Below are 53,002 nucleotides of genomic sequence, written 5' to 3' on the forward strand. Positions count from 1 at the left end.
AGATAAATTTAGCAAAAGTCAACATATTCAAAGATAAATTTAGCAAAAGTCAACATATTTTAGATGGGACAGCCGTGTTTAAAATTGGACTATTCCCCACGCTTGCGCATTATCTGTTACCACAACTCATTCACACAACCTTAGCGAATAATAGCCCTATTAAGATATATCCTATTGAGGAAAAAAGCCCTACGCTCATTCAGATGCTACAATCAGGTAAAATTGATGCTGCCCTTTTAGCACATGACTCATTACCTCAAGGGTTAGAGTTTTTACCATTATTTAAAGATACATTTAAACTGGCTGTGTATGACGGGCACCCTTTAAGTCAGTTACAAGAAGTCGATATATCAAAACTTGACGATGAAGCCATGCTTTTTTTAGAAAAGGGTCACTGCCTGCGCGAGCAAGTGCTCTCTTTAAACATCAATCCCGCACAAAGCATCCAGTGCAACGCCACAGGTCTTGAGACGCTAAGGCAAATGGTCATTGCTAAACTTGGCATTACCATTATCCCTGAGATTGCCACACTTACCTCACACAATGGCATTCATTATATTGACTTTAAGGCACCGGCTCCTTTTCGTGAGATTGGTTTGGTTTATCGTCGTGGCTCAGCCATTACCAAGTGGCTGAAAGCCATCGAATCACTTGTGCGAAAAAGCGTGCCAAGTTTGGCTTCTCATTAAATTTTAAACCCGCTATAATCCACCATGTTAATAAATAAGTCTGCTCTTTGCTGATCTTGGAGCTTATGCTAAAACAAATAATAAAATTAGGAAAAACATGTCAAACCTGAGTCATTTCATCTCTCAAAACTTAATACTATGTATTATCTTTGTACTTGCCATTTTGATCTACCTTGGTTATGAAATTCGCCAAGCTAAATCAAGTCGTTTTCAACTATCAATACAAGATGCGATTAACATCACAAACCGTGACAAAGGTGTGTTTTTAGATATTCGCGATAGCAAGCTATTTAATGAAAGTCACATTGTTGGTGCGATCAATAGTAGCGTTGATGAACTTAAAGAAAACACTAAAACACTCAACAAATATAAGAACAATCCAATTGTCGTCTACTGTGCAACAGGGGCACAAAGTGCTAGTGCCTGTGATTTGTTAAAAAAGGCAGGCTTTGATAAGCTTTACACACTAAAGGGTGGCTTCAAACAATGGTTACAAGATAAATTGCCGACTGACAATAAAACCGTAGCACATAATGAAATGAATACTGATAAGAAAGATGTAAAAAATAGAAAAGATAAAAACGATAAAAACAATAAAAACAATAAAAGCGACAAAAATGATAAGAGCACATCTAAATGATTGAAATTTACACTAAGCCAACGTGCCCCTACTGCATTAATGCCAAGGGATTACTTAGCGACAAAGGTGTTATATTTACTGAATATAACATCATTAACAAACCTGAGTTGCGTGATGAAATGATTGAGCGTGCCAAAGGACGCACAACGGTGCCACAAATATTCATCAACAACCAACACATTGGCGGTTGTGATGACTTGTACGCCCTTGAAGATGCCAATGAACTTGACCCATTACTTGGAAAATAACACTTAACTTAACTATATAAGGAAAGACTATGACAACTGAAACAAATACACCAGATATTCAATTTCAAATCCAAAAACTCTACACCAAAGATATTTCATTTGAAATCCCTAAAGGTGCTGACGCATTCAAGCAGGAATGGAAGCCTGAGCTCAATGTCGCTTTGAATACTAAAGTGACAGGCTTGCCTGAAGAAAACATGTATGAAGTTATACTAACGGTTGAAGCAGATGTTAAATGCGGTGATACTGATGCGTTTAAAGCAGAAGTGCAACAAGCCGGTATCTTCCTTATTTCCAATATGGAAGAAGGGCAACTAGATCATGCGCAATATGCATTTTGCCCTAATATCTTATATCCATACGCGCGTGAAGCAATCTCTGACTTAGTCGCTAAAGGCGGCTTCCCACAGCTATGCTTGGCACCTGTTAACTTTGATATGATCTATCAACAAAAGCAGCAAGAGCAAAAATCAAACTAACTTAAGCTAATACTAATCACTTAGCACTCAATGTAACATAAGCTATTGCTTACACCAGAAAACCTTCAAAACGTGATTATCTGGAGATTTCTGATATTGGTATACGCCTATGCATCTCAATCCATTTATCCCCATCAAAATCAGCAATATCCCCACCTACAAATAGATCTTTTTTATTATAGCTTTCTATAGAACGTGGTACGGCATCTCCATCTTTTGCCTTACACATTATTAGATAAACCTCAGCACCACTTAAAATTAACTCAATATGCTTAAGTCTCTCTTTATAACCAAGATCATCTTGCCGATCAATATACTTTTGATGATTCGTAAGACGAAAAAATAACCTTTTATCATCAAGCTTTTCTTTTTCATCTTGCCAAATGCGTAAACACACAATTCCATCATTTCTTATGCCTCCCCAAGACCATCGATTATTTTTTAGTGGAGCTTTAATTTTTTCAAACAACTTGCTTAATGACATCTTTGCCGCAATCTCCTTTGTTTTTTGATATACGTAGTAAATCTATCCTATCTATTTCTGATAGATTTTAATAATTGATAAGCCACAGGCACAATAAACAATGAAAACAATGACCCTAATAATAATCCGGCAACAATAACCATACCGATTTGTTGGCGTGCATGCTCACCAACTCCCGTGCTTAACAATAATGGAATAGCACCTAAAATCATCGTTGCTGATGTCATCAAAATTGGGCGCAGACGTGTCGCTGCCCCTTTGATCACAGCTTCATTTAATGCTACCCCTTTTGCCAATAGTTCATTGGAGAATTGCACTATCAACACGCCATGCTTAGACACCAGTCCAATCAAGGTGATTAAGCCAATATCTGTATAAATATTTAGTGTCCCTCCGATGAGTTTAAGCCCAAGCAAAGCGCCAATAACACATAAAGGTACGGTTAATAAAATAATAAATGGATCGACAAAGCTTTCAAACAATGCAGCAAGTACCAAATAAATAAATAAAAGTCCCGCAATGAAGATAATAATCATACTGTTATTACCCTCAAGCATATCTTTGGCATCTCCTTTAAACGCTAAACTAGTACCTGGTAATAGCTGCTCAGTAATCGCTTTGATTTGCTCAACCACTTGCCCCATTGAAGCATTTGGCTGCAAGTTAACACTAATCGACATGGCATGCATTTGGTTATAAGTGGTCAAATAAGGAATTTTTACCACTGGGGCAATACTTACTAAGCGCCCTAGCTGCACCCAACCACCTGAGTCAGTTTTGATATATAAGCGGTTTAATACACCAAAGCTCTTAAGATCTTTTTTGGGTAACTGCACATAGATTGGAAAGCTCTCACCACCGGTTTCATAATCACGTGATAACTGCCAACCACCAAACATAATATTTAAGATCGTTTGGATATTCGCAGGGTCAACATCTAACAAAGCAGCATTAGTATAGTTGATATCCATATCAAATTGCCCACTGTCTGAGGCGCTGCCGATGCTTGCATAGGATATACTTGGCAGTTTCTCGAGCATATTGATTAAACTTTCTGCTTTTTTATAAAGCGTTTGATAATCATCCATACTCAATAGATACATCTGAATATCGCCATCACCTGATTGATTACGTCCTGATAATGGAAATACCCAACTACTACCTTGTATGCCTTGCGTGTTTTTAATAATGCCATTTAATTCGCGCGCTACTTTATAGGCATTGGTAACTTGATCCTCTTTTAAAATATTCATTGAAAAGCCTGATGTTTGTCCACTTTGTGTATCAACAAAACCAAATGAGTGATCAAATACCTTGCTAGGTAATTTACTTTGAACCTCATCGAGCTTTTGCATGATAAAATCTGAGCTTGCATTGCTTTGCCCGACAATATTCACACCTACCACACCAATGGTATCATTGGGTTGCAATGCCGTGGGCATCGAGCGAAATAAACCGACCCCTGCAATAATCAAAATGACAAAAATAGCAATGATCCAAAAACGAACTTGCAGCACAAAATAAAGTAATTTTTTATATGCTTTTTCACAGTTTGCAAACAATTTGGTGACAAACTTCTCATAGCGACTTTCTTTTGCATTACCCAAAGTATGTGCACACATGGTTGGTGATAAGGTCAATGCCACAAAGCCTGAGATTAAAACACTTGCAGCCAAGGTAAAGGCAAATTCACGAAAGAAAACGGCTGATTTATCATTCATAAATGCAATCGGAATATAGACCGCAACCAATGTAATGGTCATACCAATAATCGCAAAGCCAATTTCTTTACTGCCTAAAATTGCTGCATCAAATGCATTATAGCCTTTTTGCATGTAGCGATAGCAGTTCTCAAGAACAACAATCGCATCATCAACCACCAGCCCCACGGCTAGCACAATGGCAAGTAATGTCATCATATTGATACTAAAACCTAACGGCCAGATAATCACAAATACGCCGATCAAACATACTGGCAAAGTAACAATAGGGACAAGGGCTGCTCTAAAGCGACCTAAAAACAATAAAGAGATCAATGATACCAAGATAATTGCCTCAATAATGGTTTTAATCACTTCATATAGTGATGCTTTAAGCGAGGTTGCGACATTAAAGAGCACACTGGCTTTCATGCCCGGAGGCAATGAGCCTTGCATTTGTTTAACGGCCTTTGCAACAGCATTAGCAACATCAATCGGGTTGGCATCACTAGTTTGCGAGACATTGACGACCACACCGGGTTTACCATCGATAATACTAATTGAACCATTGGCAAGTGATAAACTCCCTAAATAAACTTTAGCTATTTGTTTTAAATAGATTAACTTGCCATTGTGTTTAGCAATAATAAGATTTTCAAACTTACTGATACTATCCAGTGCGCTATCAACATTAATCGTATAGGTATTGTTATTAGTAATCAGTTGCCCTGCGGAAACATTACGATTCAACTGCTCTAGTTTATTGACAACATCAATGGCTGAAATTTTTAAAATCGCCATGGCTTTAGGGTCAAGCTCTATACGCAGTGCTGAGCCTTCGTAGTAAACTTGCACATCACCGACTCCTGGAGTCTGTGCGAGTTGTTTAGTTATCGTATCATTGATATATGATGTCAGACTTTCCGTTGAGCGATTACTATCTTGAAAGCCAATAAGCATCACTTGCGATCCATTGCCACGCTGCCTTATCTGTGGTGTTTGCGCATTTTGTGGTAGATCAACACCTGCAATATCACGCATTACTTCAGATTGCGCGGTAATAAACTTCTCTTGATCAATATTACCAAAGTTCAATTTAATTTGACTTCGATCTTGCATAGATGTCGCTTCGATATAACTTAAATTTTCCGTCCCTGAAATTGCTGCAACAAGTTGTTGAGTGACATCTTTTTGCACTACATCAGCACTTGCCCCTGGATAATTGGTTTGAATCATCAGTACTGGTTTAAACACTGTTGGTTCAAATTGCAACTTAACATAACTAAAGCTTAACAAACCACACAATACCAATATCGCATTAAGTACAAATGACAATACCGGACGCTTAATACAGATCTCAGGCAGCTTCATTTATTTCTCCACCTTAACAGTAACACCATCAGAAATATTACCCTCGGCAGAGACAATGACTTCTTGCCCTTTACTCAAACCCTCTAAAATACTGACATAACCTTTATCGATTTGTCCGATTTGTACTGGTACCATTTTGGCTTTACCCTCAACAATAACATAAACGATAAAACCACCACTTTGCGCACTTAATGCACTTTCTGGTACCGCTAACACCATATTATTTTCTTTGATAATTTGTGAGATATAAACACTCATACCAGGGTTTAACAGATTATCCGTGTTTTTAAATACAGCACGCACAGTAAAGGTCAAATTATCATCTGAGACATCTGGTGAAATATAATCAACCTTGGCATGGAAAACCTGCCCTGGAAATGCATCAACTTTAAAATCAACCGTTTGCCCAAGCTTAATACTGCCAGCATAGGATTCCGGTAACGCATATTGTAATTGCAGATTCTCTTTATCCACTAAGGATACCAAGGTATCTCCTGCTGAAACATAACTGCCTTTAGCTAAGGTCGTTAATGTCAAATAGCCACTAAAAGGGGCAACAATTTTGGTATTGGATAACTGATACAACGCTGCATCATATTGCGCTTTTGTCTTCATATAACTTGCCTTGGCATTATCTAGCTCACTTTGTGATACGGCATTATTTTCCTTATACAAAGTGTCTGTTCGCTTATATTGCGCCTCAGATTTTGTAAAGTCTGCCAAAGTAGAACTTACATCTGCCATTTGCTTGGTATCATCCAAAGTCATCAACAGCTGCCCTTTTTTAACATACTGACCACTCGTGAAGTCAATACTATTAATAATTCCTGCAATTTGCGCTTTAAGTGTGGCCGTATTTGGTGCGATCAACAATCCCGTTCCTTTGGCTGATAGTGGGATATTGCGCTCATTGACCGCTGCAACCATAACACCTGTCGGTTCAACGTGAAAACTCATCTCTTTTTTAGCGGTCGCCAGAAACAAAAAGTAAATAACAATCAACAACAAAACGGCTGTCACAATTCCAAAAATAATATGTTTTTTCATTCATTAATACCAATGATAACAATTGCTACCGCCTAAACTAGACGATCTTTTGGCACGATTCAAGAACATTAATAAATGTTGTTTAAAATAAGACGTTAATTGTCTATACCCATCGTAAATCATTTTGCGGTGTTTAGTTGCAAAGCAGTTTATGAGGATTTTACAAAGCTGGATTGCAGGTAATAGCTAGGACTATTGCCAAAATTCAACTTTGTAAAGGCGCAGCAAATGCAAAGCAAGAAATTCTGTAAAATGGTTTATGATGGGTATATCATGTACTACCAACTTAAGCCTATAGAAAAATAGAAAAATAGAAAAAGTAAAAAAACAGGAACCTATGCTATGGCACAAATTATTGATGGCAAAAAAAAAGCGCAAGAAATCAGACTAAAAATCAAATCACAAGTTAATCAACTAAAAGAACAAAACAAACGTATCCCAGGGCTTGCTGTCATTATTGTTGGCAATAATCCTGCCTCACAAATATATGTCAATAACAAACGTAAAGCCTGTGAAGAGGTGGGGTTTTTATCGCTTAATTACGATCTTAATGAAAATGTGAGCAATGACGAGTTATTAAACCTTATCGATCAGCTTAACAATGATCCAACTATTGATGGCATATTGGTACAATTACCACTTCCACAACATATCGATGCCGAGAAAGTACTTGAAGCCATTCGCCCTGATAAAGATGTTGATGGTTTTCATCCTTATAACATTGGTAAATTGATGCAGCGAAATCCGCTGTTGCGTCCCTGCACACCCAAAGGTGTTATGACATTACTTGAGTCGGTGATCGATAATTTAAAAGGCAAACACGCAGTCATCGTTGGCGCTTCTAATATCGTTGGGCGCCCCATGTTAATGGAGCTTTTATTAGCAGGCTCTACTGTCACCACCTGTCACCGTTTTACTAATGATCTCACAGAACATTTAGCGCGCGCTGACATTGTGGTTGCCGCCGTTGGCAAACCGCACTTTATCAAGGGTCACTGGCTAAAAAAAGGTGCTGTGGTCATTGATGTTGGTATTAATCGATTAGAGGATGGCAGCATTGTCGGTGATGTCGACTTTGACAAGGCTTTAGCATATGCTGCTTTTATTACACCGGTTCCAGGCGGTGTTGGTCCTATGACCATTGCTACTTTACTAGAAAATACGTTATTTGCTTGTGAGTATTTACATAGCAAGGCATAATGATTCGCGAGAAGTTTGGAGCGAATATACATGAAGCTTATTAAAAATCACCTTTCAATTTGGGTCGGTGCCATCGTTATTGTGTTGGCTATTATTCTAGGAATGACTGCACTTTACCATAATAATGCACATGCCATTATCAGTAGTAAATTAGAAAAAACAGCTAACGTTGCCAAGGATAACCCCAAAACAATTAAAAGTTCAACAAATGATGAACCCATCAATTATACACAGCTAAGTCCTAAAGCTGCCTATGATAAAGGGGTTGAGTACAGCAAACAAATCAGCAAATCAGGTGGCAACAATATAGATAAAGCGGTTGATTATATTCAATACTCAGCTGCCACAGGATATGCTGAAGCGCAATTTAAGCTTGGGCTTATGTACTTCCAAGGATTGGGCGTGCAATCAAACCCTGCGGTTGGCTTCTACTGGATTGAAAAAGCTGCTAAAAATGACTATGCCGAAGCACAAATTTATTTGGCATATATGTATAAGAAGGGCATTGGTGTATCAACCAATCTCTTTAAATCAAACTATTGGTTACGCCAAGCTCGCGCCAATGGTATTGATCTAAGCTTAGACGCATTGCCATTTTTCTAAACGTTCAAGTTTAGGTATAATGGCACTACCTTTGGAGGATCACTAACCATCCATGACAGCTTCGCACTGGATCCTCACGCCATCCTGGCTCAGGATGACAAATCAGAGGGTGTCATTGCGAGCATGGATACGTGGCAATCCATTTTATCAGGGATGGTTGATTTAACTTCGTTGCAGAGCCTATATTTACAAGATACTTCTTAAGGTAGTGCCATTAATTTTATAGTATTTCTGCCATTGAATTTATCGCACTGTTGTAATTGAGTTGTAGCAACGCCCCTAGCTATTACCTGCAATTCAGTTACCGAAAAGCATCAAACATTTCTCAAGCATTAAACACCACAAAGTGATTGATGAGTATAGAGATTTGAAAACTTTTTGTAAATATTTACAAAAAGACCTTCCCATTACGCAAAAAGCTTAGTATAGTGGCGCTCTCTTTCGACGGGTCGCTAGTATCAACTTCCTCCCTCCTCCCTCCTTGAATAGATCTAGTGGCTCGTCGATTGTTTGTTTTTTTGTTTTTGGGCTAAGACTAAATATTCACCTAGTAATGAATCAAGAATAAGTTGCGTCAGTCAGTACCTCTCCCCTTGCGGGATTGCTCGTGCAGCTTAAGCTGCGCGGGTGAGGGGGTGTAATTGAAGCTCAACTTATTTCTGAATTATTACCTAATATACCAAAAAATGCTCACCTTACCCTGAGCATCAGTCGAAGCGATGGACTGAGCATCAGCCAAAGTGGATACACTTCATAGAGGCTTCGACTTACGCTCAGCCAACGCTTACATAATCAAAGTGGGCAGGGGAATACAGCTTGTGGAAATTTTGTAATGGCAATACTTAGTGTTCTCTTGTAGCCAGAAATTGAATATCTGGATTACGCTCTTCAGCCATTTGCAGGTTAACACGTGTTGTTGCTAAATAGGTCAAATGATCACCACCATCTAACGCCAGATTGTCTGCATATTTACTTTTAAATTGCTCCAACTTTTTCTTGTCATTGGACTCTATCCAACGAGAAGCGACAACATTGACCTGCTCATAACTGCATTTAACACCATATTCATTCTCCAAACGATGTGCGACAACATCAAACTGTAGCACACCAATCGCGCCAAGAATCAAATCATTATTGTTCAACGGTCTAAAGACTTGAGTTGCACCTTCCTCAGATAGTTGAATTAACCCTTTCAAAAGCGCCTTCATTTTCAATGGATCATTTAAACGCACACGTCTAAAAAGCTCAGGGGCAAAATTAGGGATACCCGTAAATTTAAGTATTTCGCCTTGCGTGAATGTGTCACCAATTTGAATCGTACCATGATTATGCAAACCGATAATATCTCCAGGATAAGCCTCCTCTAAGGATTCACGCTCGCCTGCCACAAAAGTCAAAGCATTAGCAATCTGCACTTGTTTATTCATGCGCACATGCTGTAACTTCATGCCTTTTGTATATTTTCCAGAGCAAATTCTAAAAAACGCCATACGATCACGATGTTGTGGATCCATATTCGCTTGAATTTTAAAAACAAAACCGGTTAATGGCTCTTCACTTGCAACGACTTCACGCACATCAGTCGTTCTTGGTGTTGGCGATGGGGCGCATTCAGTAAAGGTGTCTAACATCTCTTTAATACCAAAATTACTCAATGCCGTACCAAAAAACACGGGGGTCAGCTCGCCACGTCGATATTTCTCAAGATCAAACTCATGACTTGCCCCTTTGACAAGCTCAACCTCTTCTCTTAACTCAGCTGCCAAATAACCAATCCTATCATCTAATTCACTATTATTTAGCCCTTTGATTACTTGATAGTTATGAATATGATGCCCATGTCCTGTTTCAAATAAAATCACTTCATCATTATATAGATGATAAACCCCTTTAAATTCCTTACCCGAAGCAATTGGCCAAGTCATTGGTGCGCATTGGATATTAAGGACATCTTCAACCTCATCCATTAATTCCATTGGATCACGTGTATCACGATCAAACTTATTGATAAAGGTTATAATCGGTGTTGTTCTCAAACGGCATACTTCCATTAACTTAATGGTGCGCGCCTCAACCCCTTTAACGCCGTCAATTACCATCAAGGCCGAGTCAACAGCAGTTAATGTGCGATAAGTATCTTCTGAGAAGTCCTCGTGCCCTGGGGTATCCAAAAGATTGACCACACAATCATTATAGGGAAACTGCATTACGGATGTGGTTACCGAAATACCACGTTGCTTCTCAAGCTCCATCCAGTCAGATGTTGCATGACGACCTGATTTTTTGCCTTTCACCGTGCCTGCCAATTGAATCAGATTTCCAAATAACAGCATCTTTTCCGTTAATGTGGTTTTTCCGGCATCCGGATGCGAAATAATCGCAAATGTACGTCGCTTATTTAGCGCCTGTAGAAATTCAGACATCATTTTTCCTCAAAAAATTCAAAAAAATTAAATTCAAAAATACTTTGCTCTTGCAAAAGAGCAAAGCCTACCTGTTTTACGGATAAATGTAAAAACTTTATGAAAAAATTAATGCTTTAAAGACTACATTGGCAACTGACCTTTTCTTACAATCACTAGCAGAATATTATGCAAAGTTAACGTTGATGTTCAATGATTTTATCCACTTCGGTAAAACTTATTTTCTTAACACCAAAAGGCATGCCGATCATCACATGCTCAGCAGATATATGCTTAAGCACCCCAACATAACGAATATTATGTGATTTCACGGTCACAATACTTTGTTTATTATACATATCAAACAACCATCGCTTGGTCTTATCATCTATTTGCATGATTGTCTCCTCCAGACATAAGATATCAATATCACATTTATACCCATCACAAACCGCTTCACAGACTACTTTGCAAACAAACACCGCAAAATGATTTACGATGGGTATACAACGAAAAGATATCCCGTAAGTTTGAATACAAACTTACTTTTTGTTTTCTCTCTTAATCTTGATAATGATAGATAGGAACTGACTAAAATACAATATTCAAAAAAGCAACTTTAGCCGAAAAGAGTCGTCAACATCAAACCCCACTATGGAAACGAAATTCAGTATCAGGCGACTCTATCAGCTGCTTCTCCACAGCAGAAAAGCGCTTAATATGGTGATTTATGTCATCTGTAGCAAACTGTTGTGCAAATTTAAGGTAAATGGTGAAATGGCGCTGTTCTGATGCCAATAATCCCAAATAAAATTTCTCTAGTTCCTCATCTAGAAAAGGAGCAATAGCACCAAAGCGCTCACACGATCTAGCTTCAATAAAAGCGCCAATAATCAACGTATCTACCAAACGCCCTTCTTCCGAGGTGCGCATGTGTTTTTTTAGCTCTTTGACATAACGCGACTCTGATAATAAACGATACTCAATATTACGTTTTTTAAGAATACCTAGCACCTGCTCAAAATGTACCAACTCTTCACGGGCAATTTTCGACATCCTCAACAAAAGCTCTGGATACTCAGTTGACTTGCGATACATAAAGCTAATAGCAGCAGAGGCAGCCTTTTTCTCACAATGTGCATGATCTAACAATAGGATATCAATGGATTTAAGCGCTTTATCTATCCACGCTTTAGGTGTCTTACATGGCAAAAACGTATCAATCGTTGCTTGATTAAAATAATTCATTCTAAAAACTTACACTACATTTTATTTTAACTCTAGGCTTATACTCCCTTCGACTTACGCTTAGGGAACTTGGCATCATCGCTAGGCATAATCTCATTTTATTCTTGGTTGTGCATATCAACAGCACCTAAGTTCGATGAATTATTTTCCGCTTGTTGTTTGCGATGCTTTAACAATGCTTCAAAATAATGCTCATCAATGCCACCGGTAACATATTTGCCATCAAATACTGAAGTGTCAAAATGCTGTAGGTGTGGCGCTTGTTTGCGCACAGCTGCAACCAAATCATCCGTCGTCAGATAAAACAAATGATCAACCCCAATCCACTGGCGAATTTCATCAATACCACGATTGTGCCCGATAAGCTCATCATGCGTTGGCATATCGATACCATAAACATTAGGGTATTTAACCACAGGAGCAGTCGATACGATTGATACCTTGCGTGCACCCGCTTTTCTTGCCATCTCAACAATCAACTTTGAGGTATTACCGCGTACAATGGAGTCATCAACCAAAAGCACATGTTTGCCTTTAAATTCATGATCAATGGTATTTAGCTTTTTACGAATAGATTTCTGACGTGCCGCCTGATTAGGCATGATAAACGTGCGTCCAACATAACGGTTTTTGACAAAACCCTCACGATATGGAACATCTAAGACACGTGACAAAGGCAATGCCGCATGGCGCCCTGAATCAGGTACCGGAATGACCACATCAATATCATGCTCTGGCAATTCAGTTAAGATGTTTTTACCGGCAATACGCCCCATCTCCAAACGTGCACTATAAACAGACGCGCCATCGATCACAGAATCTGGACGCGCTAAATAAACATATTCAAAAATGCACGGTGACAAACTGGCACTGGGAGCACATACTTTACGCATAAGTTCTCCGTCAAGTGAGATAAAGATAGCCTCACCCGCACCGAGATCCCCTATAACCTCATAACCATCACAGTCTAAAGCAACGGTTTCAGACGCAACCATATATTCTTTTTTACCATTGACTTCCTTTACACCCAACACTAAAGGACGAATGCCATGAGCATCTCGAAAAGCAAATAAACCAGCACCTGCAATCACACCAACAACGGCATAGCCACCAATACAGCGCTGATAAAGCTTAGTTAATGCATTAAAAAAGATATCCGTTGAAAAATTGGTGAGTGATACTTCCGCTTTGTGCAACTCTGAGGCTAATACATTAAGTAAAAGCTCCGAGTCCGAGCTCGTATTGATATGACGAAAATCGTGCTCAAGCAACTCTTTGCGAATTTGTGGGGTATTAATCAAGTTTCCATTATGCGCTAAGGCAATGCCATAAGGTGAGTTGACATAAAAAGGCTGTGATTCAAAAACACTATCTGATCCTGCAGTTGGATAACGCACATGGCCAATGCCTAAATTGCCTTGTAAACGCTCCATATGACGCGTGCGAATTGCTTCAACAACAAGTCCTTTATCTTTACGCAATGACATATGATAGCCATCACAGGTCAAAATACCTGCAGCATCTTGTCCACGATGCTGCAACATCGTCAATGCATCAAATAGCTTTTGATTTGCAGGCTCATGCCCAATAATCCCAACAACACCGCACATAATTATTCATCTTCTTGCTGTTTTAAGACCGCGCCATTTTATACTACTGGTATATTCATCACAAACCATTTTGCAGTATTTCTTGTTTTCAGTTTCACCCTTCGACTTATGCTCAGGGTACGGTAAACGTTGGCTGAGCAAAGTCGAAGCCTCTATACGTTTATTGTTTGCATACTCACCCTTCGACTCATGCTCAGGATACGATAAACGGACGAAATTCAAACCTAACCAATTTTTTAAAAGACTTTTAAGCTATTTCTTTTTATCATAGAACCACATTTTATTTTTACCTTTAATGGAAACTACATGAACATTATTCTTCTAGGACCACCTGGGGCTGGCAAAGGCACACAAGCAAAGCGCATTGAAACAAAATTTAACATTCCACAGATCTCAACCGGTGATATGTTGCGAGCCGCGATTAAATCAGGCTCTGAAACCGGTATTAAACTGAAAAAAATTCTTGATGCCGGCGAGCTTGTTTCTGATGACTTTATTATGCAAATCGTTAAAGAGCGCCTATCACAAGCTGATTGCGACAATGGTTTTATGCTTGATGGCGTGCCACGCACACTAGGACAAGCAGATGCTTTTAAAAAGCTTGGTATTAATATCGACTTTATTATTGAGATCACTTTAGATGATGATATCATTATCAAACGCATGTCAGGCCGCAGAATCCATGAAGCATCAGGGCGCACCTATCACGTTGATAATAACCCACCAAAAGTTCATGGCAAAGATGATCAAACCGATGAAGACTTGATTCAACGCGAAGATGACAAAGAAGAAACCGTTAAAAATCGTTTAAATGTCTATCATGCACAAACTGCGCCTTTGATTGAATACTACCAGCATTTTGATACAACTGGCACCAAGCTTAAAAAGCCAACTTATGTTCAAATTGATGGCAATCAAAGTGTTGATACGGTAACTAAAGAGATTTTCCAAATACTTAGCCAACACGCAACTGCCTAAAGTCAAATATTAGTAATGAATCAAGAATAAGTTGCGTCAGCTACTAGCACCTCTCCCCTTGCGGGAGAGGTCGTGCAGCTTAAGCTGCACGGGTGAGGGGGATAATTGAAGCTCAACTTATTTTTGAATTATTACCTACCCACTGAAGTCACGCACTTTTTCTATTTCAACACAACGCGTCGCAAGAGGGGTGGCAGCCGTAGGCTCGCGGGGTGTTTTAGAATCATAGTTTTTTCTAAAACGCGTCACTCTAGTAACTCAAATGCTTTGCCAATGGTGCTGGTAGAGCATATTCCTTTATATTATCTTTGTTAACCCAACAAGCATCATCAATTATTACTTTCTGTGTTAATTGATAGACTTTGATATCATAATACAGCTCAATATGCGTAAATATATGCTTTTGTTCTTCACATAGCATATGACTATATTCACCGATACTTAACGCAGTTTCTGGTAATGAATACAACCCACCCCAAATGCCTTTGTTTGGTTTTTTGATCAATAACAATTCATCTTGATATTGATAAAGATGAAATACCGCTGACTGAATAGCTTTTGCAACCTTTATTTTCTTTCGCGGATATTGATCAACGCGCTCACTGGCAAAGCTCAAACAAATATTTTGCAGTGGACAAAGTCCACACTTTGGCTTAGTGCGTGTACAAACTGTTGCACCCAAATCCATTTGTGCTTGTGTATAATTTTGCGTTTTGTCTTTTGGCATAAGCTCATGCGCCAACTGCCATAGTTTTTTCTCAATCGCTGCATCTGACAACACTTCATCAATCGCAAATATGCGTGCAAATACGCGCTTAACATTACCATCCATAATCGGTGTTGCTTGATTAAATGCAATCGATAAGATCGCATGCGCGGTTGATCTACCGATTCCAGGTAGCGCTAATAAATCATCAACATTATTAGGCATTACACCATTATATTTCTCATATACAATTTGTGCTGTTTTGTGCAGGTTTCTAGCACGCGCATAATAGCCAAGCCCTGCCCAGTACTGCATTACCTCATCTTGATTTGCTTGTGCTAGATCACTGATATGCGGAAATTTATCAATAAACTTGAGAAAGTATGGAACAACGGTTTTGACTTGTGTTTGTTGCAACATAATCTCAGACAACCACACATGATAAGGGTTAAACTCGCCCTGCCACGGTAAGTCATGACGCCCATTCTGGCTAAACCACGCCAGTAAAGCGCTTTGATAATGTGAAATATTAAAATGAAGTTTAATCTCAGTCATATTGAACTAATGAGTCAATAAATATATCTGTTGGCATTTTCTCACGTCCATTGAGCCCATTAAGTTCAATCACAAATACAGAACCTAACACAGTAGCACCTGCTTTTCTAACCAAATCAACACAAGCGCTTGCCGTGCCGCCTGTTGCTAACAAGTCATCCACTAACAATACTTGATCATTGTTAGAAAAAGCATCTTGGTGCACTTCTAATCTATCGGTACCATACTCCAACTCATATTCGCAGGTATGTATCGCACGCGGCAGCTTACCAGGCTTACGAATGGGTACAAAACCAATGGATAAATGCTTAGCTAATGCCACACCAAAGATAAAACCACGACTCTCAGGTCCTGCGATAATTGTCGGCTTTAAGCCCTTTTCTTTAATGCGTTTCGCCATAATCATTGCCGTTTGCGTTAAGCCATCGGCATCTGCCAATAATGGCGTGATATCACAAAATAAAATACCCGGTTTTGGAAAATCAGGCACCGCAGTAATTAAAGATTTAATTGTTGTAATGCTCATTATTTTAAAAGAATTTTCTCAGCTATACTTGCGCACATAGTAGCACGTTGGCGCGAATGTTGTCATTTAAAAATCCAGCTTGCTACATTCGCGAGCGGAAAGGTGATTATGATGCACAAGGCAGATTAAACCAGCAAAATGATTTACGATGGGTATGGCTTAACGCTACAATAGCCAATATTTTAATTTTATAACTTTGCGGGCTTTGTTATGTTATCGATGAAACTTAAAAAGACTTCATATATTGTTACGCTTTCTATTGGCTGTTTAGGCTTACTGTCTGCTGCTGATTTTCAATGTAGTGAAAAATTATTAAGCGCTCCAATTACCCCATTTAAAAACAAGCAAACGCTTAATTTCACGAATTGGGCAGATTATATGTCACCGGATCTTATCCCATGCTTTAGTGGTTTATCTAATACCCGTGTACGTTTAAGCTATACCACTGATGATAATATGACACGCGCCAAAGTAATGACTGGCGCCTCTGGATTTGATGTCATTGAGCAAGGCGCGCTTTATCTGCCAAGTGAAATCAAATCACACGCGCTCATTAAGCTTGATAAAAGCAAATTACCCAACTGGGTACATCGTAATAAAGCAATTTACGACAAGATTTCTGAGATTAATGATCCAGATAACAATTATGCGATTGTTTACAGCTATGGTACAACGGGCATTGCCTATAATTTCAAAGAAGTTGCCAAAGTCTTTGGACACCCTGTTGTGCCCAATGGATGGAAGTATTTATTCGATCCAAAATATCTTAAGACGCTATCTAAATGCGGTGTTTCAATGCTCGATGAACCAGAACAAATATTTGGTAATTATTTTTATTATGCAGGTATCAACCCTAATACCACGGATAAGGCAGACTACGAGAAAGCAGCGCTGTATCTGATTAAAAATGTACGTCCATATGTTAAGTATTTTGATAGCAACAAATATCAAAATGACTTCACCGCAGGCAATTTATGTGTTGTCATGGGCTATTCAGGTGATGTTGTGCGTTCGGTTGAACGCGCCAAGCAAATTAATCCAGATCAAATTTTAAAATATGTCTTGCCAAAGGAAGGGACAAATATTTGGTTCGATATGTTAATGATTCCTAAAGGTGCTAAAAACCTTGATGCTGCCTATGCTTTTTTAAATTTCAATATGGATCCTTATGTTGCGGCAATGAATAGCAACTATATTTATCAACCCAATGGTGTTGTTGATAACAGCGAATATTTAAATGATCTATTTAAAGACCCTAACGTCAATCCAACAGAAGCAATGATTAAGAAAATGTATGTGTTGAACATGCATCCACCTAAATTACAAGCTTTTGTCTCTAAAATGTGGATGTATGTAAAATATGGCATTAAATTCACACCAAAGTATTATCATCCTGATAAAAATAACTAAGCCAACTCAGTTGTTTTAGCTTCTGAATAAACAGGGAATTTAGCGCAGAGTGCCACAACTTTTTGTTTGATTTCCTGCTCTTTTGCTTCATTACCAAGATCATCGATAATATCACACATCCAATGCGCAATTTGTGCACATTCATCTTCTTTAAATCCACGCGTGGTAATCGCAGGTGTGCCGATACGTAAACCACTGGTGACAAAAGGAGAGCGTGGGTCGTTTGGTACCGAGTTTTTATTGACAGTAATATTTGCGCGCCCTAAAGCGGCTTCAACATCTTTGCCTGTGATATCTTTGCTGATTAAATCAATTAAAATCAAATGGTTCTCAGTGCCCTTTGATACAACATCAACACCTCGCGACATTAATACTTCTGCCATCTTTTTGGCATTTTTCACCACTTGTTGCTGATAAGTCTTAAACTCAGGCTGCAATGCTTCTTTAAAGGCAACCGCTTTGGCAGCAATGACATGCATTAATGGACCACCTTGTGTACCAGGAAAAACAATTGATTGGAACTTTTTCTCAAGCTCTGGATTTGATCTAGCCAGAATAATACCCCCACGTGGACCACGCAATGTCTTGTGTGTCGTACTAGTTACTACATCAGCGAAGGGCACTGGGTTTGGATAAACGCCTGCAGCAATTAATCCTGCAACATGCGCCATATCAACCATCAAATAAGCACCTACTTCATCGGCGATTTTTCTAAAGCGCGCCCAATCAACAATCCCTGAAAATGCTGAGAATCCAGCAATGATCATCTTTGGCTTATGCTCTTTAGCTAAACGCTCAACCTCAGCATAATCAATATCACCGGTTAGTGGATCTAAACCATATTGAATCGCATTAAATAGTTTACCTGAGAAGCTCACCTTAGCGCCATGCGTCAAATGCCCACCATGCGCTAAAGACATGCCAAGCACCGTATCTCCTGGTTGCAGAAGTGCAAAAAAAACAGCTGCGTTTGCTTGTGAGCCCGAGTGCGGCTGCACATTGGCATAATCTGCATCAAACAGTTCTTTCAAACGATTTACCGCTAATTCCTCAGCGATATCAACATATTCGCAACCACCATAATACCGCTTACCTGCGTAGCCCTCGGCATATTTATTGGTAAGTTGCGAGCCTTGCGCTTCCATCACAGCGGGACTGGCGTAATTCTCTGAAGCAATCAACTCAATATGTTCTTGCTGACGCTTATTTTCATTTTCAATGGCTTGAAATAATTCCGGATCAAATTGAGCAACGGTAACGTGGCGATCAAACATCGATGTATCCTCCAAGATAAGGTTATATAACTTAGGAATTTGGTGTATCATTCTACACATCATTATTACAAAATCCTATTGAAAAACGGCAATGACTGAAGAATATTACCAAGATCATAGCAGTGATTATTCTATCGAAGAAAAAAGTCGCACAAAAGTTAAAAAAGAAGCCCACGATATCACCGACTTCGGTAAGAAATTGACTGAATTAAGTGAAGAACGCATAAAAAAAATGCCCTTAGATGACAAAATTATTGATGAAATCATCAAGGCAAAATCGATGCAACGCATCGCCTTAAAACGTCAGCTGCAATACATTGGTAAACTGATGCGCAATGCTGATCTTAGCGAAGCTTATGCCACTTACGATGGTTATACACAAAAAAATCAGGTTGAAATTGCTAAAATGCATCGTTTAGAGCAATTGCGTGATGCGCTTATTAATGAGCATACGATGAAAGCGACACTTGATAAGTTAATGGATGATCACCCGCATACTGATACACAGCAATTACGCCAACTGATTCGCAATCATCACAAAGAAGTATTACGGCAAAACCCTGGCAAATCTTATCGCCAGATTTTTCAATTATTAAAAGAAACACTAGGTTAAGTAATGCAAAAGCGCTTTATCTATGCTTTTTGGATTGTCATCTTTATTCTTATCACCTATCTTGCGCATTCTTATTTACAACATCAAGAAAACGTAAATCTAACACCAACATCGCAACAAAACACGTTTGAAAAAACAGTTGTTTTAAATGCCTACAATCATCACTATGTCAGCTTTGGCTTTATTAATGGCGTTAGCGTCAAATTTTTGGTCGACACGGGCGCGAGCTCCGTCTCTATTCCTGAGCATATTGCCAAACAAATGGGATTAAAGAAAGGCTTGGGTTATAGCGTCAGTACTGCTAATGGCAGTATTACTGTTTATCAGACAATGATTGATCAATTACGTATTGGCAATATCACATTGAGCAATGTTCGCGCTAGCATCAATCCTCAAGCTGATGATGATTTCATTCTTTTAGGTATGAGTGCATTAAAACAACTGGAGATGATTCAAAAGAACAACACGCTAATTTTAAAGCAGAAAATTTAACAAATTGTATAGTGACCATTTACATTCCTTATTTATTTCGTATACTTCCAATATACAAAATAAAACTTGCCACTTATGATAAAGTCATTCAAGCACAAAGGCTTAAAACAACTTTGGGAAAAAGGTAGCACAAAAGGCATTCAACCCAAACATGCCGATAAACTGCTGAGCCTTTTGACTGCTTTGGATCATATCAGTAATGAGCAAGAAATTATAACTTTGTTTTATCGATTAAGACCTCACCAACTCCATGGCAAGACAAGACCATGGGCATTAGATGTTAATGGCAATTGGCGCTTAACATTTGAGTTAGTAGATGGTGATATTTATATCGTTGACTATAGAGACTATCACTAAAACCTGGAGCATGAAAATGAGCAAACATACACAACACCCTGGCATTGTATTTAAAAGTCTTGTGATTGAGGAGGACAAAGACCTCAACATCTCAAAAGTAGCAGACATGCTAGGAATTACTCGTGTTGCGTTATCTCGAGTGGTTAATGGCAAAGCAAGCCTTACACCGGATCTAGCTGCACGTATTGAAAAAGTTTTTAATATCAGCTCAGCACTAATGTTAAAAATACAGGCATCATATGATAGTCAAAAAGCGACTAAAAAACTGGAAAGCTTGGAACTGACACCTTACCAACCAGCATTCAATCAACCTATTTAGAAACTTAGCTAATACGCATTCCGGGAATTGCCCCTTGATCGGGTTCTAGTAGATATAGTGAATCACCATCACCTGCACATAACACCATTCCTTCTGACAGTCCAAAACGCATCTTGCGTGGCGCCAAATTTGCGACCATTACCGTATATTTTCCTACAAGACTCTCTGGATTATAAGCTGCTTTTATCCCTGAAAACACTTGTCTTTGCTCTTCTCCCAGATCAAGCTTTAAACGCAATAGTTTATTAGAACCCTCGACATGATCAGCTTCAACAATTTGCGCCACACGTAAATCCACTTTGAAGAAATCATCGATTTTGATTTCATCAGCAATGTTTAAACTATTTTCCACTGCAGCCTCAGGGACGGCCTCTGTTAGTTGCTCTGCTTCTAATTGCATCTTTTTTGTTTCCTCAATAATTAATTCAATTTTTTCTGACTCAACACGTGCGATCAATGGTTTGAACACATTGATCTTATGTCCCAACAATACGTTTGGAATCTCAGCCCATTGCAATTGATTAATATTTAAAAAATGCTCGGCTTTTAGTACCAAATCAGGCATTACTGGTTTTAAATAACCGATAATGATTTTAAAGAGGTTGATCGCTAGGCTGCAAACCTCATGCACCGTTTGCGCTTGACCTTCTTCTTTAATCAGCTGCCAAGGCTTATAGCTGTCAACATATTGATTCGCCTGATCAGCAAGATTCATAATGACACGTAACGCTTGGGCAAAGTCACGCTTCTCAAAAAGCGTTGTAATTTCCTCATGTGCTGCATGAAAGCGCTCAATCAGCTCCTGATCATGAATATGCTCAGATAACATGCCATCAAAACGCTTATTGATAAAGCCCGCGCAACGACTGGCAATATTCACAACTTTACCGACCACATCTGAGTTCACCTTTTGCACAAAGTCTTCAAGATTCAAATCGATATCATCAATTCTAGGCGTTAATTTACTGGCAAAATAATAGCGTAAATAATCGGCTTTTAAGTGATTCAAATAGGTTCTTGCGGCAATAAACGTACCACGCGATTTTGACATTTTCTTGCCATTAACTGTTAAAAAGCCATTGGCAAAAACACCTGTAGGTGTTCGATAATCTACGGCATTTAGAATTGCCGGCCAAAAAAGCGCATGAAAATAAATAATATCCTTACCAATAAAGTGATAAAGCTCCGCCTTGCTTTCTTGACGCCAGTAAGCATCAAAGTCAATGCCTGCGCGATTGCATAAGTCTTTAAAGCTTGCAATATAACCCATCGGTGCATCAAGCCAGACATAGAAAAACTTCTTATTATCCGTACCCGGAATTGGAAAACCAAAATAGGGTGCGTCACGTGAGATATCCCAATCTTGCAAGCCTGAGTCAAACCATTCCTTGAGTTTATTCTGCACTTCGGGTTGCAATGCCTTGTTGTGCTTCATCCACTTTTGAATATCTTCACTTAATTCACTGATCTTAAAAAAGAAATGCTCACTGTTTTTTTGAATCGGTGTTTCACCACTAACCACAGACTTTGGATTAATCAAGTCCGTTGGCGAATAAGTTGCCCCACAAACTTCACAACTATCCCCATATTGATCTTCTGCCTTACATTTAGGACAAGTCCCTTTAACAAAACGATCCGGCAAAAACATCTCAGCCTTTGGGTCATAAGCTTGCGCAATTTCACGCGTGCTAATCAAATCATTTGCTTTAAGCTTTAAATAAATATCTTCAACAATCTCTTGATTCAGCGGATGGTGTGTTGAGTGATAATTATCAAACTCAACCTCAAAGTCAATAAAGTCATCGCGATGCGCTTGCGACATTTGCTCAACTAGCTTTTCAGGTTTAACCCCTTCTTTTTTTGCTTTAAGCATAATTGGCGTGCCATGTGTATCACTACCGCAGACAAAGTGACATTGGTTGCCACGCATTTTTTGGAACCTCACCCAGATATCTGATTGAATATAACCAAGCATATGACCTAAATGCAAATGACCATTAGCATATGGCAATGCATTGGTGACTAGAATGTTTCTCATATAAATTGTATAGAATACTGAAAGTATTGGTGATTATATACCAGTTGCACGGTATTTTACAGACTTGTTGATACGCATAATCAATTTAATGCTTTGTGCCAAAATCATAATGTTCATGATTATTTGCAGTGTTCAATTAGTTAGCTCAACTGCCTAAAAAGCTTTGCCTATTTACACTATCTCGGTTTATTATTACAAGCCAATTTAGTCATAAACAACTCTTTAGTAAACAATGTACTTTCTTATTGATAAAGCCATCGTCTTTCAAATCCTTTATGTGATTGGAATCACTGCTGAAAGCATGTCCGGCACGATTTCTGCCGGTAGAAAAAACATGGATATTTTTGGAATTGTCACGATTGCAACCATTACCGCACTAGGTGGTGGCACCGTACGTGATGTTCTTTTAGGGTATTACCCATTAACCTGGGTGATGTATCCTGAGTATATTCTGGTGACTTTTATCGCCTCTATCTTAGCTATTTTTATCGCGCGCCACATTGTTAAACGCCATAAGTTTTTCTTACTCGTTGACGCATTAGGGCTTGTAACTTTTGCTTATCTGGGCAGTGACATTGGCTATAGTGTCGCGCAACACGCGGTAAACAATGACCATTTTATGGTTTATGGCAGTTTCATCATTGCCATATTAATGGCAATTATTACAGGTGTATCTGGCGGGGTGTTGCGTGATGTATTGTGTAATGATGTGCCTTTGGTTTTTCAGGCTGAACTCTATGCGCTTGTCGCAGCATTAGTCGGCATACTCCACGCATTAACACTATATTTCAAAATCGACAATCTCATCAGTGCACTGATTATTATCGCAATAGGCTTCACCCTTAGGTTATGCGCCATATATAAAAACTGGCACTTACCTAAAGTTAAATATTTTTCCTAGTTCAACTAAAGCTACACGCCCATACGCTTACGTGCCATCTTGGATTGGTGATCACAGAATTTTTTATAGCCTTCTGCAAACCTTGCCCACTTTGAAGTATTTGTCGTGCTTGATATACTCATTCTTTATGCTCCTTGACTTATTTGTATTATTGCTTATCGACAGGTGGACATTAATCACTCACCACAGCTTTGATTGAATTTTACACTTATGTTTGCACAATGTACGTTTCATCAAAGTATTTGACCGTATTATTTTTGATACATGGACAGCAAGAATGCATATTCCCAAAAACATGCTTAACTGGTAAGTGTATTTTATAAAACACATCAAGCTGACTGGAGAAATCAATGCATTTGCGCAATTATGCACATAAACTTAAAACTATCGTCTTTTTTAGCCAGTGTATTATTTGTCAACAAATAACAAACAAGGGTCTTTGTAATGACTGCCAAAAAGCACTCACCAAAGAATCTCATAGCCATAAACGCCAACAACTAATAATTAATGGTCAGCCTGTAATTTTCTATGCGTTAAATCACTTTGAAGGATTAACACGTAAACTGCTGTTTTTATTTAAATATCAAAATAGTCATATTGCGGGTAATGCTTTGGGACTATATCTCTCAGCAAGCTTTAAACGTTTACATTCACTTGCTGATGTTGATTATATCTTGCCCGTGCCAAGTCATCGCTTGCGGTTTTTGGTGCGCGGCTTTAATCAAGCAGAAATTTTGGCTAAACATTTAGCCTCAGCTTCTCGCATTGTTGATCTAAGCTCAGTAAAGCGCCACAAGTATACTAAACCACAAGCTAAATCAAGCTATGAACAACGTCAACGTCAAATGCATCATGTTTTTAAGCAAAAGCTTGCGATTACTGCAAAACACCTTTTAATTATTGATGATGTCTATACGACAGGCGCAACACTCAAGGCACTTATCGCATGCATTCAAAGCTTTTCAGGAAATCATATTGATAAAATAAGCGTATTAACACTTTGTCATGCGTGATTATGTCTTAATAATTCACGAACTTTTGAACGAATCACGTCAATCGCAATTTTATTTTTTCCTCCATGCGGCACGATAATATCAGCGTAGCGCTTAGATGGCTCAATAAACTGTAAAAACATTGGGCGCACCGTTTCTAAATATTGTGTCACCACACTATCAACTGTTCTGCCACGTTCTTTCTGGTCACGCACCAAACGACGGATAAATGACACGTCCATCGGGGTATCCATAAAGATCTTTATATCCATAAGCTTACGTATATTCTCATCAGTAAATAGCATAATCCCTTCTAAAATCAAAATGCTCGTCTGCGCGCTAATTGATAATGTTTGACCTTTCACACGACGATGTGTTGCATAATCATATAATGGAACTTCAATATTTTGACCCGCAATGAGTGATTCTAAATGCTCTTTTAATAAACTGTGTTCAAAGGCATCTGGGTGGTCATAATTTAACTTTTCTAACTGTGTTTTTGATAAGTGACTATTATCACGATAGTAATGATCCTCAGATAACACCATCACTCTTGCGGATTCTAAATCCTCAAGTTCCTCAACAATCGTATTAGATAATAAACTTTTCCCAGAACCGGAACCGCCGACAACACCAATGATGACAATATTTTTATTACTTTGCATCCGAGTACATGATTTGATGAGTTTGTGACATTCTAGCGACTTTTCTAAAAAAAGCAGCAAAATTTTCTAATTGTTATTGAGCTTATCATCCAATTAATACCGTTTTAATATTAGCAAGCTCACGCAGCGCCTCTAATGAACACTCCCTGCCATAGCCTGATTGCTTGACACCACCAAAAGGTAGTGCTGGATGCGAGGCAACACATTGATTAATAAAACACATGCCCGCTTCAATGCGCTTTTCTGCTACTTCTTTGGCATACTCAATATCTTTGGTAAAAATCGCACTACCCAAGCCATATTGAGAATTATTTGCAAGTTCAATGGCCTCCTCATCACTCCCCGAATAGCTAATAGCGATAACAGGACCAAACATTTCCTCCTGAAATGCCAACATCGAAGGCGTGACATCCGTTAGGACAGTTGGCGCATAATAAAAGCCTTGTGCATTATCTATTTCAAGAAACTTTCCGCCTGTCAATAACTTTGCACTTTGCTCAATGCTCACTTCAATCTGGCGATGCAAATTATCACGCAAATCCAATCTTGCCATAGGCCCCATAGTTGTATTCTCTGCTAACGGGTCGCCAATATTAATTTTGCTAATGGCATTAAGTACTGCTTTTTCAAATGCCACTTTAATAGATTTATCAACAATCAATCGCTTTGGTGAAATGCATACCTGACCACTATTGAGCATTCTGACATGAACTATTTCTTTAGCAACTGCCTCAACATCGACATCTCTACGAATAATATAGGCATCTGACCCACCTAGCTCCAGCACAGTTTTTTTGCAAACCTCTCCGGCTTGCTTGGCAACGATGCTGCCGGCGCGATTGCTACCGGTGAGTGTTACTGCGGCAATATCACGATGTTTAATAATATGCTCAGAATGTGCAAGATCAATCACCACATTGCTTAATATTAGTTGTCCTATTGCTTGCGTAAATAGTGATTCAATTGCACAAGCTGAGCCAATGACATTCTCCGCATGCTTTAATACGATACCATTGCCAATTAAGATATTAGGAATCGCGGCACGAAACACCTGCCAGAAAGGAAAGTTCCACGGCATAATCATATAGATAACACCAAGCGGCGCAAATACACGCTCAGCATTTAGGCCTGGATAGTCGATTTTTTGTGAGCTTAACATTGCCACCGCATGTTCTGCATAATAGTCACACAAAAAAGCACACTTTTTAATTTCAGCAATACTTTCCTTCAGTGTTTTGCCCATTTCATTCGTGATTAAACGCGCATATTGATCAATATTTTGCAATAGCAGTGATTTGATTCTTTCGACACTTTCAATACGCTGATCAATCGCGTGACTTCGCCATAATGATTGTGCATTTTTCACTTTTTCAATTGTTTGATCTATTTCAGGTAAAGTAAACACTTGATAGGTATTTAAGCGCTGACCATTACTTGGATTAATCGTTTGATATTCTTTTTTCACATTATTCTCCTTCGTTTTAAATAAGCATCGTGACGGCAACAAACAACATCATTGCAATATAGATAATTTGTAAATATTTATGTGAAATGAGTGCGGTTACTTTAACACCAACATTAACGCCAATCACGCTAGGAATAAGCGCCACTGAAAAAAATACCAAATTCAAATAGCCAACACTATACGGTGGTAAATTATTAGCATGCCAACCAAAGAGCACAAAAAAGCCAGACATCACTAAACATAAAACCATCGTAATTACGGTTGATGTACCAATTGCTTTACGAATATCTAAACCGCATTTCGTTAAAAACGGAACAAAGAAAACCGATACACCTGAAAGCATCGTACACATTCCAGATAGAAATGCGCTAATTGCTTTTAGTGGCAGTGGTGCCTTCCATACTTTCAGCACGACTTTGAGCTTGCGCCACATCCAAACTGCCATAACAATAACAATCAGTGCAAAGATAACCTTTAAGTCATTACTACTAATCGCTGTCATTAGAAACACACCTAAGACCCCACCTAAAAGCACACTAACCATTGCCCAACGCAAGGTGTGATAACAGATTTGTTTATATCTATGCTGTTTAAAGCTTGCAAAGAAACCCAATAGAACACTCGAAGTAACGCCCGAGGCAATCGCAACTTGCATTAAGTGATCACTTGACGGATAGGCATATTGCATCAATAAATAAAAGCCAGGGACATTAATAAGACCAGCACCGCCACCAAATACACCTGATACAAAACCGGCCAAAAGTGCTACCAAACAAATAAGTACAATTAGTAAAGTCAAACTCAATTTATACACTCTCTTAACATTACAAACACCAATAGTGATGTTTTGTTTAAAGAGCAATATTACTTAGGCATACGCTTGTATACAAGCAAGAGCTTGCTAAATTCCCAAAAAAACCTCTAACGGGGGGGAGTGTACAAAAAATGACAGTCTTTATCAAACTTTAAAATATCGAGAAGTGTGATTTTTTATTTGTTATTTATTACGGAATTTAATACGACCTTTGGTTAAGTCATAAGGTGTCATCTCAACAGTAACTTTATCCCCTGTCAAAATACGAATATAGTTTTTACGCATTTTTCCTGAAATATGAGCCGTAACAATATGCCCATTCTCAAGTTCAACGCGAAACATGGTATTTGGTAATGTCTCAACTACCGTACCGTCTAATTCAATACAATCTTCTTTTGCCATTGCTTGTTTAAATCTCTCTATATCTTCAACTTCAGCACTTTTATAAGTACCCAATAAAATAAGCGTGTGAATCATGCACTATTTTAAAAAAATATTCAACACCTAGTGTTGATCTATTGAAACTTTTCGAGATTTAATTGGTCTAGCGATCTGCTAATCTCTAATTGCACCACTGGCTTTAATCGCCTTGTAAGCTGCTGATAGATATAACCACATTGAATAAACCGTTAAGATAACGGCAATATATAACAATACAAATCCTAAAATAACCCAGATATTTCCTAGGTCTTTTGGCTTTAATAATAAAATAAAAATTGCCGCCATTTGTGCCGCTGTTTTTACTTTACCGACAAAGGACACCTTAACCACTGAGCGCTGACCAATTTCTGCCATCCATTCACGTAATGCTGAGACAATAATCTCACGGCAAATAATAATAATCGCAGGTAACGCCACCCACGGATAAGGATAAAGTGCAATCAAAAGCCCAAGCGCTGTAGCTACCATCAACTTATCTGCAACTGGGTCTAAGAAGGCACCCAGCTTTGTCGTCTGCTGAAAGTAACGTGCAAGAAAGCCATCTAACCAATCAGTTAGTGCTGCTAATAAAAATAAAGTCGCACTAACCCCATGATGATGCGGGAAAGGAACATAAAATGCCACAACTAAAAAAGGAATAAGCAATATCCGTAGCATGGTTAATATATTTGGTACTGTCCAGATCATCTTTGTTATAATCCTTTTATTGACTGACGCAGTTAGTGTAACAAAGCACCTAGCTTGCGACAAGTTTGTTTATACCCCAGTATGACCAAAACCTCCCACACCGCGTGTGGTTTGACCACCAAATTCTTCAACCGCAACAAAGTTTGCTTGAATCACAGGAACAATCACTAATTGTGCAAAACGCATTAACGGCTCAATTGTAATCACATCATTTGATCGGTTCCAACAAGAAACCATCAACTCCCCTTGATAATCCGAATCAATCAAGCCAACGCTATTACCTAAGATAAGTCCTTTTTTATGCCCCAAGCCAGATCGCGGCAAAATCATGCCTGCAAATCCCACATTGGCAATGTGAATCGCAATGCCTGTTGGTATCAACTCACATTGCCCTGAACTTAACTGAATATCTTGCTCAATCGCTGCGTGCAGATCAATCGCGGCTGAACCTTTTGTACCATACTCTGGAATTGCAGCAAAAATTTCAGGTCGTAATAATTTTAATTCAATCGTTGTTTGACTCATCTCACCACCTACAGTTGTTCGACAAATCGATCAAAAAGCCATGCTGTGTCAACCGGACCTGGCCCCGCCTCAGGATGGAATTGTACCGATGAGTATGGCAACTCTTTGTGCTTAATCCCTTGAATGGTATTGTCATTAAGATTTCTAAACCAGACTTCCCAATTCTCAGGCATGGTTGCTTCATCTACTGCAAAGCCGTGGTTTTGTGAGGTTAAATAACTGCGATTACTTCCTTCTAACAAGCACGGATGGTTCTGCGCGCGATGCCCAAATTTAAGCTTATAAGTTTTAGCACCAATCGCAATACCCATGATTTGCGACCCTAAACAAATCCCAAAAATAGGTTTTTGTGGCGATTTTGCCATCGCTTCTTTTAATACATTAGCAGTGGTTTGACAACGCGCAGGGTCGCCTGGTCCATTGGATATAAACACACCATCATAAGATTCTTTGGTGTAATCATAATCATAAGGCACACGCTTCAAAGTCAAATTAGAATACTCACACAAATAACGCCAAATATTTGCCTTCATACCACAATCAACAACAATGACCGTTTTCTCGCCTTGTCCATGTGTTAGTGGCTCATCAATCGTCACTTCCGAAACTAAGTCAAGATCGCTAATATTGGGATATTTTTTCGGCAGATCCTTACCAACGACAATGGCACCTGAAACAACACCATGATGACGCAAGACTTTAGTTAAGGCACGTGTGTCAATATCAGCAATGATTGGGGTATTATATTTTTCACACCATGCTTGCAATGATGACTCCCCTTGGACTCGCGCATAAAAGGGAGCTAACTCTGAAACAATAACACCAGCAGCATGAATCTGATCCGACTCCCAATGCTTTTGATTTTCAACACCGTAATTACCAATCATGGGATAGGTAAAGCAAACAATTTGTCCTTTGTAAGACGGATCAGTTAATACTTCTGTATACCCTACCATACCGGTATTGAACACAATCTCTCCGTAATTAATGCCTTTAACCCATGTTGGCACTTTGCCCTCGAACACTTCCCCGGTCTGTAAAACAAGCTTTGCTGGAATCATGAAAAAATCACCTTGATTGAAGTTGATCTATTCTATGAGATGAGTCTTCAGATTGCAAACTCAGTGCACTAATTTTTAGACATCCTTAGGCATTTTGCTTTCTAGCGAAGTACATCACTAAAGAGACCATGATTAACACGATACAAGCGATTGCTGAAACTTTGGTAATCGCACCAAACACATTATAGTAATTACTGGCACTTTTAATTAAGAAATCTCCCGCAGTTTTGACCGTTTCGACACTTGTTAATGTCGCAATTTCTGCTGCGGCATAGTTCGCAATAGATCCCGTTATCAACATATAAAGACCTGCCAGAAAGCCAACCGATCCTCCGGGGTTTAGGCGTGTAATCTCAGATAAAGCAACAGGGTCAACAAACAGCTCAGCAAAACCAATAACTGCCATACCAACAACCACCCACATCATTGAAGCATGCCCATCTGTGGTCGCTGCAATTTTTGCACCCATCATAATCATAAAGAAGCCAAAAGTTAGAAACAGTAAGCCAAAGGTGATTTTAAACAGCGCGCTTAACCTAACGCCTGCTTTAATCAACCAATACCAAACTTGTGACATAATCACGCCACCGATTAAAATGGCAAATGGATTAATTGATTGAAACGCTGCCGCTGGAATGGTAAACCCATCAAAGTCACGAACAACATTGCGTTCAATAAACAAGCTAATCGAGCTCCCGCCTTGTTGATCAAATGCCCAAAAAATCAAACCAAATATCATAAAAAAGCAAATTGCCAACAGTGATCTTTTATCTTTTCCATCAAGCTTAATAAATAAGAAAAACAAGAAATACAGGCTGACGATAACACATGCCAACAATATCCAACCGGCAAACAAATAATACAAAGCAAAGCTAAAAAATACCGCAGAAACTACGATTAATAACACCGTAATTGGCAGCACTTTGATGCTTAATATCCCTTTTTCCTTTAATGCGCTCCACTGCGGATCATTACCTGCAACAAAGTGCCTACGCCCTGTTATGAAGATCACCAAGCCAATCGCCATGCCAATGGCAGCTAACAAGAAGCCATAATGCCAACCCCATGCTTGTGCTGCCCATGCGCATAAAATCGGTGAGATAAAAGACCCAATGTTGCCGCCAACATACATTAATGCAAAACCACTATCGCGCTTAGTGTGCTCTCTTGAATATGTCGCCCCCAAAAGACAAGATACATTGGTTTTAAATAACCCATAACCACAGATGATCAATGCTAAACCAAAATACAAGCCGCCACCATCTAAGCCAAGCACTAAGTGCCCTGCGACCATGGTTGCAGCACCTAACAAGGTCGACCAATAATAGCCTAAATAGCGATCTGCAATGACGCCACCGACGATAGGTGTGACATAGACAAGTGCGGTATAAGCACCATATAGTGCATAGGCATGATTGTCGGTAAATAAAAGTTTTTGTGTTAGATAAAGCACCAATAGCGCACGCATACCATAGTAGCTAAAATACTCCCAGACATTTAGTGCAATGGCATAATAAAGTGACTTAGGTTGCGTCTCAATTTGAGTCATATAAATTCCCTGATAACCATGTAGAGAAATAAGCATATCAGAGATTTAATAAAAAACTATTAAAATGATGGAATTTAGCAATTGGCATTTTGAGCGACAACGTGGCTACAGAGCCTCTTTAGATGCTAGCATCCCAAATGGTAGATCAAAGTTTTATTTCATTGGATTTTAGCCACTGAATCACTGGGTAAGTATATTGATAGCCCAGTTGCGTAATCTGATAACCTGCGTTAAAAGATGGTGATGTATAATTCAGTGCCTGCCATTGATCATCTGTATATTCAAAGATTGATAGTTGATTTTCATGATCACTGCCTTTTTTAACCTTTTCACCAATCAAAAAGACTGAGTTGCCAATGACTTTTAAGTTGTTTGCGCTTGTTGCTGCTGCTGGAATATCCGCTAACTCATGACAATGCATATCATCACCAAAATGCCCATATTCGTAATCAATATCACATTGAGCAAGCGTCTTATGACTGTGTCCGGCATCAACCAGCGCATAAAAGGACATACTATCTGGAATTACTTGTATTGATTCGATTGCCTTATAATAATTTGGAAATAAATAAGATGCGGCAGGATGATTGATTATTTCACTACCATCATCTTCTGCTGGTTGCGTTTTGTGATTAACCAAACTAATACGATATTGTGATGGATCCATTTTTTCAGTATCTATTACAGCTAAATAGTCATCACGTTTAAAGTAAAAGCTTTGCTCTAAGGTTGTTTGAGAAAGATATAGCGGCTCTATCCCTCCTGACGTATTAATCTTAGTAAATGCATTATGTTCATTACTTATCATATAATAATTATTGTATTGGTCTAACCAAACATTTGTATCATCTATCGGATATACCTTACCATCTATCGAAAAAATCTCATTCCATGCATAAGTTGAATCTTCAAGCTTACCAACTAGCATAATAAGTTTGCTAAATGATTTATCTGAGACAAACGCATGAATGTCACCTTTATCACTCGTTACTACTCTAACACCAAGGTAGTTATATTGACTATATGGAAAATTAAGATTAACCCAAGTTCCATTAATATTTTTTAATAACTCGAAATGCTTTTGTCGATCCCAAGAAGGCCCGTCTTCAGCTATCACAGCAAGTGTATTATGATCAGAATCATTCTCTAACCAATAGAGTTGATCAATTTGACCTGAATGTAAATATTTTCTAACGTTATCGGGATTAACGCCATTATTACTCATATGATAAAGAGCATAGTATTTAGACATATCAGGCATCTCAACATACAAGGCTTTATCTTTTCCTAAATCAAAACCATACGTTTGACCAAGTGCATTAATCGTCAGCTGTGCTGCACTTACATCGATATCACTTGGGCTATACATATATAAATGGCAAGCATCACCTGTATCAAGACTTATCTTACCCTCATTGATCTGGCAGTAGTCTGGACAGATGTCAGCGCTGCACCATGTTGTGTTATAGCTTGGATCACTACCATTATTGCCGTTATAAAACATGACGCTTTCTGGCATCGCACTGAGTTCTAGCACAATATCTTCAATCTTAGTGTCACCATTATTAGTTAACTTAACTGCCCCCATATTAGACTGTGGAGAACCATCCTCAGTTTCAACAACGATATTAGCCGCTGCTGCCTTAATATAAAATGGTTCATTAACTTCTGACATCAGGTTGTTTGCTTGATCGATATGCAACATATAACCATCTGGCACAACCTGTTGTGTTGCGTGTATTGTTACTTGGCATGATGCCCCGTCGCCAATTCTGCATTAAAACAGTTTGAAGCAGGATCAATTGTCAGTCCTGCTACGTTTTGATCTTTTTGTGTAATGCTAAAATGTGACATCTCTGGTAAGTAAGCGCTAAATGGACCATTATTGGTAACGTTAATATCAAAAGTTTGTCCTTGTTTTGCCTGCACATCTTTCTCAATAGCAACCTCGACTGGGTCAATAGCTATGTCATTTTGAGTACTCAACTCAAGCCCCTGATTCGTAGTATAGTCAAGCGTTATACGTGCAGATTTTGAAGCATCACTAATATGCGCATTATCAGCTGCCTCCAAAGTAATATGACAAGAACCATGTGCTGCCAATGAAGCTTGGCAATTATTCTCTTGTATCGAAATACCAGCAATATTGTCGTCAAGTTTAACTGAGCCAATATTTAAATTAACGTCCGTGGTATTGGTATAAGTGATTTTTTGTGTTTCAGGTTGTTGAAACGTGACATCATTACTATCCAAAATTGAGGTTGAAACCTTCAGATCAACCACATGATTATCTTTTGCATTCGCTGCTTCAATAATAATATCAATGTTGTCATCTTGATGTGCTTTCAATGTATCTATGGTTTTTTGATCAATGGCTAGCTCAAATGTAAAACGAAAGTCACTGCCACTAGGTAATTCATCAATTTGTTGAGATGATCGATTTAAAGCAATCTCTCCTAACCAATCTGGTAACTGGATATTGAGCGCATTAATCGGTACTGGTGAATCATTATGAATATTAACACTTACCGTTGAACCAGGTTTAAGGTAATCACTTGTTTTTGTTGATTTTGATAAATCAATTAGACGCGCATCACTTTGTGGAACAAATTTTAAGGACTGATTGATCTTTAGATCTTCTGCATTATCGGATGTCTTTACCGACAATGTTAAATGTTTATCCGTTTCATGCTCAACTTGTTCATCTAACTTGGCTAGAAAAGCAATATTGCAATACTCACCTGCTTGCAAAGCCTGTCCTTGCCCCTTATCATCAAAACAAGTGTTTTGTGGTAAACTCAAATCATAAGTCAGCTTAACGCCATCAGTCACTGGAGTCTCAAAACCTTCAATTGCAACTGTTGTATTACTTGTTGCTTGACCAATTGCACCAAGTTTAATTTGCTCAACACTAGGATTGATAACTTTATAAGATAAAACGCTTGTTTTACCTGATTGAATCACTTCAGGTGCTTTAATCTCTTGTTCTGCTTTTAACTGTGTTTTGACAGGTGATGGGGTGGGGCTATCACCGCCTGAAGAGCCGCCACCTCCGCAACCAATAAGTGCCAATGCGAATAATGATGAGATATGCTTTAAGTTAGATTTCATGCGAGCTCCTTTTGTTCTTTATATAACCAAAATATTGAGTGCATGAAATATAAACCAACCTTTTAACTGAGTGAAATTTGCTTAACTTATGACTGTATTAACATTATTTATAACCGGCAATGATTAACAATGGGGCTTATGAAGCTGAACATGATCTTGAAGCAGTTGAAGAGCTCATATCTCGTCATAACCGCCAAGGACCTGCGGTCATTGAAACTCAAGATGTTAAGCGCGCATTATCAAATCACAATGTCAAAAAACTGCTATTGCCATACCCCATTGACTCAGGAGATTTTGATGAGCTCATTGTTGACGCGGTTGCCGGTGGCGCAAGCATTGAGTTTGTCACAGGTAAAGCGGCTGAGCTTCTTAAACAACATGGTGGGGTTGGTGCTAAACTATATTATTCGCTAAGCTAGATTAAACTTGATTCATTTTTAAAAATTGGCTTGTTTGCATTTGCCACAGCCATTATTATGTTTATGGCAAGTAAATATAAAAGAAAAATGATATATAATATGCTAATTAGTTTTTTAATCTCATTATTGGTCTCAATAATTATTACGTGGCTTGCAGCTCGTGCTTTATTTCGCCTAAATATAAAAAAAGGTCAAACGCTCACCAAAAAGGATCGTTATCTTAATGCGGTGATCTGTGGCTTTGTTTTTTTCTGTGTCAGCTGTTTTGTTTACGCACTACTGATCAATAGCGTTTTCCACTAAGAATATTCTGATTCTCTTCAATCATCTGCACTGTATCAATAAGCTTTTTAAATGAGAACATCACCACACTGGCATGGCGTAACTCACTTTGAATACGCATTGACTGACTAAACTCCTTAAGTAGTGCTTCTAGATTAGTAATGATTTTTTGATATTCTCCTTGGTCAAAAACATTCTGTTTAAAGCTGATACTTACGGCTTTGAAGGTATGATTGATCTCATTATATAATGCCTTAAACGCAGGATTTTGCTGAAATTTCTCACGCTTTTCAGGATAGGTCTCAATATAATCATAAATCACACTGGTGTAACGATATAATTGTCGCAGATGGCGCGTTGTCACTTTTAATAACTTAAGATCAATATTTGGTTTTTCATGCATTATTTCTTTTTGTAATGCGATTTGTTTTGAAAAATGACTAAAGATTTCAACCAAGACATCATCATAATCACCACCGGCAAAAAGCCGACTATTTAACGAAGCAATACAGTTAACGGTATCACAAAAGGATTGATTGATGCGTTTATACGCATGAATAGGAAAAAAATAACGGTTAACAATAATTGCTATGGTAATGCCAATAAGCACCTCAAGTGTGCGATAACAAGCCGTTGCTAAACTAACGTCATTACTGAATAAAATAATTGCTGCTGTCACAGCCCCTAAAACACCTGCATAGGTATATTTGCTAGAATTCGTTGCGGTAAAAACACCCATTGCAATAACCACAAGTCCTAATATAAGCTGAGTAATCCACATTTGCGGAAAGATTAAAATAATGATAATTGAGCATATCGATCCAATTAATGTCCCTAAAAATCTCATTTTAGCTTTTTCTAATGTGCCACCTAAATTTGGTTGACTTGACATGACCACTAAAACAGTAATCACGATCCACGCATACATTTGTCCAACATTAAGCCATTCACCTAATAAGTGCCCCACCAAATAAGCAATAGCACTAGCAACGACTGCCTTTAATGCATTGATCAATGAGTAACGTTTACTATAAAACAAATTCGTCATCGTAATAAGTCTCCCTTGAGTGTTATGTAATTAGTATAACGCTAAATATTGCACGGTTTTAGATGACAAGCAAAATGGTATTGTTATCATAAGCTTATTTTTTAGTGATAGGAATTAACATGAACCCAGCATCAACGATACGTTCAGCACTCTACGCTTTAAGCATCGTCGCTGCCAGCATTGGCATTTTTGTTTATTGGCAGATTAGCAGCTATCCACAAGCATTCAATAATATTGCCTTTGTTTTTGCTTATGCCGTTATGCTGATATTAATCAGCATGCCTCTTTTTGTCTCTGAAACCATCTCTGGTTTTTTAAGTAAAAAGCCGCTAACAGGAAGCCTGCATTTCGCTGCACGTTCACAGCGTTTACGCTTTATTGCTCTGTTATCGATGGTGCTTGCCGCAATATTACTGATCATGGTCATTGCACGTATATCGGTGACAAGCTCAAGCCTTGTTTATACTAGCTTTTGGTATACAACGCATTCAGCAGAGAAAACACTACATCTTATTGATAATTACACCTTACTGATTGGCATTATTTTTAGCGCCATTATTGTTGTTATTATTGGTTTCTCACAGACGCGTGAGCGCTTTTTAAAATTAAGCTCCGCATTTGCAACACTTGGACTGGCGTGCTTAATTGGCTTATTCATAATGAATGCTGTTACATTTAATACCAGTCTTACAACGAGTACTTTTTTCACACCTAATTTCCATTTACTGGCATCAATAGATGTATGGGAATCAGCATTAAGTCTTTCGCTGTTTTCTGGGCTAATCGGCTTAGGGATTAACTCCGTACTTGGAGCTTGCTTTAATGCACAGTGCTCTATTCGACGATTCAGTTGGGCATTTGTCATCGGTAGCATTATAACAGTCATCGTCATTACGTTAATGCAAAGCCTATATACCAACAGCAGTCGATCAGCTTCTGATGTCCTGGGTTTTCAATATGCCTATACACTCAACTTATTAGCTTTTGGGATGTTTTTCTTTTGTTTACTAACAACAGCTTTATTACTTTGTCAGACCTTTAAGGGATTGAGCACATCAACCGCAAAGCATAAATGGTATGTTTATTTGCCGTTTTTCATCTTGCTTCTAGCCGCTTCAATTATCTATCAACACGTATTAACAGACAAAGTACACGAAATCATTCAATCCGAATTGATTATTAGCCTTATTCTTTTTATTGCTTATCTTGAAATTATTATTTTTGGTTGGATTTGTGACGCACAAAAATTAAGTTATCAATTACATAAAGCAACAAAAATCAAACTCTCGGCACTTTATAATTTAAGTTTGCGCCTGATTGCACCAAGTGCCATTTTGACCGTTTTTATCCATAAAATAGTAAGCTGCTTTGTCACTATGCACTGGTTTTCAATTATTGGTCTTTTTATTTTATCGCTTATTTTCACCGTGATCCTTGGTAGCTTTTTACATCGCAGATTCCAGTAATTCGCTTGACCTTAGAAGCCATGACAATTATCCTCAACAACTTACTTGAAGCTCAAAGCATAAAAATGTTAACACTTAAGCAAATTCAACAGTTATCCGCAGATGACATCAACAATAATAACCAAGTCATTATTGATCAGCTAAGCTCTGATGTCGTTTTAATTAATCAGATCAGTCAATACATCATCCACAGTGGTGGTAAGCGTTTGCGTCCTTTATTACTGATGCTTGTGGCACGTGCACTTGGCTACAAAGGGCAAGATCATACCAAAGCAGCAGCTATTATTGAGTTTATTCATACAGCCACCTTGTTACATGATGATGTAGTTGATGAATCTGAATTGCGTCGCGGCAAAGACACTGCCAATAATGTCTTTGGCAATGCTGCTTCAGTCCTAACCGGTGATTTTCTTTACTCACGTGCCTTTCAAATGATGGTTGAGTTAAATCAAATGCAGATTATGCAAATCTTAGCAGATGCAACCAATAAGATTGCTGAAGGTGAGGTATTACAGCTATTAAACTGCAACAATCCAGATATCACCGAAGAACAATATCTGCAAGTTATATACTGCAAAACCGCTAAGCTCTTTGAAGCGGCTTGCGATGTCGCCAGTGTAATCGCCAACGCAGGTGATAGAGAACAAAAAGCATTACATCAATATGGTATTCATCTTGGTAATGCATTTCAAATCGCAGATGATGTACTGGACTATATTGCAGATAGCGAGACACTAGGCAAAAATATTGGTGATGATTTAGCCGAAGGCAAAACAACACTACCTGTTATTTATGCACTCAACAATGCACAAGCTTCAGATCAACGACTTATTCGTCAAGCGATTGAGCAAGGTCACCATCCTGAGATGACAAAGACTATTGATATTATTAAGCACAGTGGTGCAATTGAGTATGCCATTAGCAAAGCACAACAAGCTGCGCAATCGGCGATTGATTCGCTAGATATACTTGCTGCGTCTGAATACAAAAATGCACTGATCGCACTAGCACATATTGCCGTTGAACGTACACACTAAAAGCTAAACAACCATGTCTTCTAAGTCTTTACGTGATAATTTCTGGCACTTATACCCCTTAAAAGCATTAAATGATGCTGAATGGGAAGCGCTTTGCGATGGCTGTGGCTTATGTTGCATACATAAACTACAAGATGATGAAACCGATGAAATTTATTACACCAAAGTTGCCTGCAAACTTTTAGATTGCAGCACATGCCAATGCACAAATTACCCCAAGCGTAAACAGATCGTACCTGATTGTTTGCAACTGGATTTATATCATCTGAAACATGCCCAGCATTGGTTGCCTGAAACTTGTGCCTATAAACGCCGTTATCACGGTAAAGCCTTACCTGATTGGCATCCACTGATCACCAAAGATAGAAATAGCGTTCATAAGGCACACGCTTCAGCTTGCGATTTTGCCATTTCTGAGAATGACATTCGTGGCGATTTGGAAGATTATTTACTGTGATCCAACCATTAATTTATTTGATAACTTTTATATTACAGAAAATGATATAGTTACCGATATCTGATCAATTAATTTGCGTGGCAAAAGCCAATAGCAATAAAATAATTAAGCAATATCTTTGCCCGTGATGATGTCGTAGGGGCGTTGGGATTACTTGAGGCAAGGTTTCATCGCAATATTTACCGTACTCTTGCTGAAATATTTAGCAAATAGTTAATAAACTGATTTCATTTTTGACAGATACTCTTTAAGTACAGTAATAATCTCCTGATTTGCTTCAGGCATGATGTCTGTATTTAGCTTGTTTACACTCACCCACTTCCCCTCTTGCCCTTCTTGAGGCGCAATTACTCCTTGATATTGCATAATCACAAAACAGTGAAGCTCGACTGACTTATGTTGATAGTGATGCGCTTTAATCAATAATGGTGAAAACTCAGTAACATTAATACCAACCTCTTCTTTAAGCTCACGCTTAAGTGCCAAATCTGGTGATTCATTGTTTTCAAGTTTGCCACCGGGGAACTCCCAAAGTCCGGCTAAATCCTGAGTTAATTTACGTTTAGTCAAAAAAACTTGATTTTTTTGATCATTTAATATGACTCCAACGGCAACTTTGATTAAAATCATCGCTAACGAATAAACACTTAAGCAAATCGAACATGTCTTATAGCTTAACAAGTCAATTTTTAATTGCTATGCCTAATTTGCAAGATAATGCATTTGAACACTCCGTTATCGTCATGTGTGAAGACAATAACAAAGGAGCAATGGGCTTTATGATCAACAAGCCGCTTAAACATAAACTTAAAGATATTTTTAAAGAGCTTAATATCGATTACAGCAAAACTGACCATAATATCTTAAATAAGTCCATTCATGTTGGCGGTCCGGTAAACATGAATAACATTTTTGTCCTTTATCGCGCACTACATACGCCAAAGTACAAGGCAAGTATTCAAATTACTGACGAACTTGTCGTCACCACAAGTCCTGATATTTTGGAGGATATTGCACAAAACAATACCCCTTCACAGTATCTCGTCATCGCCGGTTGTGCTAGCTGGGAACAAAACCAGCTATTAACTGAAATTAAACAAAATAGCTGGCTTAATACTCAGATCAATTACGACATCCTATTTGCAAAAGAAGATCAGTATAAATGGGAGCAGACTTTTAATCTTGCGGGATTAAGAAGCCCAGCACAGCTTGCTTGTAGCTTTGGTCATGCGTAAGTTAATCGGACTTGACTATGGCAAATCACGCATAGGTATTGCCAGTGGACAGATGATTACTAAAACAGCAACTCCAATTGCAACCATTGCAGCCAAAAAAGGCGAGCCCGAATGGCAGGCGCTTGATAAGATCATTAAACAATGGCGCCCAAGTGATATTATTGTTGGGCTGCCCATAGACGCTAAAGATCAAGAAACGAAAATCACTGAAGAGGCACGCAGCTTTGCGCAAAAGATTGAACTTAGATATCAAAAACCCGTGCACTTAATCTCAGAAACATTCTCAACACGTGAGGCACGTTGGCGTCTAGAGGAAGTGCAAAACAAATCTAACCGTCACCTTAAAGTCGATGCATTTGCCGCTTGTGTTATTTTAGAAACTTGGATGAACGAACAAAGCTAAATCATTTACGGCAACTTCATTTCTAATCTATACTAATACACATATCTATAACATGGAGTTTAGTGTGACAATTTATAGCTTTCTCTCACATCACTTAGTTATTGGCTTAATACAAAGTCTTGCTATTGCGCTAGTAATGTATTTTTTATATCGATTTTTACAATGGCATTTTACACGGAAAATTGATAACACAACCAAGCTAAAACGCAAACTTTCACGCCTTCGTTATCTATTGATTGCTATTTTTGTCTTTTGCGTGCTAAAAATATGGATTAGTGACTTTAGTCATATTCTCACTGCATTAGGTTTGGTGGGTGCTGGTTTAGTTGTTGCTAATAAAGAGACAATTATGAATTTTATTGGCTCATTTATTATCATGTGGCGCGATCTCTTTAGTGAGGGTGATTATATCGAGGTTCAAGGTCAAGAAGGGTATGTTTATCGCTTGGGGCCTTTATATTATACATTGGCAGAATACCCACCGAGTGACAAAAAAACCAAGGGAAAATACATTCGCATCCCGAATGCCACCGCAATTACTGCTGTTATTATTAATTACTCACAACCCGCTGTACCTTTTAAAGGTAAAATTCAATTTAAAGTGACATATGAACAATATATACATCTCAATATCACTGAGTTAAAAACCACGCTAGAAAAAGATCTTAATGACTATCTTGAAACATTAACTAAACCACAGTTAAATACATTAACATCAACATTAATTAATCTTCATGAGCAGCCTGACACGGATGAGGCTCGACTCATTAATATCACGCTAACTTATCAATGTTTATTTGATCATAAAAAATCACTGTCAACAACGCTCAATAGTTCCTTGTTACAGATACTAACCACAAACATACCCAAAGGCTATCAACTCGATCAAAAGTGATCATAAAATACAAAATGCAAAGCAAAAAAGACTGTAAAATGATTTGTGATAAGTATAAAATCACTTCGCTTTTAACGTACTCTTTTGGAGCGAAATCTCGTGAGATCAATTAAACGCGCTTTGCTTAGTGTTTCTGACAAAACTGGGATTGTTGACTTTGCCAAGCAACTGCAAAAGTTCAACATTGAAATATTATCAACCGGCGGCACTGCCAAGCTATTAACAGATGCCAATATCCCCGTGATTGAAGTATCAGATTACACTGGCTTTCCTGAGATGATGGATGGACGTGTCAAAACTTTGCATCCCAAAATACATGGTGGACTTCTCGGCAGACGCGATATCGATCAAACGGTTATGCAACAGCACGATATCCCAAATATCGACTTAATCGTTGTTAACTTATATCCGTTTAAGCAAACCATTGAAAAACCCAATGTCAGTTTCAGCGAAACCATTGAAAACATTGATATTGGCGGTCCGACAATGTTGCGCTCAGCAGCAAAAAATCATCAAGATGTTGCCGTTATTTGTGACCCTAATGACTATAACGATATTACAAACAAGCTAAATGACAATCATGGCGCTTTAGACGTTGCGACACGCTTTAGCTTAGCATGCAAGGTATTTGAACACACCGCACAATATGATGGCATGATTGCTAATCATTTAGGTGCATTACATCCGGCAACCGGTGAGAAAACAGAGAGCTTCCCTAACACCATTAATCTGCAATTTAACAAAGCCGAAGTGATGCGCTATGGTGAAAATCCACACCAGCAAGCTGCCTTATATATTGAGCCTGATTATCCTAATGCATCAGTGGCACAGGCAAAACAACTGCAAGGTAAAGCATTATCTTATAATAATATTGCGGATACTGATGCGGCTTTACAGTGTGTTAAGAGCTTTGAATTACCTGCTTGTGTTATTGTTAAACATGCCAATCCTTGTGGTGTTGCGGTAGCTAGTTCATTAACCGAAGCCTATCAAAAAGCCTTTCAAACTGACCCAACCTCAGCCTTTGGCGGCATTATTGCCTTTAACCAGAAGCTTGATGCGACAACGGCACAAACAATTATCAATCAGCAGTTTGTTGAGGTAATTATTGCCCCTGAAGTTGATGATTTAGCATTAAAAGCACTTGCGACTAAACCCAATGTTCGTGTATTGGCATGCGGCTATGATCAAAAACCAAATCTTGCTGAGTTTGAGCTTAAGAAGATTGAAGGTGGGCTTTTGATCCAAGATAAAGATAACTATCAACTAGATCAAAGTGAATTAAAAGTCGTTACTCATACAACACCAAGTGAACAACAGTTACAAGACCTGCTATTTGCTTGGAAAGTCGTAAAGTTTGTTAAATCAAATGCGATTGTTTATGCTAAAGACAATATGACGATTGGTATAGGTGCTGGACAAATGAGTCGCGTATTTAGTTCTAAAATTGCCATTGAAAAAGCACAAGATGCTAGCTTAAGTCTCCAAAAATCAGTCATGGCATCAGATGCTTTCTTCCCCTTTCGCGATGGGATCGATGCCGCTGCCAAATCAGGCGTTAATGCCATTATCCAACCCGGTGGTTCAATGCGTGATCAAGAAGTGATTGATGCGGCTAATGAACATGGTATTGCTATGGTGTTTACCGGTATTCGACATTTTAGGCACTGAGAACCACAAATAGAGCCTTCGTTTTTTATCTATACTTTTAATGATTGATTTATATTCATAAAAAGCAACCATTCGTTTATACTGCGTACAAAAATTCATACGTAAATACTGATGAATAGTATACTTATTGTTGATGATGATTTTAAATTACGTAACGACAGATTAAACTAGTTAACGCAACAAATCATCGATAAAAACTATGCCCATAAATTTTTGCATCTCGGGTTACCGATTTATCAAATAGGGGTTTACTTTGATCAGAATACACGCGCAGTCAATGGGTTTGCGGTTGAGCTATTTAATCAAACTTACGAATAACATAGCTATAAATAATCCAACAGTTTTGGCAAAGCCTCTAATGGGATAAAATGTATTTTGGTATCCAGTATTTGCACTAAACCTCTTTGATCTTTGCTAACAACAAATCCAATCTTAGGCTGATAAACTTCAATAAAAGAGCGGTAGCCACGCGTAATGGTTAATTTTGTCATATTTCTATACTTCACCTCTATCGGAATAACCTGATCAACGCCATAACTCAACACAAAATCAACCTCCGCTCCACCTTTTGTACGCCAATAGTGAATTTGCCATGGTTTTCTATATTGCGCCTTGAACTTAAGTAATTCTTGAAAGACAAAGCTTTCAACTAATAAACCCATATCCGTTCTATTCTCCAAAGGGAGAAAGTTATCAAGCGCTTTGTTTCTAAAACCATTATCGATAAAGTAACAAATTGGATTGGAAGTTAGCTCGGTTCTTTTATTGCCCACAAATGGTTTTATTAACTGAATAACAAAAGTTTGCTCCAAAATATCAATATAATTTCTAAGCATTGCTACATTAACATGGCAGTCTGCTGCCAATTGCTGAAAGTTGAGTAGCTGACCAGAACTATGCGCAAGCAACCCAACAAGCCGAATGACAACATCAGGCTTTCCCAGTTTTAAGAACTCTATAATGTCTTTTTGCACATAATTATTAAACAGCTGCTCATAACAATATGGGTACGTTGGGAACGCTACAAAGGGTCAATCAAAGTTCATTGTGCTAGGAGGAAAAATATTAATATTAACATGAGCAGTATGTGGCGCATGATGTACCCCCTCAACCTATATCGCTTGAAGCGATAAGTGTGCTATTTGACTTTAAATCAGTGTTTGAGGCTGCAGAAAAACAACTGGTTTAAATTCGTTACATATTATGCAAAAGTATTTAGCATTTGCGCATTGCAATCGCCTTGGCGCAAAGTCATAATGTTTTTTCGTTTAAAAAAACGCTCATTAGATTTTGAAAGCGACAATAGCAACTAATAAAGTACATTTAAGTTTATTCATCTGGTTCTTGGGGGCATTTTTCTTCTTTTGCGAGTATTTCCTGCGCGTCTCTCCCAGTGTGATGTTGCCTCAATTATCTGACAAGTTCTCAGTCACTGCCGCGGGACTCGGCGCTTTATCTGCCTTTTTTTACTATCCATATATCCTCATGCAAATCCCTGTAGGGATGATTACCGATAAATTTGGTCCTAAAAAAGTCATGATGTTGGCAGCGTTTATCACTGGTATTGCTTGTATTATTTTCGCGCTTGCCAATAGCTTAACACTTGCCATTATTGCACGCATGCTGATGGGATTTTGTGGTGCATTTGCGTTTGTTGGTACACTGCGTTTAGCGATCAACTTCTTCACGCCGAGCATCTTTGCCATGCTCACTGGCATCACTCAAGCCATGGGCATGCTTGGTGCGGCGGTTGGTGAGGCGCCAATGAGTATTTATGTGCATCATGTTGGTGTTGAAGTTGCCATGCTTAGTTTCGCGATACTATTTTTTATCATCGGTTTTCTTATGCTTTGGATGAGTAAACACAGCACGACTAACCAACAATTCACAGCTAGCAACAGCAGTAAAATATCTCAAGGTATTAAAGAGGTTGTCAACAATAAAGCACTATGGTTAAACTGCTTGTTTATTGGTTGCTTGTATGGTCCGACAACGGTTTTTGCTGAGATGTGGGGCGCATCATTTACTGCAAGTTTCAGAGAGCTTACACACACTGATGCAGCATTTACCACCAGTTTGATTTTTATTGGCATGGTGTTTGGTTGTCCATTATTTGGCTTTTTAAATAGTATTTGTAACGCACTACAATTGATGCGCTTATCGGCTTTACTGTGCCTTATTTTAATGATTGTGATTATTTACGTGCCTGGATTATCACTGCTTCAATTGCAAGCTGTTTATTTTTGCTATGGGATTTGCAATGCTGGTATTATCCCCTCTTATAACCGCTCGGCATTGTTGGTGCCACGTCAATACTCAGGCATTGCTCTAGGGGTCACCAATATGTTCTCAGTTTTATTAGGAGCAATAAGCATTCAGATTGTCGGCATTTTGATTCATCTAATCAGTAGCCATCAAATGCAAAACACACATATCTATCCGGCTGAAATCTATCAACGCATATTTATACTGATTATTGTCTTATTCTGTATTTGCTTAGCGCTTTCTTTCAAGATGAAACCCATCTCAAAATCAACATCACTGTCACATGTTTCATAACATTAACATCATTTAATACAAAAATGCACAAACCCTTTTGGATTTACTGCAAACCCTCGCTAAAATGAACGCCTGTTCTAATTCGGGGTTAAAGAAGCAGTAAGTAGCTATGCAAATATTGTCAAATTGGCATAATTTTAGTGTTTTTACAACTTTTCGTCATTATTTTCGGCGAGCATCTACTATGCTAAGCACGTTTTACTCTATAATAACCAAAACGCACAAAGCAATTTGAATTTAAAGGAAATCACTATGCACGGATTTAAAAGCCCGCAAATCTATTTAAAAACATTTATCATTGGTCTTTTGGTGATTGCTGGCATTATCTATTTTGAACTAACCGGTTTAAAACCTTGTCCGATGTGCCTATTGCAACAATTTGCTATTTTATTAATTAGCATTCTCTCTCTTGTTGCGCTTATCCATAAACCTAAAATAACGGGTGTGCGCATTTATAGCTTTATCCTTGGCGTAATTGCATTGCTTGGTGCATTGGTTGCCTTAAAGCAAGTATGGATGCAGATAAATCCAAGTGAATATGTCGGTAGCTGTGAAGCGGGTGTCGATAGTTTATTTCATAACCTACCCTTTCTTGATTTCTTAAAGTCGCTTTTCACAAGTGGGCCTGACTGCTCACAAGTTGACTGGCAATTGTTTGGCTTAAGTATGGCAAGTTATAGTTTTATTATCCTTATCGTACTTAGTACGCTACATTTTTGGCAGTTTCTATTTTATAACCATCGCAATTCAATAAATAAAACAAAAAATATGAAAACAGAAGGATAAATCATGGCTGAACTCTCCCTAAAAGCACCCAAGAAAAAGCTTATTAAAGCTTTTATTATCGTCATCGCCATTCTTGTCGTTATTTTTGGCGGCATTTTTGGCTTTGCCAGTTTTGTTAATGGTAAAAAGGCTTCAGCCATGGCAACTTGGAAAATGCAAGCACCTGAAGTCACGGCGACTGCCGCCAAATCTGAAACATGGTATCCAAGTGTGAAAACCATTGGTGAAGCTGTTGCCATTCAAAATGTCAATGTTACCGCTCAAGCTTCTGGTTTGGTATCAACCATTTCTTTTAAAGCCGGACAAATGGTTAAAAAAGGTGATGTATTATTCACACTTGATACGCAACAATTACAAGCACAGTTAAAACAAGCACAAGCTGATTTGGAACTTGCTAAAATCACCTACCAACGTGATGCCGATCTTTTAGAAAGTCAAGCCGTCTCACAACAAACAGCAGATCAATCAAAGGCGCAATACAATGCCAATCTTGCTAATGTTGAGTCAATTCAGGCTGATATCAACTATCGCACAGTAAAAGCACCATTTGATGGCAAAATTGGCTTGCGTCAAATCAGCTTAGGTCAATACTTCAGTGCTGGCAACAGTGCGGCAACATTGACTGAAATCTCTCCAATTTATATCGACTTTAGTATTCCACAGAATAACTTTAGTAATGTCAAAGTCGGTGGTGAGATCGAGTTTACATCTGACGCTTATCCAGGGGTTACTTTCAAAGCAAAAATTACTGCCATTAACTCACAAATCACGAGTGACAACAGAGCGCTTAACATTCAGGCAACCTTTGATAATAAAGATCAACAACATTTAATCTATCCTGGTATGTTCCTTGATGTGAGTTTAATTCTACCACCGATTCCAAACACCATCATTATCCCACGCAATGCGGTAAGCTACACCCTTTATGGTGAAACAGTTTATGTACTTGCGCCAGATTTCAAAGATGGGAAACCGGTGATGTCTGAGTACAGTGCTATGAAAGATGGTCAAGTCCAACTCGTATCAACAGGCAAACAACAATATACCGCCAAGCAGGTTCCAGTTAAAACAACCATGACCAATGACAATAAGGTTATCGTTCAAGGCATTAAAGCTGGTGATATGGTTGCAACCTCTGGTCAAAACAAACTGCAAAATGGTGTTAGTGTTGTTATCAATAATGACGTTGACTTCAAAAACAATCCATAGGAAAACGGCATATGCATTTTATTGATATTTTTATAAAACGGCCTGTGCTATCAACGGTAATCAGCTTACTGATACTCGTTGCTGGGATAGGAACCGCATTTACCTTGCAGGTACGTCAGTACCCGTATATGAACAATGCAACCATTATTGTAACAACCGCCTACCCAGGTGCCAACCCTGAAGTTATTCAAGGCTTTATCACAACCCCGCTAGAGCAATCCGTGGGGGCTGCAGATGGCATTGATTACATGACCTCACAAAGTGTGCTTGGTCTAAGCACCTTAACAATTAACGTAAAACTTGGCGCTGATCCTAATAATGTCTTGAGTCAAGTGGTTCAAAAAGTCAATGCAGTACAAAATGTCATGCCAAGTGGTGCACAATCCCCGTCGATTGATATGCAATCGGGCAATTCATTTCCATCCCTTATTTTGGGCTTTACCAGTGATGCTTTAAATGAACAAGAAATTACTGCTTATATTAAAAATCAGCTAACGCCTAAACTACAATCTTTAGGTGGCATTTCCAACGTTATGATTTGGGGTGAAAAGAATTATGCAATGCGTGTCTGGTTAAACTACGACAAGATGGCACGTTTTAATGTCACCCCTGATGATATTGCCAAGGCCTTGCAAGCCAATAGCTTAATTGCTGCCGGCGGACAAATTAAAGGTCCTTATTTCAATGTCACTTTAAACCCGACTACCAACCTAGATAACGCGCAAAGCTATAAACAATTAGTGGTAAAAAATGAGAATGGCAATCTCGTGCGTCTTGGCGATGTTGCGACAGTTGAACTCGGTGCGCAAACTTATAGTGCTAATGTCAGCTTTAACGGTAAATATGGTGTTTTTGCCGGTGTTGTTGCTGCATCTGATGCCAACGTCTTAACCGTTGTTGATCGTATTATGAAAGATTTGCCAACCATTAAAGCAAGTCTACCAACTGGCTTGAACATGAATATTGTCTACAACAACACCACTTATATTAAAGCCTCTATTGAAGATGTTGTAAAAACACTGATTGAGGCCATTATCATTGTAACCGTTGTTTTATTCTTATTTATTGGTTCCTTTAGATCGGTTATTATCCCCGTCGTTGCCATTCCTTTGTCAATGATTGGCGCCTTCTTACTGATGTTTTTAATGGGTTTTTCTATTAACCTATTAACACTCTTATCAATGGTGCTTGCCATTGGTCTGGTGGTTGATGATGCGATTGTTGTGCTCGAGAACATTTATCGACATATCGAAGAAGGCGCCACTCCTTTTGAGGCATCTATTCAAGGTGCTAGGGAAATTGCCAACCCTGTAATTTTAATGACATTAACCCTTGTTGCTGTCTATTTACCCATTGGCATGATGGGCGGCTTAACTGGCATTTTATTTACAGAGTTTGCTTATTCATTAGCAGGGGCAGTTGTTATCTCTGGGATTGTTGCTTATACATTCTCCCCCATGTTGTGCTCAAAAGTATTATCTAAATCAATTACTGAAGCAAAAACAGTTAAGTTTATTGATAAGCTGTTTGAAAAACTCAAAAATGCTTATGAACGTGCCTTGCGTCTTGTAATGAGTGTACGTATTGTCGTGATTTTATTTGGTGCAGTGGTTATAATCAGTTGCTACTCATTATTTATGGGCACCAAGTCAGAGTTAGCGCCAACGGAGGATCAAGCATTTATTGGGATTCAAGGAACCGCACCTTCTCCGGCTAACATCCATTATTTAAACACCTTCGCGCCTGTACTTTATAAAGATATGCAAAGCTTACCAGGTGTTGAGTCGACCTTTGTTGTTAATGGCTATCCACAAAGTAATAGCAGTTTTGGCGGTGTCGTCTTAAAACCATGGAGTGAGCGTAAAGAAACGCAAATGGAAATAAAACCCATACTGCAAAACCTTGTCAATAATGTCGCAGGTTCACAGATCTACACCTTTGAAATGCCATCGCTACCAGGTATTTCATTTGGTCCACCGATGCAGTTTGTCATCCAATCCGTTAATAGTTATCCAAGTATTTATGGCATTGCTAATGATGTTATCAACAAAATGATGTCAAGTGGACTATTTGTCTTTGCCCAAAGTGATCTACAATTTGACAACCCGCAAATGATTGTGAAAATTGACCGCGAAAAGGCTGCCTCTTTAGGTATCAGCATGCAGCAAATCGCCCAAGCCCTTGGTTATGCTTACTCTGGTGGTTACGTTAACTACTTTAGCATGCTTGGTTATAGCTATCAGGTCATTCCTGAGCTTGCTGATCATCTTAAGTTAACCAAAGAACAGCTTGGACAAATTCGCATTACCACCACAAATGGTAAGCTGATTCCATTGTCAGCTATTGTGACATTTAAAACACAAAGTGTGCCATTGAGTTTAAACCGTTTCCAACAATTAAACTCAGCAACCATTAATGCAGTAACTACACCGGGCGTTAGCCAAGGTCAAGCCATTGAATATATGCAAAACCTTGCTAAAACAGAATTACCTCAAGGTTATACGCATGATTACGCCGGTTCCGCGCGTCAGTTCTTAGAAAACAGCAACCAAATGGCTATTGCCTTCTTATTTGCACTGATTGTTATCTTCTTAATGCTTGCGGCACAGTTTGAAAGCTTTAGAGACCCATTGATTATCTTAATCAGTGTACCGATGTCGATTTGTGGTGCGTTAATTCCACTGTATCTAGGGCAATTGTTTAATTTAGGCTATGCATCTATTAACATCTACACGCAAGTTGGTTTGATCACCTTAATTGGTCTGATTAGTAAACACGGGATCTTGTTAGTAGAGTTTGCCAATAAACTGCAAGAAGAAGGCTATAGCAAGGTAGAAGCAATTCTAAAGTCAGCTGCTCTTCGTTTGCGTCCCATTCTGATGACAACGGCTGCAATGGTGGTTGGTGTTATTCCACTTGTCATTGCCACAGGGGCCGGTGCTGTAAGTCGCCAATCTATCGGTATTGTGATTGCATCGGGCATGACAATTGGTACGCTTTTTACCCTTTTCGTTGTTCCTGTGGTTTATACTTATCTTGCTAAAGATCGCCGTGCATTGATCGAACGTTGGAAAGAAGAAGATAAGATCATCGCACAGATCAATAAGAATCATCATTTAGAATAATGATACACCCCTCAATTTGGGACAATGAGTCCACCAGAATGAGGAGCAAAAAATGGCAAAATCTCGCTACACACAAGCGTTTAAAAGTAAATCAGTTGAATTAGCCCTAGTTTCAAACAGAAAAGCCATAGTGTGTGCCGTCTGGAAGTTCAATATCTAATCTTAACTTTCCGCCAGTAGCTTCAATATATTTTTTTAATGAAGATAGCTTTAAATCACGCCCAGGCTTTTCCATCTCCGCAACTGTTGGCTGTTTAATACCTAGTATATTAGCTAATTCAACCTGTGTTTTATTTACTTTTTCTCTAAGCTCAGATAAATGTATATCCAAAAGTATAGCCTCTGCCTTTTGTTTGGCGTTTGTGACAACTTTTTCATTTTCTTGAGCAAGTATCTGTTTAAGTGTTCTAGCCATGTCTTACTCCTGCGTTTTATTTTTAGTCAAATAAAGCGTAAATTCTTTATCTGCAATGGGTATCATAACTTCATAAAATCTTTTATCTTTACCTGTTTTATTTCCAGCACATAATAAAATAGCGTTTCGTTTTGGGTCAAAAGCAAAAAATATACGTATTGGCTTACCTTTACTTTGGACTCTTAGCTCTTTCATATTTTTGTGGTTTGAGCCTTTAATGGTGTCAGCATATGGTCTAGAAAGTGCTGGCCCCCTTTCTTGTAATACAATCATAGAAGCTAAGACGTTGCTTCTATCGGTGTCATCTAGTGCATCATACCAACCATCAAACAAATCAGTTGTTATAACTGACCACATAAATACTTCCTTCTTTAAATTATAGCTCACATTTTATATAGGTCAAAACCTATAATCAAGTTAAATTCGATCTATCTTTAGACTAATGGCACTACCTTTAGCAGGATCACTAACCATCCATGGCAGCTTCGCACTGGATCCTCACGCCATCTTGCCTTACGGATGACAAGTCATAGGATGTCATTGCGAGCATGGATGCGTGGCAATCCAGTGCGAAGCTGCCATGGATGGTAGATTTAAGTTCGTTGTAAAGCCTATATTGACAGGCTACTTCTTAAGGTAGTGTCATTAATCTTTAGACATCAGGACAGAATCTTTTAAGGTATTGTGTTAATAGGGCGTATGCAATACGCCCCTACTATACCCAAGTTGGTAAATTTTTGATTATTAAGTATTCAAATCAAACTTTTTTTGCAATTTAACGCCCCTCAAACCCTC

52 protein-coding genes are annotated in these 53,002 nt (G+C 38.5%); 26 read left to right on the top strand and 26 right to left on the bottom strand.

The window, feature by feature from the left end; translation table 11 throughout:
* The 4 genes from ACTS4L_RS06870 to secB all read left to right on the top strand — a co-directional run.
* A partial coding sequence (locus tag ACTS4L_RS06870) for a LysR substrate-binding domain-containing protein (RefSeq protein WP_440651850.1) occupies positions 1-689 on the top strand: 689 nt, incomplete at its 5' end.
* Positions 690-786: 97 nt separating this feature from the next.
* Positions 787-1,329, top strand: coding sequence for a rhodanese-like domain-containing protein (locus ACTS4L_RS06875; RefSeq protein WP_440651852.1), 543 nt, complete (start codon positions 787-789; stop codon positions 1,327-1,329).
* On the top strand, positions 1,326-1,577 hold the full coding sequence (gene grxC / locus ACTS4L_RS06880; RefSeq protein ID WP_440615257.1) for a glutaredoxin 3: 252 nt from the start codon (positions 1,326-1,328) through the stop codon (positions 1,575-1,577). The genes ACTS4L_RS06875 and grxC overlap by 4 nt, the downstream gene beginning before the upstream one ends.
* Positions 1,578-1,606: 29 nt before the next feature.
* The gene (gene secB / locus ACTS4L_RS06885) at positions 1,607-2,056 is read left to right on the top strand and encodes a protein-export chaperone SecB (RefSeq protein ID WP_440615258.1); all 450 of its coding nucleotides are present in this window, start codon (positions 1,607-1,609) and stop codon (positions 2,054-2,056) included.
* A 76-nt stretch (positions 2,057-2,132) separates the two neighbouring features.
* Here the strand turns inward: secB and ACTS4L_RS06890 are convergent, their stop codons facing one another.
* The 3 genes from ACTS4L_RS06890 to ACTS4L_RS06900 are packed head-to-tail and all read right to left on the bottom strand — an operon-like array spanning position 2,133 to position 6,658.
* Positions 2,133-2,540, bottom strand: coding sequence for a hypothetical protein (locus tag ACTS4L_RS06890; protein ID WP_440615259.1), 408 nt, complete (start codon positions 2,538-2,540; stop codon positions 2,133-2,135).
* A gap of 47 nt (positions 2,541-2,587) precedes the next feature.
* Complete coding sequence (locus ACTS4L_RS06895; protein ID WP_440615260.1) at positions 2,588-5,611, bottom strand: efflux RND transporter permease subunit; 3,024 nt, start codon at positions 5,609-5,611, stop codon at positions 2,588-2,590.
* A complete protein-coding gene (locus ACTS4L_RS06900) occupies positions 5,612-6,658 on the bottom strand; it encodes an efflux RND transporter periplasmic adaptor subunit (RefSeq protein WP_440615261.1) in 1,047 nt (348 codons plus the stop codon).
* Positions 6,659-7,000: 342 nt separating this feature from the next.
* On the opposite strand from ACTS4L_RS06900, the gene folD reads away from it, so the two are divergent.
* Positions 7,001-7,858: a bifunctional methylenetetrahydrofolate dehydrogenase/methenyltetrahydrofolate cyclohydrolase FolD gene (gene folD / locus ACTS4L_RS06905; RefSeq protein WP_440615262.1), complete on the top strand. Its 858-nt coding sequence runs from the start codon at positions 7,001-7,003 to the stop codon at positions 7,856-7,858.
* 30 nt (positions 7,859-7,888) lie between these two features.
* A complete protein-coding gene (locus ACTS4L_RS06910; protein WP_440615263.1) occupies positions 7,889-8,461 on the top strand; it encodes a tetratricopeptide repeat protein in 573 nt (190 codons plus the stop codon).
* Positions 8,462-9,303: 842 nt separating this feature from the next.
* Here the strand turns inward: ACTS4L_RS06910 and ACTS4L_RS06915 are convergent.
* The 4 genes from ACTS4L_RS06915 to purF all read right to left on the bottom strand — a co-directional run bounded on the left by ACTS4L_RS06915 (position 9,304) and on the right by purF (position 13,721).
* The gene (locus tag ACTS4L_RS06915) at positions 9,304-10,884 is read right to left on the bottom strand and encodes a peptide chain release factor 3 (protein ID WP_440615264.1); all 1,581 of its coding nucleotides are present in this window, start codon (positions 10,882-10,884) and stop codon (positions 9,304-9,306) included.
* 176 nt (positions 10,885-11,060) lie between these two features.
* Entirely contained in the window at positions 11,061-11,261 is a 201-nt protein-coding gene (locus tag ACTS4L_RS06920; RefSeq protein WP_440615265.1) for a hypothetical protein, read from the bottom strand.
* 244 nt (positions 11,262-11,505) lie between these two features.
* The gene (locus ACTS4L_RS06925; RefSeq protein ID WP_440615266.1) at positions 11,506-12,111 is read right to left on the bottom strand and encodes a tRNA-(ms[2]io[6]A)-hydroxylase; all 606 of its coding nucleotides are present in this window, start codon (positions 12,109-12,111) and stop codon (positions 11,506-11,508) included.
* 98 nt (positions 12,112-12,209) lie between these two features.
* Positions 12,210-13,721, bottom strand: a complete 1,512-nt coding sequence (gene purF, locus ACTS4L_RS06930) for an amidophosphoribosyltransferase (RefSeq protein ID WP_440615267.1) — start codon at positions 13,719-13,721, stop codon at positions 12,210-12,212.
* 306 nt (positions 13,722-14,027) lie between these two features.
* Between purF and adk the strand changes: the two genes are divergently transcribed.
* Entirely contained in the window at positions 14,028-14,699 is a 672-nt protein-coding gene (gene adk / locus ACTS4L_RS06935) for an adenylate kinase (protein WP_440615268.1), read from the top strand.
* Between the two features lie 250 nt (positions 14,700-14,949).
* On the opposite strand, the gene mutY is transcribed toward adk, so the two are convergent.
* Both mutY and ACTS4L_RS06945 read right to left on the bottom strand, forming a co-directional pair.
* Entirely contained in the window at positions 14,950-15,960 is a 1,011-nt protein-coding gene (gene mutY / locus ACTS4L_RS06940; RefSeq protein WP_440615269.1) for an A/G-specific adenine glycosylase, read from the bottom strand.
* Entirely contained in the window at positions 15,953-16,486 is a 534-nt protein-coding gene (locus ACTS4L_RS06945) for an adenine phosphoribosyltransferase (RefSeq protein WP_440615270.1), read from the bottom strand. Before ACTS4L_RS06945 ends, mutY begins: the two co-directional genes overlap by 8 nt.
* Before the next feature lie 210 nt (positions 16,487-16,696).
* Between ACTS4L_RS06945 and ACTS4L_RS06950 the strand changes: the two genes are divergently transcribed.
* Positions 16,697-17,896, top strand: coding sequence for a polyamine ABC transporter substrate-binding protein (locus ACTS4L_RS06950; protein ID WP_440615271.1), 1,200 nt, complete (start codon positions 16,697-16,699; stop codon positions 17,894-17,896).
* Here ACTS4L_RS06950 and glyA read toward each other — a convergent pair.
* The gene (gene glyA, locus ACTS4L_RS06955; RefSeq protein WP_440615328.1) at positions 17,893-19,170 is read right to left on the bottom strand and encodes a serine hydroxymethyltransferase; all 1,278 of its coding nucleotides are present in this window, start codon (positions 19,168-19,170) and stop codon (positions 17,893-17,895) included. The two genes, ACTS4L_RS06950 and glyA, sit on opposite strands and share 4 nt — an antisense overlap.
* A gap of 91 nt (positions 19,171-19,261) precedes the next feature.
* Here glyA and yjgA point away from each other — a divergent pair, with 91 nt between their 5' ends.
* The 4 genes from yjgA (at position 19,262) to ACTS4L_RS06975 (ending at position 20,951) form a co-directional block, all read left to right on the top strand.
* The gene (gene yjgA / locus ACTS4L_RS06960) at positions 19,262-19,783 is read left to right on the top strand and encodes a ribosome biogenesis factor YjgA (RefSeq protein ID WP_440615272.1); all 522 of its coding nucleotides are present in this window, start codon (positions 19,262-19,264) and stop codon (positions 19,781-19,783) included.
* A 3-nt stretch (positions 19,784-19,786) separates the two neighbouring features.
* Positions 19,787-20,275, top strand: a complete 489-nt coding sequence (locus tag ACTS4L_RS06965; RefSeq protein WP_440615273.1) for a retropepsin-like aspartic protease family protein — start codon at positions 19,787-19,789, stop codon at positions 20,273-20,275.
* A 75-nt stretch (positions 20,276-20,350) separates the two neighbouring features.
* Positions 20,351-20,632: a type II toxin-antitoxin system RelE/ParE family toxin gene (locus ACTS4L_RS06970; protein WP_440615274.1), complete on the top strand. Its 282-nt coding sequence runs from the start codon at positions 20,351-20,353 to the stop codon at positions 20,630-20,632.
* Between the two features lie 16 nt (positions 20,633-20,648).
* Complete coding sequence (locus ACTS4L_RS06975) at positions 20,649-20,951, top strand: HigA family addiction module antitoxin (protein ID WP_440615275.1); 303 nt, start codon at positions 20,649-20,651, stop codon at positions 20,949-20,951.
* A gap of 4 nt (positions 20,952-20,955) precedes the next feature.
* Here ACTS4L_RS06975 and metG read toward each other — a convergent pair whose 3' ends face one another.
* Positions 20,956-22,989, bottom strand: a complete 2,034-nt coding sequence (metG, locus tag ACTS4L_RS06980) for a methionine--tRNA ligase (RefSeq protein WP_440615276.1) — start codon at positions 22,987-22,989, stop codon at positions 20,956-20,958.
* A gap of 232 nt (positions 22,990-23,221) precedes the next feature.
* Here metG and ACTS4L_RS06985 point away from each other — a divergent pair, with 232 nt between their 5' ends.
* Both ACTS4L_RS06985 and ACTS4L_RS06990 read left to right on the top strand, forming a co-directional pair.
* A complete protein-coding gene (locus ACTS4L_RS06985; RefSeq protein ID WP_440615277.1) occupies positions 23,222-23,890 on the top strand; it encodes a trimeric intracellular cation channel family protein in 669 nt (222 codons plus the stop codon).
* A 350-nt stretch (positions 23,891-24,240) separates the two neighbouring features.
* Positions 24,241-24,903 carry a ComF family protein gene (locus tag ACTS4L_RS06990; protein ID WP_440615278.1) on the top strand — a complete coding sequence of 221 codons (663 nt, stop codon included), beginning with the start codon at positions 24,241-24,243 and terminating at the stop codon, positions 24,901-24,903.
* On the opposite strand, the gene udk is transcribed toward ACTS4L_RS06990, so the two are convergent.
* The 10 genes from udk to ACTS4L_RS07040 all read right to left on the bottom strand — a co-directional run bounded on the left by udk (position 24,894) and on the right by ACTS4L_RS07040 (position 35,200).
* Entirely contained in the window at positions 24,894-25,547 is a 654-nt protein-coding gene (udk, locus tag ACTS4L_RS06995) for a uridine kinase (protein ID WP_440615279.1), read from the bottom strand. The two genes, ACTS4L_RS06990 and udk, sit on opposite strands and share 10 nt — an antisense overlap.
* 85 nt (positions 25,548-25,632) lie before the next feature.
* Complete coding sequence (locus tag ACTS4L_RS07000) at positions 25,633-27,012, bottom strand: aldehyde dehydrogenase family protein (RefSeq protein WP_440651854.1); 1,380 nt, start codon at positions 27,010-27,012, stop codon at positions 25,633-25,635.
* A 16-nt stretch (positions 27,013-27,028) separates the two neighbouring features.
* Positions 27,029-27,826, bottom strand: coding sequence for a sulfite exporter TauE/SafE family protein (locus tag ACTS4L_RS07005; protein WP_440651872.1), 798 nt, complete (start codon positions 27,824-27,826; stop codon positions 27,029-27,031).
* A 183-nt stretch (positions 27,827-28,009) separates the two neighbouring features.
* The gene (gene infA, locus ACTS4L_RS07010; RefSeq protein WP_440615329.1) at positions 28,010-28,228 is read right to left on the bottom strand and encodes a translation initiation factor IF-1; all 219 of its coding nucleotides are present in this window, start codon (positions 28,226-28,228) and stop codon (positions 28,010-28,012) included.
* A 153-nt stretch (positions 28,229-28,381) separates the two neighbouring features.
* Positions 28,382-28,954 (bottom strand): CDP-diacylglycerol--glycerol-3-phosphate 3-phosphatidyltransferase, encoded by a 573-nt coding sequence (gene pgsA, locus ACTS4L_RS07015; RefSeq protein WP_440615282.1) that lies wholly within the window; start codon positions 28,952-28,954, stop codon positions 28,382-28,384.
* A gap of 69 nt (positions 28,955-29,023) precedes the next feature.
* Positions 29,024-29,479, bottom strand: coding sequence for a dUTP diphosphatase (gene dut / locus ACTS4L_RS07020; protein ID WP_440651856.1), 456 nt, complete (start codon positions 29,477-29,479; stop codon positions 29,024-29,026).
* An 8-nt stretch (positions 29,480-29,487) separates the two neighbouring features.
* Positions 29,488-30,540, bottom strand: a complete 1,053-nt coding sequence (gene carA / locus ACTS4L_RS07025) for a glutamine-hydrolyzing carbamoyl-phosphate synthase small subunit (protein WP_440651858.1) — start codon at positions 30,538-30,540, stop codon at positions 29,488-29,490.
* 85 nt (positions 30,541-30,625) lie between these two features.
* Entirely contained in the window at positions 30,626-32,089 is a 1,464-nt protein-coding gene (locus ACTS4L_RS07030) for a peptide MFS transporter (protein WP_440651860.1), read from the bottom strand.
* A gap of 145 nt (positions 32,090-32,234) precedes the next feature.
* Entirely contained in the window at positions 32,235-33,809 is a 1,575-nt protein-coding gene (locus ACTS4L_RS07035) for a hypothetical protein (RefSeq protein ID WP_440651862.1), read from the bottom strand.
* A gap of 23 nt (positions 33,810-33,832) precedes the next feature.
* The gene (locus ACTS4L_RS07040; RefSeq protein ID WP_440651864.1) at positions 33,833-35,200 is read right to left on the bottom strand and encodes a hypothetical protein; all 1,368 of its coding nucleotides are present in this window, start codon (positions 35,198-35,200) and stop codon (positions 33,833-33,835) included.
* Between the two features lie 119 nt (positions 35,201-35,319).
* On the opposite strand from ACTS4L_RS07040, the gene ACTS4L_RS07045 reads away from it, so the two are divergent.
* Entirely contained in the window at positions 35,320-35,619 is a 300-nt protein-coding gene (locus ACTS4L_RS07045; RefSeq protein ID WP_440651866.1) for a hypothetical protein, read from the top strand.
* 283 nt (positions 35,620-35,902) lie between these two features.
* On the opposite strand, the gene ACTS4L_RS07050 is transcribed toward ACTS4L_RS07045, so the two are convergent.
* Positions 35,903-36,949: an FUSC family protein gene (locus tag ACTS4L_RS07050; RefSeq protein ID WP_440651868.1), complete on the bottom strand. Its 1,047-nt coding sequence runs from the start codon at positions 36,947-36,949 to the stop codon at positions 35,903-35,905.
* Positions 36,950-37,068: 119 nt separating this feature from the next.
* Here ACTS4L_RS07050 and ACTS4L_RS07055 point away from each other — a divergent pair, with 119 nt between their 5' ends.
* From ACTS4L_RS07055 to ACTS4L_RS07065, 3 genes are all read left to right on the top strand, one after another.
* A complete protein-coding gene (locus ACTS4L_RS07055; RefSeq protein WP_440651870.1) occupies positions 37,069-38,415 on the top strand; it encodes a hypothetical protein in 1,347 nt (448 codons plus the stop codon).
* A 65-nt stretch (positions 38,416-38,480) separates the two neighbouring features.
* Positions 38,481-39,452 (top strand): octaprenyl diphosphate synthase, encoded by a 972-nt coding sequence (gene ispB / locus ACTS4L_RS07060; RefSeq protein ID WP_440615290.1) that lies wholly within the window; start codon positions 38,481-38,483, stop codon positions 39,450-39,452.
* Positions 39,453-39,465: 13 nt separating this feature from the next.
* A complete protein-coding gene (locus ACTS4L_RS07065; protein WP_440615291.1) occupies positions 39,466-39,909 on the top strand; it encodes a YcgN family cysteine cluster protein in 444 nt (147 codons plus the stop codon).
* Between the two features lie 213 nt (positions 39,910-40,122).
* On the opposite strand, the gene mutT is transcribed toward ACTS4L_RS07065, so the two are convergent.
* Positions 40,123-40,539 (bottom strand): 8-oxo-dGTP diphosphatase MutT, encoded by a 417-nt coding sequence (gene mutT / locus ACTS4L_RS07070; protein ID WP_440615292.1) that lies wholly within the window; start codon positions 40,537-40,539, stop codon positions 40,123-40,125.
* A 32-nt stretch (positions 40,540-40,571) separates the two neighbouring features.
* Between mutT and ACTS4L_RS07075 the strand changes: the two genes are divergently transcribed.
* The 4 genes from ACTS4L_RS07075 (at position 40,572) to purH (ending at position 44,113) form a co-directional block, all read left to right on the top strand.
* A complete protein-coding gene (locus ACTS4L_RS07075; protein ID WP_440615293.1) occupies positions 40,572-41,144 on the top strand; it encodes a YqgE/AlgH family protein in 573 nt (190 codons plus the stop codon).
* The gene (ruvX, locus tag ACTS4L_RS07080) at positions 41,137-41,547 is read left to right on the top strand and encodes a Holliday junction resolvase RuvX (protein WP_440615294.1); all 411 of its coding nucleotides are present in this window, start codon (positions 41,137-41,139) and stop codon (positions 41,545-41,547) included. The genes ACTS4L_RS07075 and ruvX overlap by 8 nt, the downstream gene beginning before the upstream one ends.
* A 64-nt stretch (positions 41,548-41,611) precedes the next feature.
* Complete coding sequence (locus ACTS4L_RS07085; protein ID WP_440615295.1) at positions 41,612-42,442, top strand: mechanosensitive ion channel family protein; 831 nt, start codon at positions 41,612-41,614, stop codon at positions 42,440-42,442.
* A gap of 99 nt (positions 42,443-42,541) precedes the next feature.
* Positions 42,542-44,113, top strand: a complete 1,572-nt coding sequence (purH, locus tag ACTS4L_RS07090) for a bifunctional phosphoribosylaminoimidazolecarboxamide formyltransferase/IMP cyclohydrolase (RefSeq protein ID WP_440615296.1) — start codon at positions 42,542-42,544, stop codon at positions 44,111-44,113.
* A gap of 323 nt (positions 44,114-44,436) precedes the next feature.
* Here the strand turns inward: purH and ACTS4L_RS07095 are convergent, their stop codons facing one another.
* A complete protein-coding gene (locus ACTS4L_RS07095; RefSeq protein ID WP_440615297.1) occupies positions 44,437-45,087 on the bottom strand; it encodes an ATP-binding protein in 651 nt (216 codons plus the stop codon).
* A 370-nt stretch (positions 45,088-45,457) separates the two neighbouring features.
* Between ACTS4L_RS07095 and ACTS4L_RS07100 the strand changes: the two genes are divergently transcribed.
* The 4 genes from ACTS4L_RS07100 (at position 45,458) to ACTS4L_RS07115 (ending at position 51,792) form a co-directional block, all read left to right on the top strand.
* Positions 45,458-46,672: an MFS transporter gene (locus ACTS4L_RS07100; protein WP_440651874.1), complete on the top strand. Its 1,215-nt coding sequence runs from the start codon at positions 45,458-45,460 to the stop codon at positions 46,670-46,672.
* Between the two features lie 252 nt (positions 46,673-46,924).
* Positions 46,925-47,458 carry a disulfide bond formation protein B gene (locus ACTS4L_RS07105; protein ID WP_440615299.1) on the top strand — a complete coding sequence of 178 codons (534 nt, stop codon included), beginning with the start codon at positions 46,925-46,927 and terminating at the stop codon, positions 47,456-47,458.
* A 3-nt stretch (positions 47,459-47,461) separates the two neighbouring features.
* Entirely contained in the window at positions 47,462-48,667 is a 1,206-nt protein-coding gene (locus ACTS4L_RS07110; protein WP_440615300.1) for an efflux RND transporter periplasmic adaptor subunit, read from the top strand.
* A gap of 11 nt (positions 48,668-48,678) precedes the next feature.
* The gene (locus ACTS4L_RS07115; RefSeq protein WP_440615301.1) at positions 48,679-51,792 is read left to right on the top strand and encodes an efflux RND transporter permease subunit; all 3,114 of its coding nucleotides are present in this window, start codon (positions 48,679-48,681) and stop codon (positions 51,790-51,792) included.
* Between the two features lie 112 nt (positions 51,793-51,904).
* Here the strand turns inward: ACTS4L_RS07115 and ACTS4L_RS07120 are convergent, their stop codons facing one another.
* Both ACTS4L_RS07120 and ACTS4L_RS07125 read right to left on the bottom strand, forming a co-directional pair.
* Entirely contained in the window at positions 51,905-52,207 is a 303-nt protein-coding gene (locus ACTS4L_RS07120; RefSeq protein ID WP_440615302.1) for a helix-turn-helix domain-containing protein, read from the bottom strand.
* A gap of 3 nt (positions 52,208-52,210) precedes the next feature.
* Positions 52,211-52,564: a type II toxin-antitoxin system RelE/ParE family toxin gene (locus ACTS4L_RS07125; protein ID WP_440615303.1), complete on the bottom strand. Its 354-nt coding sequence runs from the start codon at positions 52,562-52,564 to the stop codon at positions 52,211-52,213.
* Positions 52,565-53,002: the final 438 nt, after the last annotated feature.

The organism is Cysteiniphilum sp. 19S12-1 (genome assembly GCF_052030685.1).
Taxonomy (GTDB): domain Bacteria; phylum Pseudomonadota; class Gammaproteobacteria; order Francisellales; family Francisellaceae; genus Caedibacter.

Coding starts and splice junctions, on each gene's coding strand:
- ACTS4L_RS07110 (WP_440615300.1), top strand. CDS start 47,462: ATGGCTGAACTCTCCCTAAAAGCACCCAAGAAAAAGCTTATTAAAGCT.
- ACTS4L_RS06900 (WP_440615261.1), bottom strand. CDS start 6,658: ATGAAAAAACATATTATTTTTGGAATTGTGACAGCCGTTTTGTTGTTG.
- ACTS4L_RS07120 (WP_440615302.1), bottom strand. CDS start 52,207: ATGGCTAGAACACTTAAACAGATACTTGCTCAAGAAAATGAAAAAGTT.
- purF (WP_440615267.1), bottom strand. CDS start 13,721: ATGTGCGGTGTTGTTGGGATTATTGGGCATGAGCCTGCAAATCAAAAG.
- infA (WP_440615329.1), bottom strand. CDS start 28,228: ATGGCAAAAGAAGATTGTATTGAATTAGACGGTACGGTAGTTGAGACA.
- carA (WP_440651858.1), bottom strand. CDS start 30,540: ATGATTCCAGCAAAGCTTGTTTTACAGACCGGGGAAGTGTTCGAGGGC.
- ACTS4L_RS06875 (WP_440651852.1), top strand. CDS start 787: ATGTCAAACCTGAGTCATTTCATCTCTCAAAACTTAATACTATGTATT.
- ACTS4L_RS07045 (WP_440651866.1), top strand. CDS start 35,320: ATGATTAACAATGGGGCTTATGAAGCTGAACATGATCTTGAAGCAGTT.
- ACTS4L_RS07115 (WP_440615301.1), top strand. CDS start 48,679: ATGCATTTTATTGATATTTTTATAAAACGGCCTGTGCTATCAACGGTA.
- ACTS4L_RS06910 (WP_440615263.1), top strand. CDS start 7,889: ATGAAGCTTATTAAAAATCACCTTTCAATTTGGGTCGGTGCCATCGTT.
- ispB (WP_440615290.1), top strand. CDS start 38,481: ATGTTAACACTTAAGCAAATTCAACAGTTATCCGCAGATGACATCAAC.
- ACTS4L_RS06990 (WP_440615278.1), top strand. CDS start 24,241: ATGCATTTGCGCAATTATGCACATAAACTTAAAACTATCGTCTTTTTT.
- ACTS4L_RS07040 (WP_440651864.1), bottom strand. CDS start 35,200: ATGAAATCTAACTTAAAGCATATCTCATCATTATTCGCATTGGCACTT.
- ACTS4L_RS06895 (WP_440615260.1), bottom strand. CDS start 5,611: ATGAAGCTGCCTGAGATCTGTATTAAGCGTCCGGTATTGTCATTTGTA.
- udk (WP_440615279.1), bottom strand. CDS start 25,547: ATGCAAAGTAATAAAAATATTGTCATCATTGGTGTTGTCGGCGGTTCC.
- dut (WP_440651856.1), bottom strand. CDS start 29,479: ATGAGTCAAACAACGATTGAATTAAAATTATTACGACCTGAAATTTTT.
- mutT (WP_440615292.1), bottom strand. CDS start 40,539: ATGATTTTAATCAAAGTTGCCGTTGGAGTCATATTAAATGATCAAAAA.
- pgsA (WP_440615282.1), bottom strand. CDS start 28,954: ATGATCTGGACAGTACCAAATATATTAACCATGCTACGGATATTGCTT.
- mutY (WP_440615269.1), bottom strand. CDS start 15,960: ATGACTGAGATTAAACTTCATTTTAATATTTCACATTATCAAAGCGCT.
- ACTS4L_RS07050 (WP_440651868.1), bottom strand. CDS start 36,949: ATGACGAATTTGTTTTATAGTAAACGTTACTCATTGATCAATGCATTA.
- metG (WP_440615276.1), bottom strand. CDS start 22,989: ATGAGAAACATTCTAGTCACCAATGCATTGCCATATGCTAATGGTCAT.
- ruvX (WP_440615294.1), top strand. CDS start 41,137: ATGCGTAAGTTAATCGGACTTGACTATGGCAAATCACGCATAGGTATT.
- ACTS4L_RS07065 (WP_440615291.1), top strand. CDS start 39,466: ATGTCTTCTAAGTCTTTACGTGATAATTTCTGGCACTTATACCCCTTA.
- ACTS4L_RS06915 (WP_440615264.1), bottom strand. CDS start 10,884: ATGTCTGAATTTCTACAGGCGCTAAATAAGCGACGTACATTTGCGATT.
- secB (WP_440615258.1), top strand. CDS start 1,607: ATGACAACTGAAACAAATACACCAGATATTCAATTTCAAATCCAAAAA.
- grxC (WP_440615257.1), top strand. CDS start 1,326: ATGATTGAAATTTACACTAAGCCAACGTGCCCCTACTGCATTAATGCC.
- ACTS4L_RS06890 (WP_440615259.1), bottom strand. CDS start 2,540: ATGTCATTAAGCAAGTTGTTTGAAAAAATTAAAGCTCCACTAAAAAAT.
- ACTS4L_RS07075 (WP_440615293.1), top strand. CDS start 40,572: ATGTCTTATAGCTTAACAAGTCAATTTTTAATTGCTATGCCTAATTTG.
- ACTS4L_RS07125 (WP_440615303.1), bottom strand. CDS start 52,564: ATGTGGTCAGTTATAACAACTGATTTGTTTGATGGTTGGTATGATGCA.
- folD (WP_440615262.1), top strand. CDS start 7,001: ATGGCACAAATTATTGATGGCAAAAAAAAAGCGCAAGAAATCAGACTA.
- ACTS4L_RS06925 (WP_440615266.1), bottom strand. CDS start 12,111: ATGAATTATTTTAATCAAGCAACGATTGATACGTTTTTGCCATGTAAG.
- ACTS4L_RS06970 (WP_440615274.1), top strand. CDS start 20,351: ATGATAAAGTCATTCAAGCACAAAGGCTTAAAACAACTTTGGGAAAAA.
- ACTS4L_RS06975 (WP_440615275.1), top strand. CDS start 20,649: ATGAGCAAACATACACAACACCCTGGCATTGTATTTAAAAGTCTTGTG.
- glyA (WP_440615328.1), bottom strand. CDS start 19,170: ATGTTTGATCGCCACGTTACCGTTGCTCAATTTGATCCGGAATTATTT.
- ACTS4L_RS07055 (WP_440651870.1), top strand. CDS start 37,069: ATGAACCCAGCATCAACGATACGTTCAGCACTCTACGCTTTAAGCATC.
- yjgA (WP_440615272.1), top strand. CDS start 19,262: ATGACTGAAGAATATTACCAAGATCATAGCAGTGATTATTCTATCGAA.
- ACTS4L_RS07030 (WP_440651860.1), bottom strand. CDS start 32,089: ATGACTCAAATTGAGACGCAACCTAAGTCACTTTATTATGCCATTGCA.
- adk (WP_440615268.1), top strand. CDS start 14,028: ATGAACATTATTCTTCTAGGACCACCTGGGGCTGGCAAAGGCACACAA.
- ACTS4L_RS06985 (WP_440615277.1), top strand. CDS start 23,222: ATGTACTTTCTTATTGATAAAGCCATCGTCTTTCAAATCCTTTATGTG.
- ACTS4L_RS06965 (WP_440615273.1), top strand. CDS start 19,787: ATGCAAAAGCGCTTTATCTATGCTTTTTGGATTGTCATCTTTATTCTT.
- ACTS4L_RS06950 (WP_440615271.1), top strand. CDS start 16,697: ATGTTATCGATGAAACTTAAAAAGACTTCATATATTGTTACGCTTTCT.
- ACTS4L_RS06920 (WP_440615265.1), bottom strand. CDS start 11,261: ATGCAAATAGATGATAAGACCAAGCGATGGTTGTTTGATATGTATAAT.
- ACTS4L_RS07105 (WP_440615299.1), top strand. CDS start 46,925: ATGCACGGATTTAAAAGCCCGCAAATCTATTTAAAAACATTTATCATT.
- ACTS4L_RS06945 (WP_440615270.1), bottom strand. CDS start 16,486: ATGAGCATTACAACAATTAAATCTTTAATTACTGCGGTGCCTGATTTT.